The 41,956-nt window shown below is 33.6% G+C and carries 26 protein-coding genes, 1 tRNA gene and 1 pseudogene; 7 read left to right on the top strand and 21 right to left on the bottom strand.

Annotated elements, in window-relative coordinates; all coding sequences use genetic code 11:
- Positions 1 to 271: 271 nt before the first annotated feature.
- Together HNS38_RS13720 and HNS38_RS13725 are read left to right on the top strand one after the other, a co-directional pair.
- On the top strand, positions 272 to 433 hold the full coding sequence (locus tag HNS38_RS13720) for a hypothetical protein (RefSeq protein WP_172346613.1): 162 nt from the start codon (positions 272 to 274) through the stop codon (positions 431 to 433).
- Positions 434 to 436: 3 nt separating this feature from the next.
- Positions 437 to 3,268 carry a T9SS-dependent choice-of-anchor J family protein gene (locus HNS38_RS13725; protein ID WP_172346614.1) on the top strand — a complete coding sequence of 944 codons (2,832 nt, stop codon included), beginning with the start codon at positions 437 to 439 and terminating at the stop codon, positions 3,266 to 3,268.
- Positions 3,269 to 3,346: 78 nt separating this feature from the next.
- Here HNS38_RS13725 and HNS38_RS13730 read toward each other — a convergent pair whose 3' ends face one another.
- The 6 genes from HNS38_RS13730 to lpxK form a co-directional block, all read right to left on the bottom strand.
- A complete protein-coding gene (locus HNS38_RS13730) occupies positions 3,347 to 3,988 on the bottom strand; it encodes a hypothetical protein (RefSeq protein WP_172277758.1) in 642 nt (213 codons plus the stop codon).
- A 23-nt stretch (positions 3,989 to 4,011) separates the two neighbouring features.
- Positions 4,012 to 11,262 (bottom strand): cell surface protein SprA, encoded by a 7,251-nt coding sequence (gene sprA / locus HNS38_RS13735; protein ID WP_172346615.1) that lies wholly within the window; start codon positions 11,260 to 11,262, stop codon positions 4,012 to 4,014.
- A gap of 63 nt (positions 11,263 to 11,325) precedes the next feature.
- On the bottom strand, positions 11,326 to 11,910 hold the full coding sequence (gene ruvA, locus HNS38_RS13740; RefSeq protein ID WP_172277762.1) for a Holliday junction branch migration protein RuvA: 585 nt from the start codon (positions 11,908 to 11,910) through the stop codon (positions 11,326 to 11,328).
- Positions 11,911 to 12,110: 200 nt separating this feature from the next.
- A complete protein-coding gene (locus HNS38_RS13745; RefSeq protein WP_172277764.1) occupies positions 12,111 to 13,787 on the bottom strand; it encodes a PspC domain-containing protein in 1,677 nt (558 codons plus the stop codon).
- A gap of 11 nt (positions 13,788 to 13,798) precedes the next feature.
- Positions 13,799 to 14,131: a PadR family transcriptional regulator gene (locus HNS38_RS13750; RefSeq protein WP_172277766.1), complete on the bottom strand. Its 333-nt coding sequence runs from the start codon at positions 14,129 to 14,131 to the stop codon at positions 13,799 to 13,801.
- A 160-nt stretch (positions 14,132 to 14,291) separates the two neighbouring features.
- Complete coding sequence (gene lpxK / locus HNS38_RS13755; protein ID WP_172277768.1) at positions 14,292 to 15,335, bottom strand: tetraacyldisaccharide 4'-kinase; 1,044 nt, start codon at positions 15,333 to 15,335, stop codon at positions 14,292 to 14,294.
- Between the two features lie 158 nt (positions 15,336 to 15,493).
- On the opposite strand from lpxK, the gene HNS38_RS13760 reads away from it, so the two are divergent.
- From HNS38_RS13760 to HNS38_RS13770, 3 genes are all read left to right on the top strand, one after another.
- A complete protein-coding gene (locus HNS38_RS13760) occupies positions 15,494 to 16,591 on the top strand; it encodes a Nif3-like dinuclear metal center hexameric protein (protein ID WP_253916228.1) in 1,098 nt (365 codons plus the stop codon).
- Between the two features lie 21 nt (positions 16,592 to 16,612).
- Positions 16,613 to 17,419 carry a zinc ribbon domain-containing protein gene (locus HNS38_RS13765; protein WP_172277770.1) on the top strand — a complete coding sequence of 269 codons (807 nt, stop codon included), beginning with the start codon at positions 16,613 to 16,615 and terminating at the stop codon, positions 17,417 to 17,419.
- 165 nt (positions 17,420 to 17,584) lie between these two features.
- A complete protein-coding gene (locus HNS38_RS13770; RefSeq protein WP_172277772.1) occupies positions 17,585 to 19,549 on the top strand; it encodes a M1 family aminopeptidase in 1,965 nt (654 codons plus the stop codon).
- A 71-nt stretch (positions 19,550 to 19,620) separates the two neighbouring features.
- Here HNS38_RS13770 and HNS38_RS13775 read toward each other — a convergent pair whose 3' ends face one another.
- Positions 19,621 to 20,913 carry an adenylosuccinate synthase gene (locus HNS38_RS13775; RefSeq protein WP_172277774.1) on the bottom strand — a complete coding sequence of 431 codons (1,293 nt, stop codon included), beginning with the start codon at positions 20,911 to 20,913 and terminating at the stop codon, positions 19,621 to 19,623.
- Positions 20,914 to 21,149: 236 nt separating this feature from the next.
- Between HNS38_RS13775 and HNS38_RS13780 the strand changes: the two genes are divergently transcribed.
- Positions 21,150 to 21,223 (top strand) — tRNA-Ala (locus tag HNS38_RS13780).
- A 981-nt stretch (positions 21,224 to 22,204) separates the two neighbouring features.
- Here HNS38_RS13780 and HNS38_RS13785 read toward each other — a convergent pair.
- Positions 22,205 to 24,652, bottom strand: coding sequence for an outer membrane beta-barrel family protein (locus HNS38_RS13785; RefSeq protein WP_172346616.1), 2,448 nt, complete (start codon positions 24,650 to 24,652; stop codon positions 22,205 to 22,207).
- A 771-nt stretch (positions 24,653 to 25,423) separates the two neighbouring features.
- Here HNS38_RS13785 and HNS38_RS13790 point away from each other — a divergent pair.
- Positions 25,424 to 26,020: pseudogene (locus tag HNS38_RS13790) on the top strand (IS6 family transposase); the annotation flags it as partial.
- Between the two features lie 79 nt (positions 26,021 to 26,099).
- Here HNS38_RS13790 and HNS38_RS13795 read toward each other — a convergent pair.
- The 13 genes from HNS38_RS13795 to HNS38_RS13855 form a co-directional block, all read right to left on the bottom strand.
- Positions 26,100 to 26,525, bottom strand: coding sequence for a hypothetical protein (locus HNS38_RS13795; protein ID WP_172346617.1), 426 nt, complete (start codon positions 26,523 to 26,525; stop codon positions 26,100 to 26,102).
- A 12-nt stretch (positions 26,526 to 26,537) separates the two neighbouring features.
- Complete coding sequence (locus tag HNS38_RS13800; protein ID WP_172277795.1) at positions 26,538 to 27,479, bottom strand: hypothetical protein; 942 nt, start codon at positions 27,477 to 27,479, stop codon at positions 26,538 to 26,540.
- Positions 27,480 to 27,607: 128 nt separating this feature from the next.
- The gene (locus HNS38_RS13805) at positions 27,608 to 29,611 is read right to left on the bottom strand and encodes a M1 family aminopeptidase (protein ID WP_172277797.1); all 2,004 of its coding nucleotides are present in this window, start codon (positions 29,609 to 29,611) and stop codon (positions 27,608 to 27,610) included.
- A 50-nt stretch (positions 29,612 to 29,661) separates the two neighbouring features.
- Positions 29,662 to 30,999, bottom strand: a complete 1,338-nt coding sequence (locus HNS38_RS13810; protein WP_172277799.1) for a T9SS type A sorting domain-containing protein — start codon at positions 30,997 to 30,999, stop codon at positions 29,662 to 29,664.
- Positions 31,000 to 31,215: 216 nt separating this feature from the next.
- Complete coding sequence (locus tag HNS38_RS13815) at positions 31,216 to 32,208, bottom strand: alpha/beta fold hydrolase (protein WP_172277801.1); 993 nt, start codon at positions 32,206 to 32,208, stop codon at positions 31,216 to 31,218.
- A gap of 12 nt (positions 32,209 to 32,220) precedes the next feature.
- Positions 32,221 to 33,192 carry a hypothetical protein gene (locus tag HNS38_RS13820; RefSeq protein ID WP_172277803.1) on the bottom strand — a complete coding sequence of 324 codons (972 nt, stop codon included), beginning with the start codon at positions 33,190 to 33,192 and terminating at the stop codon, positions 32,221 to 32,223.
- An 85-nt stretch (positions 33,193 to 33,277) separates the two neighbouring features.
- Entirely contained in the window at positions 33,278 to 34,675 is a 1,398-nt protein-coding gene (locus HNS38_RS13825; RefSeq protein WP_172277805.1) for a serine hydrolase, read from the bottom strand.
- A complete protein-coding gene (locus HNS38_RS13830; protein ID WP_172346618.1) occupies positions 34,672 to 35,583 on the bottom strand; it encodes a peptidase in 912 nt (303 codons plus the stop codon). The genes HNS38_RS13825 and HNS38_RS13830 overlap by 4 nt, the downstream gene beginning before the upstream one ends.
- Positions 35,584 to 35,703: 120 nt before the next feature.
- Complete coding sequence (locus tag HNS38_RS13835; protein ID WP_172346619.1) at positions 35,704 to 36,954, bottom strand: M13-type metalloendopeptidase; 1,251 nt, start codon at positions 36,952 to 36,954, stop codon at positions 35,704 to 35,706.
- A 51-nt stretch (positions 36,955 to 37,005) separates the two neighbouring features.
- Complete coding sequence (locus HNS38_RS13840) at positions 37,006 to 37,569, bottom strand: hypothetical protein (protein WP_172277811.1); 564 nt, start codon at positions 37,567 to 37,569, stop codon at positions 37,006 to 37,008.
- A 254-nt stretch (positions 37,570 to 37,823) separates the two neighbouring features.
- Complete coding sequence (locus HNS38_RS13845; RefSeq protein WP_172346620.1) at positions 37,824 to 39,122, bottom strand: hypothetical protein; 1,299 nt, start codon at positions 39,120 to 39,122, stop codon at positions 37,824 to 37,826.
- A 632-nt stretch (positions 39,123 to 39,754) separates the two neighbouring features.
- The gene (locus tag HNS38_RS13850; RefSeq protein ID WP_172277815.1) at positions 39,755 to 40,465 is read right to left on the bottom strand and encodes a LytTR family DNA-binding domain-containing protein; all 711 of its coding nucleotides are present in this window, start codon (positions 40,463 to 40,465) and stop codon (positions 39,755 to 39,757) included.
- A gap of 6 nt (positions 40,466 to 40,471) precedes the next feature.
- Positions 40,472 to 41,524, bottom strand: coding sequence for a sensor histidine kinase (locus HNS38_RS13855; RefSeq protein WP_172277817.1), 1,053 nt, complete (start codon positions 41,522 to 41,524; stop codon positions 40,472 to 40,474).
- Positions 41,525 to 41,956: the final 432 nt, after the last annotated feature.

Genomic DNA, 41,956 nt, shown 5'->3' on the forward strand with positions numbered 1-41,956 from the left:
ATATTACGATTAACAACTGAATTTCAGATAGTTAAAAACCGAACTCAGGTTATTAATTCAAGAAAAGTTGGGATAGCTTTGCTAAATCCATATCTAATAGCTTATTAATTAAAATTTTCCGGTAAACTTGTAAGGTCCATATAGTCAGTGTTATAGAAATCGTGTACAGTTAATGTAGGGGTAAATAATACATTATTATGCATTTTTGTAGGGGCAATGTTTTTGACCTTGTGCATTTGAGAACCTAAGTTTGTGTTCTAAAATAAAAACAATGTCAAATAAGAAACCTGAGGAGAAAAAGAAAGATGAAAAGTTGGATGATAACTTAGATGAGATCAGACAATTTCTAAAGAAGAAGAAGATCCAAAACGATGTATTAAAGAAATTAATGGAGAAACCCGAATTCGGTTTATCAGAAACAAAAAAACAATAGACGATGAGAAAATTTACACTTTTAATTTTAATCGGTTTTATTATTCATTTGGGCGCATTTGCTCAAAACTCAAATAAGAATGTACAAGAGACTGTATTTGAGGAAGACTTTAATGGATGGACAGATATCGAAGCTGAAGGTTGGTTTATATACAATGAAGTTTCTTGGAATTATATTTATCCTGAAGCGGATGCGATTACTTATTTTAAGCAAGACCCGGCTGACTATATGATGCTCATTACTCCTGAAATAGATTTAACCACAGCTAGCAGCTTAACTTTTAATCATAAGAAGATATCCAGTGTTGAAGGAATGAAAATAGAGGTTGGAACCATGACGGATCCAAATGATCCCTCCACGTTTACACTTTTAAATATTGTTGATATTAATTCAGGGGAATGGACCACAGAAGGCACATTAACTGCTTTAGGTGGGGTAGAAGGTATGATGCATATCGCTTTTAATGCTCCAGCTTCTTGTCCTGCATATACCATGATAGGAATTGATGATCTGCTTATTATAGCTGATGATGTTCAGTCTGATTGGCCATCTTATATAACAAACTTGGATATTACCGCAGGTGCTGAAGGAGCTGATTTTGCTATGGTATCTTGGACCAACCCGAGTGAACAAGCCGATGGAGATCCACTAACAGAATTAGATTCAATATCTATTTTTATGAATGATGTTTGGGCTTATTCAATCCTCAATCCTGTGATTGGTGCTGAGGAATCGGTTCAAATTGATATCCCAGAACCTGGTTTGTATGTTTACACTTTGACAGCTTATAATAGTGAAGGAGCCAGTGTGTCTATTTTTAATGATCCTCCAGTCTGGATAGGCATAGATACTCCTGGAAGTCCTGAAAATGTAGTGTTGACAGTGACAGACAATACGATTACTAATTTGAGCTGGACCCCTCCTACAATAGGAGCTCATGGGGGCTATTTTGATAATGTTATTGGTTCTTATAAAATTACCCGTGTTGATGGTTGGGAACATACAGTTACAGGAAGTGAGTTATCATTTACTGAAGAAGTAGATATGCCCGGTACTTATAGTTATTTTGTGGAAGGGATTAATTCTGCTGGAGAGGGTTTGCAAACAGAATCTAATGCTGGAGCCTATTATTTCGATGGTTATTTATTGGCAGAGGATTTTTGGGTTTCGAATCCTGCTTTAGATTGGGTATTGGAAGGTGAAGGTACAGATTTATGGTATCATTGGCCTACAGATTATGCTGGTGGGGATTATTGGGAATCAATATTCCATCCAAGTGCCACAGATCCATTTAATGGTATTGCTAGAGCCGTTTCACCTGTGTTAAATAGTGAAGGAGAAGTTTCTTTGACATTAAAATTTAAGCATTATCATAATTGGGCCGCGGGGTCTTATACGTTTAAAGTTCAAACCTCAGTTAATGGAACCGAATGGATAGATGCATGGTCCACAGAAGTTACTGGCTCAGTACCAGGTGAAACTAAGCTTATTGTTATTGATAATGAACATGTGGGATCTTCCACTTTTCAATTCTCTTATGTTTTTGAAGGTAATTCAGCCAATTTGGAGTTCTTAACCTTCGATGAAGTCAGACTTTACTCTTCTAGTAATGTTGATGTAGTAGCAACAGATTTAGTAATTCCTGCTATTATTCAACCTGCAGATGTAGTTTCTCCATCTGCATTTATCGAGAACTGGGGATATCAAGATACCGATTTTACGGCTGTTCTTACCTTTTATCAAGGAGATGAGACTGCCTATGTTTCTGAAATTAATTCTAATATTGCTGGAGGTTCTGATCAACAATTAGATTTTGAGAATTGGACGGCGGAGGAAGGAAGTTATTTAGCAGAATTTGTGGTGACAGCAGTAGGGGATGACGATCCTGATAATAATATCATAAGCGAATCTTTCAATGTAGTATATCTTAATGCCGAAAGAACTCTTGTGGTTTGTGAGGAAGCCACAGGAACTTGGTGTGGATATTGTCCTGGTGCAGCCATGGGTTTAGATGAATTGGTGGAGAATGCATGGCCAGTAGCAGTAGTTGCATACCATAGTGGTGATGATTACGAAACACCACAAGGAAGTGAAAGGCTAGATTATTATGAGGTTGGTGGGTATCCTACAGTTGTATTTGATGGTGTAGTACAATCAGTAGGAGGAAGTGCCACTGAGAGTATGTATGATAACTATCTACCCATAGTTCAGGATAGATTGTCTATACCCGCTGCGGTATCAGTAGAGATTGAAGATATTATATTTTCAGGGGATGCTTTAATTGCTAATATCTCTATGGAATCAGGCTCTCCATTGGAAGGTGATCAGATAGCATTAATAGCTGTCTTAGCTGAGTCACATATTCCAGAGAGTTGGCAAGGTTTTGATGAGTTAGATTTCGTGGAAAGAAGCATTTATAATGGTGCCATGGGGGTGCAACTGGACTTGTCAGATCAAATGGAAGAACAACAAATCAATATTGAATTGGATCCTAGCTGGGTGATGGATAATAGTGAACTGGTGGTATTTGTGCAAAATCTGGAGAGCAGAGAAATTTATAATGGTAATAAAATAGATCTGATGGCTGTTTCTATAAATGAAGTGAGCAAATGGGTCGCTATATATCCCAATCCTGCTTCTGATTTTATCAGTATCAGCAATTGTGGTGATGCGGATATCAACATTTATAACCTACAAGGACAACAAGTATTAAGTCAAAGAATAAATGGTGATTTCGATAGAATAAATGTTTCAGGTTTAGATTTTGGAATGTATACCATAGAATTTATACTAGAGGGAGAGAAGTTCACAAAAAAGATCATGATCAATAATTAGGAATTTTTTATAGTTGATGATAAGAGCCTCATAGCTTCAGCTATGGGGTTTTTATTTTTATAGCGTGAGTATGACGGATTAATAAAACCAACGTAAAGGCTTAATTAAATAGCCTAGGTAATTATCAAACTGAGGATGGTAGCCATGTTTAAAGCCTTCTTTGTACAGGTTAAATAGGTTTTCAGGGTAAGTGTAGTAGCTATACTTTTTAAGCTTCCAAGTAAAATTATTTACAAAAAAAAGAATAAAGAATGAGAAGGCAATAGACCAAACTAAGTATTCGGGTAATAAAAGCTGGACAAGTGTGGGTGGGATCAGGAAAATGGCGAAGTCGGCCAGAGAGGAAAGGTTGAATAAGTATAAGTTTCTTGGCTTCACTCTAAATATCAGGTGAATAATTTGTGAGGAAATCATGCTAATGCTAAAAGCTATTACTGAAGCCCAGAACAAATGTAAATCTACTTTCATCAGAATCAGAAGGAATACAGCAACTTTAAGCACTGAGGTAGAAATATGGATGATAGTAGACAAAAGTCCTCTAGGAATAAATATTTCTTCTTCTATCAGGTCGAAATTAGCTACTGATAGACCAATAATTCCTCTATAGGATTTAACATGAGGAGCATCGGTATAATAGCCATGATAAATAACCTCGTTTAATGCTTTTGAAGGCGGATGAAAATAGCAGGTTCCCAATTTAGCCTTTTCGGAGGAGTCCATATTTAATAGTATCGGAGAATATTTTATTGCGTCAAAGTAAAGCGCAAGCTCAGCCCACCACTAGTAGTGGAATTAGGATACTGATTGGCTACATGAGGCTTATTCATAATCCTATCGAAGTATAATCTTACCGTAAACTTCTGACTTACCATATAGTCGGCCGAGAAGTTCAGAGAAGTGATTCTTTGTCCGGAACTAATCTGGTCAATATCTTGATCTAGCCTCCTGAGGATGGTCATATTATCACGAACAGAGAAGTCAATTTTTAAGTTCAAGTCAGAATTAAGCTGCTTTTTACTTCCTTTACTTCCAAGGGTTTTAATGGCAAATTTCACATTCTTAATTCTATATCCTAGTCCAATAATGTATTCATTGCTCGTAACCTCTGTCAACTGATTACCTACAAAACTCAATGATAGATTCCTCGATTTCTTAAATTCTAAATTGGTTAATAAGCTATTATTCCAGGTCATATCCAGCTTAATCAATGGACTAAACTGCTCAGAGATACTCAATAAGGTCATGTCGTACTGATTTATGAAATCACCATTGGTATTTAAGGCGCTTGGATGACCAATATCGTTCACGTCGTCGTAATTTACATTACTAACATATGAACCAATACTATAAGCTGATCTATAACTATGAGTAACGGTTACGTTTTTGAATAGTTTTCTCAATGCTGGAATCTTACTTAATCCCTTATAGGTCACTCTCCAGTTAGGGAATGGGATTTTAGGGAAATAATTCATAGGAATAGCATCGGGAGAGCGGTTGGTATATGCAGCTACAAAAGCACCATGAAGCACATCCTGTGAAGAAGCACTATATCCTGAAGGGAATCCCGTAGAATCGATGGTTCCTCCATTATAATATGGGTTTTCGCCAGCTAATCTTTTGGCCATTTGAAGGCGATATTCCTTCATTTTAGAATAAGATTTAGTGCTATTATCATCGGCTACTTTATCAAAAGAAGTACCAATGGTTAAGAAAGACATACTAAAGCTTCCTCTTTCCATTGGAGTATATTCTTGGAATATCTCAAAGTCACTATCGTATTTATAATAACTCTGTCTGGTATAGCTATAAGTTCTGGTAGCCGTTAATTCTATCCTCAAATCTCTAATAGGTTCAAAGGTAGCTCGAGCATTTAAATTCGTACTGTATTTATCGAAGTTCAGGGTGTTTAAACTGCTGTCTTGAGATAGCCAATAGATGTGATCGGAATACTTGGTAATGTCGTTCTCCCAACCGAATACATATCCTATGCCTGGTGCCATTTGTGACCAATTATTACCTATGGCTCCTGGCTCTGGATAGAAGCCTGGCATAAGATTACCTTTACTTTGCGACCAAGTTACAGAAGCATCTTTCCACATCATAAGGAATTTTAATGAGTTGTCAGCAATGACTTTAAATACTTCAGATTTCTTCTTGGTGGTATCCTGAGCTTGCTCATTGCCTCCTCTTCCTGTAGCACCCCGTCTGGCTGAGCTTTGTTTCTTATTCCTTCCTCTACTTTTTTGGTTTAACTTTTTCAGGTATGGGACTTTGTTATAAAGCTTCTCCATTCTGATATTACCATTTAAGGAGAGGGTGTTAGAATTCTCAATAGTATTTCCTAGCCTCACTTGAAGACTTTGTGGACTTGCAGTCCAATGATAATCCCCTTGATATCGGGCATTTGCCGTTATCCAATCGAAAATAGGAATCTTATTGATTGGAATAGAGTAATTCAAGGATATAGATTGGTCAAATTGATTCATTCTTCCTCCACTTACGATACTCGACCAGACACTATCTCGATAGAAGTCCATATAATTGGCGTCTCCACGGTCAATTCTACCAGCGGGCTCATCTATACTAGCTTTGGCTTGGGCAGAGTATTCCAATTTTAAACCTCTGGTCAAGTCAAATTTTAGATTGTAATTTCTATTCCAATCAAAGCGTTTGGTCCATGTCCAGCGCATGGGTACATCGCCTTTACTCTTATTCCTCATTCGCTTGTCAGCATATTCTCTGTTCACATCCATACGGAAAGAGAAGAGCTTGGGTATGTAGTAGAAATTGAAATCACGAATAATTTTTAGAGATTTTCCTCTAAAGATTTTCATCTTTTTAAAAGGCTCTACAGGTTTTGGATTAAGAGCTAGATTATATCCTAAACCTCCTCTGTATGTTTTCTGAAGATGGTATTCCACATCAATACTTCTATGGAATATCTCAGAGTAACTATAACTAACATCAAAGTTCTCAATGTCCCATGGTTTCTGTTTGGTCATTCTCTGACCTGTTCTGTCTTTTCTTACATTGATGAAGTTGATATTCTTACGAATAGTCACGTCTTGAGACAGTGCTTTTACAGAATCTTTTTGTGTTTTGCTGGCATATGAATCTAGATCTTTATCAAACTTGATATCAGGATCTAGGGGATTGTATTCTGGAGTTAAACGAGATTCAGAATAATCAAAGTGCATAGGTACTTTTACTCCCCATTCTTCTGGGAAAAGTTTACCAAGAGATAGGTTAGTGGCGATATCAAAATTGGTAATGTCTTCTTGTTGGCGATCATTAATTTTACTTTCTAATCCACCAAATCCAGCAGTACTGTGGGTTCCTGAAACTATCACATTACCAAAGTCAGCTAAGTCAACCTTAGCTCTTGCAGTGGCCGCCCAAGCCGATTTATTATCGAAATCAGTTACTCGTAATTCATTTACCCAAACTTCAGCACACTTTGGTAGTCCATCATCTTCAGTATCATTTACCCCTTGTTTTTTAGGGTTTCTAATACCAATCATAATGGCTCTAACATCGCTAAGGCTTGGTGCACCTAAGACGGTAATAATATTGTTTCCATCCATTTCTGAATAGGGTAATATCAGGCTGATATTCTCCGCATCGGCTCTTTCTGCTATATTTCTGTTTAATTTGGTATCGACTAGTTTTTCCAGCTCAATATCAAGGCTATTAGCATCAGGCCAAATGGCATTTGGATCAGAAGTTCCCCAATCTGTTAAGTTTAATGGAACTTCATATTCATAGTAGTTATCAGTGAAGTCAGAACCCATTCTAAGGAATAAGGTTAATTCACCATCCTCTAAATTATCATCTATATTGGATCGTTCAGCATGTACAAACATCTTTAAGCGTTTATATCTTCTGAAGTCGAAGTCCGTGGTTTTGAAAACGGCTCGTGCATCTCCATCTACCAATCCGCAAGTGAGAATTTGCATGGATTGCTCATTCTGTCTCTGTAAATTTGTAGTTCCAATATTTACTTCTCTATCAATACCCGGAGGTAATACATAAGGGATAGGTGTTCTTTGTCCGTTCTCTTCAATATTGATAGCAGCTGTTTCAAAAACAGTACCGCTCTGCTGGTCATTCGGGATATATTCGCCAGGGGAGAGCAGACTATACTCATATTTTCTCCAATCGCTTCTTACCAATTCTAAAGTAGCAAAACGTAATATAGTTTGCTCTTTAAATCCTTTCATGAACATCCTCATAAAACGGATGGAATTGAAATCACTGATTTGGCCAACCACCTTATTGGGTCTTTTAATCGGAATTTTAAACTGATACCATTTGGTGGTGATCTCATCACCATTTTCGTATTTCACATTATCTGCAACACGCATATCGGTGATGTATCCTCGTCCCACTTCCATGTCATCAGGATTTAAACTGATTTCGTATTGGAAATATCTTTCAGATTCACTTAAGGTATTGTCTCTATTGATGTCTTCTACGTCAGGTCGTGTAGTTCCAGTAGTAGAATAATTTTCGTTGGAGAATTCTGAAGCAGGGGAGTTGCCATCAGGTCCATTATACTTTTTGTATCTTTCGAGGATGCTCTCATATGTCACATCGTTATCATAATCCGAGCCTCTAAAATAGTGGAAGTTATCACCAGATGGGTCGGCATTAGCATTGGCATAGGCCGCAGATGCAGCACCATATTTATTAGCAATTATATCTAAATATTGTGTTTCGAAGAATCCTCGCTCATCGTCATCTCTTAAACCGTCGAATCCGACATCTTGAAAAGGTCTGGCTTCAGGTCTGTTATCAAAGGCATCAACTAAAGATTGTAAAGATGGAACCAAGCCCCAAATGGTAGTGTCCACGTCTACTTTTATTTCATCAACAGGTAAACCATTTTCAAATCCTTTTCTGCTGTCTCTTAAAACATCTTCCGAAACATCTCCAAGGTTAATGTATAATTCTCCACCAGTACTATTTGGATTGTTAGCAAATGGATCCATAATCCAAAATTCGAGATATTCAACATTGGTAGACTCAAAATCTGAGGTTTCAATTTCGCGCATGATACCTCCCCATCTGCTTTCAGGATCTAATAGGTTTCCAAACTCATCTATACCAGCAGTACCTCCAGCAACGGGTTCTACATCGTAGTTATATGGTCCTTTTGCAGTAGGATAATAGGCCAAGTTAAATACCGGAATGTTGGTTGGATATCCATTGGGGGTTTCCTTATTGGGGAAAACCTCTTTTTCTAATACTTGTCTAACTTCGTCTTTTGATAGCTCATCGGCAGTGATGTTTGGTGGACGCAGATTTCCTTGATCGTAGAATAATGGGTCGATGATATACCAAGCTAGTTTTGCTCTGTTTTTACCGTAATTCAGTCCAGTATTAAGTGCTGCTTCAGGGAACTGATCTATTTGGCCTTGAGGAGTACTGGCTAATACCCATCGGGAAACCATTTTTAAATCTATAGTAGATTTTGTTCCTTCAAAATCATCAATATATGATGTACCACTGTTTCCTATGGCACGGCTATGACCAGGTAAAAAGTGAGCAAATTCTCCGTTTAAGGTTACTAATGAACGGGCATCGGTTTCAATTAATGGTAATTTATCCACCATTTTTGTAATCCACCGCGATTCTTTTTGGTAACTCATATCTAGTCCCCAAATGGTATTATTAATAGGGTCGTCACCAATATTGGTTTTTTGAGTGATTGGCTTTTCACTTAGGTTTAAAATAGTACCACCTAAATGTAAATTGGGGTTCATTTCATAATCGAAATGGGCTCCCATCATTCTCTTTTGTTGAATGGCAAAAGCAGAATTGCTTTCCATAGAGATATTAATAGGTGTTCCTGAATTCAGAATACCTTCATTAATAATTCTTACTCTACCCAAAGTATAATCTACGGTATAATCTACATTTTCTGTTAAAGGAATTCCACCTGCTGTCACGCGTACTGAACCTGCAGGAACATTAAGTGCATTTAATGAAATTTCTGACCCAGAGGAAGATTTATAATATCCTTCTAATAGATATTTATTTTTTGCAGGATATTGTTGGGCTTCACTTTTGGTTAAACTATATAAACTATCGTAGCAATATAGATCTGCCAAGGCATCATCATTCAATTTGGTTCTTAAATAGTCTCCGAATGGTTCGAGCATGGTAAAGAATATCCGCCCATTAGAAGCCTGAATTGTTCCTCCATTAGTAGCAGCATTATTGATGAAGTCAAAAACTCCATCAGGATAAGGGTTGCTTTGTTGGTCCAAATTATCAAAATTCATCACCTCAATCAAAGGCACTCCTTTAATATCTTCTCCTCCTTGTGGTAAATATCCTTTTGAAACACCATCCTCGCCACCTGTGTAGAGGATGTTCATAATGAAGTCTTCACTATTAACTTGGTAAGCTCCAATATTATAAATGTTCTTCATCATTAAATCCCAAAGTGGGATGGAGGTATTAACAGAGGTGCTCTTTAAAAGTTTTACAATAAGCGTATTTGGAGCAATAATTCCCTCATCGGAGAATTCTCCCACTTGATATACCTTTTGTTCTGGGTCCCCAATAATCGTATATTGGTAGGCGATAGCTAAAACTTGGTCGGGGTTTAGTCTGGTATTTAAGGAGATAAAACCTAATTTGGTATTTACCGAGTATTCTGAGGTTTTTAATTTACGAGCCAATTCTACTTTCTCATAATCAATACCCGATGTCATTCCTTTTCCTTGTAAGTGGTTAGTGACACTGCTGATATTTCTGACCACATTGGTGTCAACAAAAGTTCTTAAGGTATTGGAGTTGTCATCAGGATAAGAGTTGCCAGCTACAGGATACAAATCTTGGAAATAAGGGTTATATTCCCCTAAATCTTGAAAGGCTACAATGTTTCTATTGTCAGTAGTTGGCGAACCAATGTTTGTCACCCAAACTTCAGTTTTGGTAATATTGATATTAGAATTAACAATAGGCAATTCTTTTAAAGAAGGCTCATAGTTTTCCTTGAAATATTCAGCCAATAAGAAGTGTTTGTTCTCTTCATACTGGTCAACTCTAAGCTCGAACTCATTGGTTTGTGCTCCTCCTTGTACTGTTAGAGATGAAGACTCACTCTTTTGTTGCGAAAAGACAGAAGTTACGGTTAATTTCCCAAATTGTAATTTGGTTTTAATACCAAAGAGACTTTGGCTACCTTGAATTAATGTAGAGGTTAAAGGAAGAGTTACATCCCCTGCTTCAATTAATTTGATGATTTCATCTTCGTCGCCTTCGTATTTTAATTTCAGCTTGTTTTCGAAATCGAAAGTGGCTTCGGTATTATAGTTGACTTTAAACTCAATTTTATCTCCAATTTTTGCCAATACATTCAACTGGATTTTCTGTTGAAAGTCAAAGTTGGTTACACTTTGCTGTCGAACGTTTAGAGCAGGGTCTTCTCGTTTGTTATTAACCACGCCAAACATTAATTCTGCCGAACCCTGAGGACGAATGTCGATGGTGTTTCCACCAAATATTCTGTCAAAAACTTTACCCCCAATATGAATAGATGGAATGATACCTCCATTGGCTCCTGCATTATTGGCATTAGAACGTTCTGCCCAGTAATTTTCTAGAGACTGTTCTTCTTCAAACTGTCTGTACTCCTGCATGTCCATCCTTTGGGGTGGGCGATAATCCAGTTCACCCATTTTATTGGTTACCACATATTGGTTGGTTTTAGGATCGAAAACTACATTTTGTTGTATGTTTTTGGGGTCTTGAAGGAAAAGATTAGAGCGTTGGGTTCCTCCGGTGTAAAACAAGTTATCATCTCCTTGAAAAGGAAATTTTAAATCAACCTTTTTTGTAGTATCGGTAGTGGTACTATCTGGTGGATTTAAAAATAAGGTAGACCCGATGGGTGCAGCCCATATTTTTTGGATTAAAAAATTGGGGATGAGCAACATCAGAGTAAACAATAGTAAAAGCAGTACCCTTGTAAAAAACCTCATTAAATATTATATCTTTTGCTAAATGGTATTGCTACCTTTAGTTCATCATTAACACTTTATTTTCTATAAAACCTTAAGGCTCGCCTTAATCAAATCTTCCACCTTATCAATCTCAGGATTTGAAGTAAAGACTTTCTTTAAACCTTTTTCAGCCATTTGCTTAGAGAAACCTAGGGCTATCAATGCAGATAACGCTTCTTCTTTAAAGGTATTGTGTTGGAATGGTAAATTATCGCCATCGGTTACCAATTTATCTAGTTTGTCTTTTAAATCGACAATGATTCTTTGTGCACCTTTCGCTCCAATTCCCTTTACGGCTTTTAATGCGGCCACGTTTCCGGTATCTATAGCTTCATAAACTTCATCAGAAGTCATCGAAGACAAAATCATTCTTCCTGTGCTCGGACCAACACCAGAAACGCTAATTAATTTCCTAAAAACTTCTCTTTCGTAAGTATCAAAAAAGCCAAATAAGGTTTGGGCATCCTCTCTAACTATAAAGTGAATAAAAAGCTTTACGCTTTCCTCTTTTCCTATACGGGAAAATGTGTTTAAAGAAATGTTTACGTAATATCCTACACCTGAGCAATCTATGACGGCATAGGCGGGATTCTTCTCAACTAATTTACCTTGTATATATTCGTACATCTTTTTAAAGCTGATTCAATCGCCAAAAGTACAAATATTCCTGAATTGAGTATGGAAGTATCAGATTTTGATGAAAATATCTTATGGTTCTAAATAGAGTTGTTGTTTGCGGCTGAAAATGAAAAAACCGACTCGGTATGAAAGTCGGCTTTTTATAGTAAATTGATGATCTTTATATTGTTTTATTTTCTCCTAGCTTCTTACTCTATTTCTTCTTGTGCTTCTTTTTTATTGGCCACCGGTAGTGCTGGCTCGACTTCCTTTTCAATGGATTCTTCTTCTACTTTAGCCTCCTCAAAATTCCCAGAATTTAATATCCAATAGGAATCTTTAGTTCTATGATTATAGAGGTTTCTTTGCCATTGGTAATCCATTTTAAAATGCCTTCTGATATTATTATCTATCATAATAGATTTCCCTTCAGGCACATATAGTTTTAATGTGATTTCTTGGCTTCTCCATTTAGAACTTTCGCCTAATTTGAAATACGGGTCCAGTAATAAACCTGTTGAATCAATAGTAAAATGATAGTAAGTATTTTCTATATTGATATTAGCCTGTTCTTCATTTTTCCCATTTGAGCTTTTGTATAGCTTCAGGGCGAAACTATTTTTATCATTTTCAATAATTTCTAATCTGGGTTCTCCATAAATTTCATCATCATGAAGGATGGGATGGTTATTATCTTGTGAAACCACAGTTTTGTTATCACTAGATAGTATATTTTGATAGTAAGAATTGGTATTTAATCTGATATTTAGTGTGTCGGATTGTACTTCTTCAAAATCGTATTTTGTGATTTTTATAGCATCTTTATGATAAGCTCTAATGGTAGTATAACTCATCCCTAAAGAAACAATGAGTGCCACAACCCAGGCCTGCCATGCTATGGTTCCAACCATTTTGTTTCTTTTTAAGTTAAATAGGAATCTAATTCCATGAAATACCATCATAATAATTGGAATGAGGACTAAAACTGTTAGTGCTGTTAGAGTGATGGAAGCATATTCATTAGCAATAATGAATTTGCTCATAAAAGCAGGGAAAGACATTCCTTGGATAAAGAAACCCTCGAATTCTAGTTCAGGAACTAGATTAAGATATAGAATTCCAAAACCAACTAATAATCCAGCACCATAAATGAATAGAATTAGTCCCAAAATGAATTTTAATATTCTGAGAATGATTCGTCCGAAGGCTTTAACAAAGGTTTCTATTTTTTGAAGTCCAATTTTGCGAGCCGGGCCTGTTTTATGATAGACTCCCATGGCTTCTTCTGAAAAATCAGAAAGACGATCTTTTAAATATTCTGTTTCTTCTTTTACTTTGCTTTCAATGTTTTTCACATTCACTTTTTTGCCTTCCATGCGGATGCGGTCACTTGTACTCGCAGCTTCAGGCATAAGTAGCCAAAGGCCTAAATAAATTAAAATGCCTATACCACCAGTGGTTACTAAAATCACAAAGATAATTCTGATAATAACAGGATCTAGATTGAAATATTTTCCTAAACCCGATGCAACTCCAGCTACATGTGCATTAATGGGATCGCGAAATAAATGTTTCTTGAATTTGTTGAAATGACTGTTTGGCTCAAAAGGCTCATCAGAACTATCTTCTTCCATTTCGTAGGGCTGTCCCATGATTTTCATGATATCATCCACGTCTTCCATGGTGATCACTGAAATCTGCTCTGGGGTTCTTTCCTTAAATAGCTCCGCGATTCTGGCTTCTATGTCGGCCACAATTTCATCGCCACCATCCTCTTTTTTAAAGTGAGCATTTAGTTTCTTAAAATACTGGGTTAATTTTTCGTAAGCGTTTTCATTAATATTAAAAACCCACCCGCTTATATTTATTGTTAATGTCTTTTCCATCTTGATATCGTTTAATGTTTTACAGATATGATTTTGTCGACTGCAGTGGTGAGTTCATCCCAACTGCTTTTCAGCATGATGAGCGAGGATTCGCCCAATTCAGTTAGCTGATAATATTTTCGTGGTGGGCCCGAGGTAGACTCTTCCCATCTATATTGGAGGAGTCCGTCGTTTTTTAAGCGAGTAAGTAATGGGTAGAGCGTTCCCTCTACCACAATCAGGTCAGAGCTTTTTAGTTTGTCAATAATGTCAGATGCATAGGCGTCTTTTTCGGCTATAATAGCAAGTGTGCATAGCTCTAAAACACCTTTTCGCATCTGTGCTTTTGTTTTCTCAATGTTCATTATACTTTTGTTTTCATGGGTAAAATTATAATACTATGCGATGCAAAGATAGTATAAAAACACAGTACTATGCAATACAAAGTACTAAAATATTTGGATATGACGCACTAGATGTTGTGTAAGGTATTGAAAAACAAAAATTAAAGGAGTAGTAAAAAGATTAAAAAATATTCTGTATGCTATCCATTAGCACTTTTTCATCCCCATTATGGAAGACCACATGGATAGGGATATAGAAAAGGGGACATGATTTTAGTACATCTTTATGTTCCGAAGTGGATAGTCTTTGAGCATCTTTTTCGGTTGTTACAATGAGTTTGTTTTTACTAAAAACATCGGTGTATGTTTTGTGAATGAGTTCAATATCTTTTTTAGTATAATTATGATGATCGGCAAAACTTAAAACAATGAGTTCGTTACAAAACCTTTTTAAGTAATCTTGAAGCGGGTAGGAGTTTGCAATTCCTTCAAATAATAGAATAGTAGATACTGTTGGCTCCTTCTTGAGTTTATTACCTTGATTAAAACTTATGAAACCATCATATTCTATTTTGGAGAATAGGAGTTTTTGATGGTCTTTAAGTTTGAGTTCATCTTCGAATCTTCTGCGGGTAATTGGTGATAAAACAACAGGGGTTTTAGTGATTACAATAATATCTGCTCTTTTTGCACCTCTTCTAAATTCTCTCAATTGACCGCTAGGAACTACATGGTCTATCTTATAAACATTATGAAAATCAGAGAGCATGATATTGAGATCGCGGTGGATAAATCTGTGCTGATAAGCATCATCCAAAATCAAAAGTTCTGTTTCCGGATGGGTTTGCAAAAGTTTTTTAGCTCCTCTGTTTCTATTCCCATCTACTGCCACTTTGATATTTTCAAATTTATGATAATATTGCAAAGGTTCGTCCCCTATGGTATTGGCATCTGATTCGGAATTGGCAATGACATAACCTTTTGTTTTTCTGCCATAGCCTCTTGAAAGTGTTGCTAATTGATATTTGTCATTAAGTTGAGAAATGAGAAACTCAACATGTGGAGTTTTTCCAGTTCCTCCCATACTTAAATTTCCAACCGAGATAATAGGAACCTGATGTTTTGTCACACGAAATACACCCCAATCGAAAAGTAAATTTCGAATGAAGGTGATTGTCCCATAAATTAGGGATAGTGGTAAAAGCAAGATTCTTAAGATAAACACATCACAAATTTAAGTTTAAGTATTACGGATCTCAAGTTTTTTATACGTGATTTTATAAGAAAAGTTCTTCTTATATTTTTTATAAAAATTAAGACATAAAAAAGATTCAAAACCATACCTTTGTGATGTTAAAGTCTTCGCGTTTTTTATAGATAAATATGATGAAATTAAACCAGTTACTTGGAGCTCTCAATAGGTGGGCCCCTTTTACATTGCAAGAATCCTATGATAATTCCGGCTTGTTAGTTGGAGATCCAAGCCAAGAAATTGAAAAGATCTTGATAAGTTTAGATATAACAGAAGAAATCATTGAGGAGGCTATTCAAGGAGATTTTGACTTAATTATTAGTCATCACCCTGTAATATTTAAGGGTTTAAAAAGTTTGACAGGTAAAACTCCAGAAGAACGAGTGGTGATGAAGGCTATTAAACACGATATTGCTATTATGGCGATTCATACCAATCTTGATAATGTTATGCATGGAGTAAATGCAAAGATTGCCGAAAAATTAGGGATTCAGAATTTCAAGATATTACTTTCTCAAAAAGGATCACTGAAAAAGCTAGCTGTGTATATTCCTAAGTTACATTTAGAAGAGGTAAGACAAGCTATTTTTCAAGCTGGAGCTGGCCATATTGGTAATTATGAGAATTGTAGTTTTGGTACAGAAGGAACAGGAACTTTCAAAGGAAATAAAAACAGTAATCCTTTTGTTGGAAAAGTAGGTCAGTTACATGATGAAGCAGAGGTGAAATTTGAAACCATTTTTCCGGCACATATACAAGGGGAAGTGATTTCGGCACTATTAAAAAGCCATCCATACGAAGAAGTAGCTTATGATATTTATCAATTAGAAAATAAAAATGATAGTATAGGTGCAGGGATTATTGGTGAATTACCAGAAGAAATGGAAGAGGGGGTATTTTTATCTTTATTAAAAGAAAAAATGGATGTTGGTTGTGTTAGGCATACTTCTTTAAGGCAAAAACCAATTAAGAAAGTGGCGCTATGTGGTGGTTCAGGGAGCTTTTTAATTGGTGCGGCAAAGGCTTCACATGCCGATATATATATCAGTGGGGACATTAAATATCATGAGTTTTTTGAAGCCAATGAGCAATTTATAATTGCTGATATTGGGCATTATGAAAGTGAACAATTTACTAAAGTTTTGATAGCTGATTTTCTTATTGAAAATTTTCCTAAATTTGCAGTCCAAATTTCGGAGCATCAGACAAATCCGATAAATTACTTTTAGCAATAGAATAAACATTATCATATGGCAAGGAAAAAAAAGGTAGTTGAAGTTGAAGAACCAGTTGTAATTCAACATACCAAAACTGAGGAAGAAATTAAGAATGAACAAAGACTTACCGCTTTGTATTCATTACAATTAATTGATTCGCAAGTTGACAAGATTAAAATTGTAAGAGGTGAACTTCCTTTAGAGGTTGAAGATTTAGAGGATGAGATAGCAGGTTTAGAAACTCGTGTTGATAAATTTGTTCAAGAAACTGAGGATTTAGAAAGACTAATCTCTGAGAAAAACGGTGCTATTGTAGATAGCCAAGCGCTAATCAAGAAGTATGAAGAACAGCAAATGAATGTTCGCAATAATCGTGAATATGATAGTTTGTCTAAAGAGATGGAATTTCAGAATCTTGAAATCCAATTGGCAGAGAAAAGAATTAAAGAGTTTACTGTTGAATTAGATTCGAAAAAAGCCAGTATTGAGCAGGCTTCTGCTAAGCTTACCGAACGTCGTACTGATTTAGAAGTAAAAAAATCAGAGCTTGACGATATTATTAAGGAAACTCGTGTTGAAGAAGAAGAACTAATGATTAAGTCAGAGAAGTTTGAAGAAATCATTGACCCCAGACTTTTAAAAGCTTATAAGAGAATTCGTGGAAATGCTCGTAATGGACTTTCTGTTGTTCCAATTGAAAGAGATTCTTGCGGTGGATGTTATAATAAAATCCCACCTCAACATCAAATGGAAATTAAAATGAGTAAAAAGATTATCGTTTGTGAGTATTGTGGACGTATCTTAATTGATTTTGATTTAGCTGAGTCTATACAATTATAATAGATTCATTTTAAAATATATAATGCTGTTGAACTTTGTTTTGACAGCATTTTTCTTGCCTAAGAAATTCTTATCGTTGCCGAAAACCATTTGCTTAACATATTTTTAGTAAATGACACTGTCAATTCTTGTATCTTTAGGCCATAAATTTTACACACAACATCCATGAAAAAATCTTTACTATTTGTTTTGACGGCATTGGCTATGTTCTCCTTTGCCCAGGTTCCGTATAACCAGAATATTGATCAAAAATGTAGTCACCAACATCATTTTGAACAAAGCTTTAAATCGACCAATGATGTTACTCATGTAGCAGATCTGTACGATATGCATTTTGTGCATCTGGATTTAAACGTAGAAAGTACCAGTACTGCTGTTGGAGGTTCTGCTCATATGCTTGCCAAAGTTTCATCTCCAAATTTAGACACTATTTATTTAGAATTAAACGAAGCCTTAACCATAGATTCTATGCGCTTTAATGGTGAGTTGGTTAGTCCAACTTTTGTAGATTCCGAAATATTTTTGGTGGTTGAAGAAATGGTAGAAGGTGATGATATTGATTTGATCACTTATTATCACGGAGATTCTTCTTCTGGAGGAGGTTTCTTCAGTGGTATTTCCTCAGAATATAATAATTCCTATGGTAAATATGTGACCTGGACTTTATCTGAACCTTTTTCTGCCCGTGACTGGTGGCCAGTACGTCAAAATCTTAATGATAAAATTGATTCAGTTTACCAAGACTATACTTGTTCAAGTTCGGAAATGGTAGGAACAAATGGCCTTTTGACCGAGGTAATAGAAAATGGAGGCTTGACAAAAACATATAAATGGAAAACAAACTATCCAATTTCGTATTATTTAATGTCATTTTCAGTTTCTGAATATCAAGAGTATAATGTGTATGCTAAACCTATTCAATTAGATGGTGATTCCGTGTTAATACAGAATTTTATTTATGATCATCCAAATTGTTTGCCCAATAATCAGAATAATATTAATAGATCATCCGAGATTATGGAGCTTTTATCTGAGCTTTATGGTTTGTATCCCTTCCATGAAGAAAAGTATGGAAATTGTTTAGCTGAAATAGGTGGAGGTATGGAGCATCAAACCATGACGACTATTGGAAGTTTTGAGTTTGGCTTGAATACTCATGAAATGGCACACCAATGGTATGGAGATAATATTACTTGTGCAACTTGGAGTGATATTTGGATTAATGAGGGATTCGCAAGTTATTCAGAGTATTTGGGAGACCAATATCTGAATAGTCAAGGAACTGCTAATTCCTGGATGAGCTCAGCACATAATAATATTATGCAACAGCCAAATGGAAGTGTTTATGTACCAGAAAACGAAGTGTATTATGGCAATGAATGGCGTATATTTGATGGTCGTTTAACCTATAAAAAAGGAGCGGCTATTATTCATTCTCTTCGCTATTTAATTGATGATGATGAACTTTTCTTTGGAGCACTTCAGGACTATACAGAACAATACACAGACCAAATAGCATCAGGAATCGATTTTAAAAATTCTGTATCTGAATTTACAGGAGTAGATTTAGATTCTTATTTTGAGCAGTGGTATTTTGGAGAAGGATATCCAACTTATAGTGTTGAATATTATTATAATGATGCAGGTATGCATTTAACAATAAGTCATACTGCCTCTGCTTCTTTTTCAACTCCATACTTTGATTTACCATTAGAAGTGAAATTAAATTTTGGAGCCGGACAAGATACTATTATAAAGATTCCTATCACCAGTAACCTTGTCTCTTATCAAACAGAAATTTCTCAGCCAGTCATTCAAGTTGTCGTAGATCCTGATAATTGGATTATCAATAAGGTAGGTTCTGTTACAGTAGGAACTTCGGAATTGCAAAATGAACTTGGTTTAGTTGTTGGTCCGAACCCTGTAAAAGATGAATTACAGATTTTATTTAATGAGGAGTCTAATCAGGTTAAAGAAATCAGTCTTTTAGATTTAAGCGGACGAGAGATTCAGCATATGAGTACTACAAGCAATTTGAGTATGGATGTAGCTGACTTGCCAGCAGGAACTTATTTAGTAAGTGTTAATGATGGTCAATCCATAGTAACACGAAAAGTGTTGAAGCGATAGTGTTTCAATTAAACACAAAAAATCCCGAATTCAATTGAATTCGGGATTTTTTTATGTCTTATTACGAGAACTTATTCTCTAATAATAGTTTGAGTTCGATCTGGTCCAACAGAAACGATAGTCACAGGTACTTCTGTTTCTTTCTCAACAAAAGCTATGTAGGTCATTAACTCTTCAGGGATATCTTCTATCTTCTCAACTTTGGTGATGTCTTGTTTCCAGCCTTTGTGAATAGAATATTCAGGCTTTAAATTGTCATCATTAATTTCGAATGGGAAGTAGTCTAATTCTTCTTCTCCATAGATGTATTTTTCTCCTACTTTGATATGGTCAAAATCATCCATCACATCAGCCTTTGTAATCACCAAATCAGTAACGCCATTCAGCATAATGGCATATTTAAGTGCAGGCAAGTCTAACCAGCCACAACGGCGAGCTCTACCAGTAGTACTTCCAAACTCATGACCATTATCTCTTAAGGCTTCTCCATCGGCATCGAAAAGTTCAGTAGGGAAGGGGCCGCTGCCCACTCTGGTACAATAAGCTTTAAAAACTCCATAAACTCGACCAATTTTTTGAGGCGCAATACCTAATCCAGAACAAACGCTGCTGGCAATAGTATTACTAGAAGTAACAAATGGATAAGAACCAAACTCCACATCTAGCATAGTACCTTGAGCGCCTTCTGCTAAAACTCGTTCACCATTCTTCAATGCCTTATTAATATAATGCTCCGAATCTATTAAATTCATAGCTTTAAGAGTCTCAGTCGTAGCCATCCACTTTTCTTCATATTCTGGGAAAGGCAACCCATCGATTAAAAACTCATTAGTATCAAATTTATAGCTTTCAACAATCGTTAAATGCTGTTCTCTCTTCTTGTTGTATTTTTCTTGGAAGTTACCACAAGTCAAATCACCAACTCTTAAACCAGTACGGCTAATTTTGTCGGTATAACAAGGGCCAATACCTTTTAAGGTAGAACCAATTTTTAATGCACCTTTCGATTTTTCATAAACAGCATCTAATAACCTATGAGAAGGAAGAATTAAATGAGCCTTTTTAGAAACAAAAAGGTTTTTCTCAGGTTTTACATTCGATAGTCTTAATTTTTGAATCTCTTTATCAAAAATATAAGGGTCTATAATGACCCCGTTTCCAATAATATTTTTGGTGGTTTCATGAAAGATTCCTGATGGAATAGTATGTAAAACGTGTTTTTCACCATTGAACTCTAAGGTGTGACCAGCATTTGGTCCGCCTTGAAATCGTGCAATGATATCATAGTCTGGTGTAAAAACATCAACAATTTTCCCTTTTCCTTCGTCTCCCCATTGAAGCCCTAATAATACATCAACCTTCATTTTAATATGCTGTTTTTATGATCAAAATATCTATAAATAAAGAAAGCAATTTCGTCCCCAGAATATTGCTTTTCTTGTTTTATTAACTTGACAAAGATACATTTAATTGCAGCGAACTATGCAAAAAAAATGCATGAAATAATAAATTTCTAAAAATACTTGACTAGATTGGATTATTGCTTATTTTTGCACTCGCAATATTTAGAATTTTAGTCTAAATAAGTTCATATTGTATTGGGGGATTAGCTCAGTTGGCTAGAGCGTTTGACTGGCAGTCAAAAGGTCAGCGGTTCGATTCCGCTATTCTCCACTTGTAAAATACAGATTGTCAAGGCTTTGCGAATTGCGAAGCCTTTTTTTATTTTCTGGAGTGCCCTTCTGGAGTGCCCTTTTTGAAAAAATTGAAACCAAATAACCGAAAGATTTATCTTCCCCCATAGAAACAATCTTTTGAAAATTCTAATATACCTTATTAAGGAAGTTGAGCCTCACTGATAAGTGGGGCTTTTATTTTTGTCAATATTGACTTCTTTAGATTTGATAAATCGTGTTCATAGGCCATCGGAATATGATACGAAGAATAGTGATAAATACGGAGTTTAAAGGATTCGAGTCAGCTCAAAGAAGTTAACAGGAATACAAATTATAAATATCATTAGAAAGAATCAGATTGAAAACTCAAAGTGGAAAAGCCAGTCACATTGATCACCCTGTGCCAATCTGATTGACCACCCCTCAGTTTCACCGAGAAAAGTTTTCATTACATTATCAATTAGTTATTCAAATTAATTTGTTTATTTGTTCCCTAGCTCCTATAGCAACTCAAATGCAGGATTAAGCAGGGTAGGTGAGTGTTCTTTTTTAGGGTGGTCAGTTTGCTCCGGCGAACATGGTCACTTTAGTCCGGCCTGGGGTGGTCAGTTTAAATCGGCCAAGGGTGGTCAACTTCAGCGTTTTTTCCACACTGATTTAATTTTGTCAATATTGACTTTTTTGAAATTTTTATCTGAACCATCGGAATATCAAGAGAAGAATAGCTATAAATACAGGATTTAAAGAATTCGAATCAGCCCAAAGAAACTAGCAGGAATAGAAACCGTAAATACCATAAGAAAGAATCAGATAGAAAATCCCAAGGCTACTACTTTCAAAACATTTTACTCTTTAGCCGTATAATATTTAATTATATTTGATTTTTAGAATTCGTTTGAATTAATGCGACAGATTCATAGTATTTAATTATATTTCATTTTTAATTTGACGTAGGATTAATGCTACAGAACCAGGCATTCTAATTATTTTCCTTCTCCCCCTCTTTCACATCATCATTTATTATGCCCCTTTTAGTCTTCCTTACACTCTTGGTCATTTTACCAAATTTGTAATAAATATTTATTGAAAAACTCCTATTAGGTCTGAAGTAGTAACTTTGAAAGTAGAAATCTTCATTACTCATTGTACTATTAAATGTCATTTCTTTCTCCAAAAAGTTATTAGCTCCAGCAGAAATACTAAACTTTCCATCATAAAACTCCTTTTTAATCGAAACCCCATAATATTTGAATGATGACATTTCACTTTGCAATCTAACCGAAGGAGTATTGTATCCTCCATAGAATGACAATTTGTAAGTTGTTTTAAACTCATATTGTCCTCTCAAATAAAATGAGTTCCCCCATCCTGAATTACCCTGACTAGTGTTGTCATTGTTTGTTATATCACTATAATTTGCTCCAAGATTAGCATTAAAGTTAAAGTTGCTTCTAATTCTAAAATTTAAATTTGCGGAAATGTAATATGTTTTCTTGGTTACAATATTTTCATATGTTGAATATAGTATATCATTTTCAACCCATGATAATCTATCTATACCATTATTAGTAAATGAGTATGAAACTCCAAAATTAATATTCCCCGACTTCATGAATTGGTTATGGTTAAATTCAATGGAATGATAATGTTCAGGATCAAGGAATGGGTTTCCATATCTAATTGATTGGGGATTCGAATCATCAACGTATGGGTTTAAATACCAAATACTAGGCCGCTGTATACGTTTCGAATATGATAATTGAAAGCTGCTTCTCTGACTGTACTGAAAACTAAAACTACAAGATGGAACGAACTCAAAACTAGTGTTGTCAAATGAAGGATTTTTGTCTGACAAAACTATACCTTTTGTGCAAGCTCTCTCACAGCGTAGTCCTCCTATAAACCCAAACTTATTAATCTTACCTTGAAAAGCAATATATGCAGCAATGATCTCCTGATTATGCTTAAAATCAGAATATTGACTTGTATCTGGTTCGTAATTATCAGATTCCAAATTAAATACCTGAGCGCTATCGATACTTTTATTAATTCTCCTGATGTACTTTGAACCTAATTCAATCTTGTGTGATGTTAAAACAGGATAAACATAATCGGCTTGAAATGTATGTTCAGTGCTACGTTCTTTACTATAGAAATTTCTTTTTTCGGTATTATAATTATACACAGAGTCTATCGTTTGTTTCTGTATTTGTTTTTCAGGGCTGTTTTCCAGTTTATATGATAGAGTTAAGACCTCCTCTTTATTCCTTTTAGCAATTCTTTGATAATCAATATTTCCTGATGGTTGTTTCCATGTATTATTGCTTGGATTATTCATATTAAAGGATTGGTATAATTCATTTTCAGAATTATATATAGACTTAAAAATCTCATCTTTACTATTCCAATCGCCAGCAAAAAAACTGAATGATGCACTTATTAAGTTTAAAGAATCTATTTCATAACTAAAATTACCATTTCCCCATCCAAAAATCGATTCAAATTCAGATTCTCCAAAAGTATTTATCGTATGCGCATCATGAATATTGTAATTCTCTCTTTTTGATTCTATGCGATTCTTAGTTCGATTATTGTTAAAATGGGTTCCACCAAAATTAAGTGAGAAAACAAGTTTGCCCAAAGATGTTGAAAATGTTGCCCCGCAATTTATACGACCTAAATTGTCTACTCCTACGTTAACAGAACCAAAAGTTCCAAAAATCATCCTCTTATAAGTGACAATATCGATAATGCCACCAATCCCTTCAGCATCATATTTTGCACCAGGTGAAGTAATTACCTCTACTCGTTTAATATTGCTCGCAGGGATTGATTTTAATATCTCTTTAGGATTTCGAGTTAGCATAATTGAAAGCTTACCATTTAAATAAACCTTGAAATTACTTGCTCCTTTCAGCAAAACATTGTCTTCACCATCTATAGATAGAAATGGTACATTGCGTAGCATCTCCAGAGCCGTTGATGCATGCGCATCCGGATCAACTTCAACGTTGTAAATCACCTTATTGGCTTCCAATTTTATGAGTTGCTTTTGTGCCACTATTTCAACACCGTCTAATTCTGTTGCCGCCCCCGAAACTAGAATCTTTCCTAAGTCGATTTCATTTTCACCTCTAATTAGAAGAAGTTCCATCTCATAAGGAGAAAAACCTATGGAGCTAATTATCATAGTATATGAAGCCGCGGAATCAATAATAAAATTGAATTTGCCATTCATATCAGCTGCCAGTCGTTTAACAACAGTTTTTTCGGGAAGTTTATAAATCGAAATTGTAGAGAAAGGTACGCTTTCGTTGTTTATCGAGTCAATAATTCTCCCTTTAACTTGAAAAGCGAGGCTATCTTTTTGGGCATTAAGTGAGTAAAGAATAATAAATAATAAAGAAATTAATATCGTTTTTTTCATGAAATGTTTTTAAAATATTTATAAATTAATATCATCAAAATGGTATATTACCTATTATAAATGTAAAAGTCTGGCCATTATTTATTATCAACAAATATTTTCGATAAACAAATGTCGTTCAGCAATGAAACAAGATATTAAAAGGAATTCACTTGTTCACATATTCTACCATGCATTCGACTTAATCACTCCAGATCAATATCATTTCTAATTTCATGATCAAACTAAAACATTAATTAGATGTTAAATCCCCACTATTTCTCCATAAACCTATCCCTGCGTTCAGGTTGGTTCAAGTAATCATTAAATGATACTTATCTGTAGCTTCATCTGAGAATGTTCTTTCTCTAGTCATATTGTTTAAATAATCACTAAAAGAATTATTGCTTAATAATTCAATATTACATCTAAATTAAGGTGGCAAAGGAATAAATTGAATTCATCATTTTTAACTGTTTTGTCCCAATTTAATTCATAAACAATTAGCATTGTTTTATATTTGATTCTAAATTTTTGATCTACTTCATTTGATGATCATGCTTTATGTACTTGATATACTTTTTCCATTCTGACCAAGATATCGCGTTAGATGTTCACATTGAGAATAAGCTCATCTATACGTTCGTAATTTGGTTCTGCCGCATTAATTACCCAAAGTAAAATAATTTCTATTTTTATCCACCAACAAAACCATAATTGATGTTCAAGCACCACCGATATCCAAGAATTATTATACTTCCAGCAGTTTATCTCAAATGAAGATTCACTTTAAGTTATAGAGATGTAGAGGAATTTCTTTCCATAATAGGAATTAGAGCAGATCACTCTAACATTCAAAGATGGGTTTTTAAATTTTCTCCAATGATTGAAGGAAATATGCATCGAAGGAAACGAAAGGTTTGTAATAGCTGGAGGATGGATGAAACCTACATTAAGGTTGGTGGTAAAGATCGTTACCTATATAAGGCTGTAGATAAATATGGGGATACCATAGACTTCCTACTAACCAAACGAAGTATGAAGGGATCAGCTCAGAAATTCTTGAATAATGCCATTGGCAATAATAGAAAACCAAGGGTTATAAATTTCGATAAAAGTGGAGCAAATAAGGAAGGGATTAGGACATATAATAAACGGAATTTCAAGGAAATTAGATGGCGACAATGTAAATATTTAAACAATATTGTAGAGCAAAATTATCGGAATATCAAGAGGAGAATAGCCATCAATACTGGATTTAAAGAATTCGAGTCAGCCCAAAGAACACTAGCAGGAATAGAAACCATAGTATCATTAGAAAGAATCAGAAAGAAAAACCCAAGGATACTGCTTTCAGAACATTTAATTCTTTTGCTGTATAATATTTAAATATATTTAATTTTTTAAATTGAGTCGGATTAATGCGACAGAACCGCAGAACCCGGCTGTACTGTATTAAAAATATAAATCAAATTTTAACTTCTTCAATATTGCCCACAGGGAGCCAATCATCCATGTTGCCAAAAGCAGATCTAGTAAACTTAAATGGGTCAATTACTATGAAACCCTTAATCTCAATTAACACTATATACCTTTTTCCTCCAAATCTATTTAAAAGCCTTGATTTTAAACATAGCGCTTTTTGATTTTTAAGGACAAGAGCCATAGATTCATCTTTGGATAGCTTATCTGAATATGTAAATCTTTGAATTAATGCTTTTGAACGTACTATTTGAGAACCATCGTTCACGGTGAAATACAAGACATCATTTATGTTTAATTCTCCATAAGGATATTTCCGACCCATAGCACCTCTTATAATCATTGTTTTTTCACCTGCTAATAAATGATGTAGTTCATTATCTTTATAGTCTAAATATACAATGTGATCCATTATTTCTTCATTTTATTGATTTTTATTATTAATTCCTAACAAATCATTAATTGAATTATGTCTTCGATTTAGTAACCAAACTATAATCATTCCAAATATAAAATTAGTTGAAAGCCCTTCAAGAATGTGACTCAGACGTACACTAGCTATTGGCATTAATGGGTTTTCTAAAATCAGACCTGACATTTGAGGTATAGTAAATAAGAGACCTACAAGAATTGCCGTCCACCATTTATTAACATTAGAGCCACGTATAATTGGAAGTGCGCATAGAGTCCATAAAATAGCACGTATTGCTTGAAACGGGATCAACCCAGCATTACTCTTAAGAGTCGCTGCAGTATGTTCCCAGAATGGTAGGATATCCCCTGGACTTCCATAGAAAGCGCGTAAATCTGCATTCTGCCAGGCAATAAAGTATCCCGCACTCCAGTACAATAATATATATATAATTGCTATAATAGTTAATTTCCATATCCATTGTTTGACAGGAATAATTGCTAGTGACTTAGTTTCTGCAATTTTTTTGTTTTTACCTTTACCAAGGATCAAAATTACTAGTGGTATATATATAAAAGCTATTGGTAAACCCATTATGAATAGATGAGGTAATAGTTTTGGGTCAAATGTAACATTTGACATGAAATACCAAGTTTCAATTTGGGTTAAAAATGTTACTGCACCGTAATATGCTGTCCCCATTAGGAGGGCTAATTTCCATCCATTCCATCGTGAAGTAAGAATTAAACCGATCACAAGAGACATATTGATTATGCCGAAAAATAAAAACCCGATGTTTTCACTGACTAGCCCCGGTTCTGAATTATTATCAGGTAACATCCCAGAAATTGCAATTGTTCCAATAATGAAAAATGTATAAAATAACAGTAATAATAATATACCTATTGCTATTAAACTTAAAAATCCTTTTATATTCATTTTTTTTTGATCCATATTAGTAGTATTTAATCTGTTAGATTTTCAATATTGTTAAGATTTAGCTGAATAAATTACAATAAATATTTGCACTGTTTTGTGTAACCTGAAATAGATAAAAGCTTCATGCTTTTCTTTCTAGTTCCCTACCATTTTAATGGTTCACCTAATGAAAAAGGAATAACCAATCGTTCTTCCACCCAATTTTTATCAATTTTTATATTGTATTGAGGATTCGTATAGGAATCTTCATCCCAAATTTCAAGCGCCTTTTTATAACTAGCTATCGCTGCTGATCGATTATTTTGGATGTCCTGCAAATGTCCTAACCAACAATAGGAGATAAACTGATTTTCTTTTTGGTCATATAAAGAAGCATTTCTAAATGCATATTCAGATTGAGAATAATAACCTCCATCAAATAATGTCATTCCTAATTGATACCAATGCTGCCCTATATCTTCTTTTTCCAATAAACAAGCATTTCGGAATACACGATAAGCTTTTTCACCTGCTCCAATGTAGGATAGGGATTGAATATCTGAAATTACTTTTTCGATTCTTGGTTCTGGTGGACTTACAATGTTGGCAAGATAACCACTAGGGTCAATTGTAGCTCCAACTATTGGGCTACTACTTTTAAATTCAACTAAACATTTTCGAGATAATCGGTTGCTCATTTTTACTTGAAATGAACCATCCGTGAAGCTAGCATATATTGGGATAGGCATTATCATATCACCTTCATTATAGACACTTACCGTCGAGAAATAGGTTTCTTCCTTCTTTTCCCATTTAGTATCACCAATAATTACTGAAATATAATTATTGCTTCGTACCCAGGGATCAAAAAACCAATCTAACTTTTCACCGCTTTGTCTTTCGCATATTTTTTGGAATTCTTTGTATCCCATTTGTTTTCCACCGAAATCCTTTAGAGCATCTTTATATGCTTCTTGAAATGTTTCCTTTCCCAAAGCCATTTCCAATGCACTGATAAAAGCAAAGCCTTTGGAATGGATAACATAATTATTTCTATCGAATTTCAACTCTAATTCCTCTTCAGGCCGAAGATCAAAAATAGTATTATAGCCTTTTCTAATACCCTGCAAATATTGCTCTGCCCATCCACGATGCCTGAGATCACTTAATCCAATATATTGTGAAAATTCCCGATCGGCATAGATGCCCAATGCTATCCAGATCCATGATGGATCATCACCATCTAGAACATATTCTCCCCAGTATTGATGACCAATTTCATGAGCTGTGATCCATCGCCAGTGCCTTTCGGATGCTTTGTTAAAAAACTGCATTCCATGAATTACCACCATACCTGATGCAAAAGGGTAACCTCCCCAAATGCCTGAGCCCCCTGGGATAATATTCAAAAATGAATACGGATATATGCCACATAACTCTATATAAAAAGGAATGACCTCTCTGGCAGATTGTAGTGCAAGTTCTGCCACAAGCAATCCGTTTTCTGGATATATAACCCGGACTAAGACACCATTTACTTTTTCTTCAAGAACCTGGCATTTTTTCGAAAAGAAGAATCCAAAGTTCTTTGTATTATCGTTTTCATAATAGCCTGAAGTCTTATTATATCTACCGCTAACAGCAATTTTATAATCGGGTAATTTATTCAATTTTATCTTGTATGCCTCTGATTTAGGGATACCATCCCACCATAAACGCGGAATAAGATTCTGATGTTGAAATTCATCTGGATTTATATCGGTATACAAACGACGCTTAAAATGCACCTTCAAACTTATCGAATCATTTACATCTATAGGTTTATCAAGGATAAAATAGACAGGATTATTTAAGCTCTTTTTGCCATCGTTGCTAAGGGTTTTCAACTCTGATCCATCCTGTCTTAATTGTATTAACTGGTGATCATTTATAGCATAGTCAAATGCAATTATATGAATGGCTCGTTTGCCATCATTTTTAAACTCCAACTTGCCTTGACCAGTTAAAATACCTGATTGGAAATCGAAATCAAGATCCATTGAATAGATTGTCTTAGGTATGATGTTTGGTACATAGTAAGTTTCCTGGCTAAATATTCTCTCGTTTTGAAATAAAACTAACAAGAATACTACCATTGCAAATAAATTGTAATAATGATTTGTTTTCATGGTTTCAAATTATTTTGTTATTTGTATTTATTTCCTAGAACAATTTCTACTTACTTTGAAATGATCAGTTTCTTGGTTTGAGTGGAAAAAGGTGTTGTAATTTTAAGTAGGTAAGATCCCTTTTTTAGGCTTTTCAAATCCAACTCGAAACTATTAGTTTTTGTAGAAAAGGTTTTTTTCAGTTGTGATCTTCCAAGATTATCAAAAAGTTCAATTCTCATTTTAGATAGAGTGATTTTCTCAAAGATGACATATACATTCTCAATTGCTGGATTTGGAAACACTTGGAATTTAAAGTTTGCTTCCTGATTGAATAGAGTTGAATTACTTGTAATAAGAAAATCTTCGTATTCTTCCATATTCATATCGATATAGGAATTACTGTCCATATTCCAAGTTTGTATAATACGTTGCACAAGATTGTTGTTTTCGTATTCCAGTGTATTCTTTTCTCCAGTATCCATAATCCATGAATTATTTTCCCAGATTTCTATTTTGGATTCAACTAGATTCAGGTATTCATCATAAGTTTCTGTTTCCAGCTGAAAATTTTCATATGCTGATCCGTCGTAAATTTCATATAACCTTTCATAGCCTCCCAAATCATCATAGGCTGTTTCGAATCTGCCAAAATAGACCCATTCGTTATTCCACATGTTTATTTCCGCCGTTTCTATTTTGTCTTCTTCGTAATTGCCAGTATAAGATTCAAAAGTAAGGTCAGTTAATTTCTGAAAGTAGACGAGTTCACCTGTTTCAAAATCAGTAGTAGAAAAGTTCATCTCCTGTAGAACATTTGAACCATCGTAAATGAAATCAATTTGCACCTCGATTTTCATTCCCATAAGACCCATAAAGCTATAATATTGGCTGATTTGATTATTCTCAAAGTTCATTTCCTCAAAGAAAGTAGTATCCCAAGTATCTACATTGTAACTTTCAATGAGTTCTAATGTTTTATAACCATTGGAATTGTATGTAATATTTGATCGTTGAAAATTTACCCACGTATCATCTTGCCAAGCATTTGTTATTTTTTGAGTCAGTTTTCCCTGCGAGTTATAAATTAGAGAGTCTTTTATACTATTTGTATTATCTGGAACATTAGTTTCCAAAGAATAAATTAGATTGTTATTGTAGTCATATGTATGATTTGTATTGTAAATATACAACCAAGAATTATTGTCATTTGTATATTTTTTCACCAGTCTAGGTAGATCGGGTTGTTGATATAGTTGATTGGACCATCCTTGTTTTTGAAATTTTGTAATTGTCTTAAAATTCGTTTTAATAATCTCATTTGGCATTAGGTTTTGAGCTTTTGTTATTGTTCCTAAAATAAGAATTCCAGTAATTAAAAATGGAAAAATTAGTGCTTTTCTGATCATGATTTATTTTTTAATTGATAGTAATTATGATTGGTTTATTTTTTTAACTGAGGGCTAATCTATAATTAGTTTTTTCAAATTTTTCTAATGGTTATTTTTCTGATTTGGTGTAGTTAAGAGAGCGTAACTATCAGATATTAAGTATTTGTATCTAATTATTTTATTTATTTAATACTATTTTCGTCACAAAGCATAATACCTTGTTTTTTTATTCTTCTAGAAGTTTTTTAACAAGGTTTTTATTGCTTTTATGACAATTTCTGGTTGTTCAATATGGATATTGTGTCCACTTTTTTCTGCAATCCAAACTTGACTATTCAGTGATAGAGCTGAAATATTCTCTTGTGATTTTTTCCATTCTTCTTCTGCTATTATGGAATCTTGTGGTAAAAGCCCAGAAAAAATATCAGGAATACCATGCCTTATCACTTTAGAAGGAATTGTATTTAAAAATCCAAATTGTTTGACTTGTTTATCACTTAATAAAATGTTTTCGGCTTCGCTAATATTTGCATTAAAGTATTTGGGTTGAAAACAGATTTGAGTTGGGTAGTCTGGTAATTTTTCTTGGAACGAAACTGGTATCATATCCTTTCCTATCAACCTTGTAATTCCTATTTTTGATAGGAATAGAAATAATTTAAGTTGTTCTGTTTGACCATTTCCAATTTCGTTCAGAACTGGCAAGTCCAACATATTATCTGGACGAGGGTCAAGAAATATAAGCCCATAAACTTCATTGGGATATAAATTTGCAAATATTCTAATAGTATGGCCACCATATGAATGACCGATTAACAGAAAGGGTGGCTCTTCGCCATTTTTTAAAAGTACTTCGTGCAATTCTTTAGCAGATTCCAAAGATGTCCGGGGTTTATTAGAAATATCACTCCACCCATAGCCAGGTCTATCCCAAGAGCAGGTTCTAATAAAGCTAGTTGCTTCATTCTGAATTAACTGCCAATCTACTGAACACATCCCTCCCCCAGCTTCAAGAACAACAGTAGGGAGTGTGTCATTTTTTTCTCCTGTTGAGTAAATATGTATGTTTGCATTGTTTACTTCTATCATTTTGCCTGGTGCAGGGAAATGGGTTAAATCATCTCTGGATTTGATTACTTCATTTATTAAACTATACCCTATCAAGATTATAAGAAGAGAAAAAGGGATTAGTAAAATGAATAATAAAAATTTCTTAATTTTTTTCATATTAAATTTTTACTAATTAAATGGTTTATTGAAATTTTCGTTGGGTTCGATATAAATTATATTGTTAAAATAGTCGAAGATAATATTGAATTTCATGAACATCGGCAAGCCAATCATTCCAATATTCTTTGGATGTACTCTGGCGGTTTTCTCATCTCCAAAAACAACGTTTACATGTTCGAATGTATAATCTCCGATGGTCATATTATCAATTTTCGCAAAGTATTCTGTTCCACCAAAAGCATCACGTTTTTTTGAACCAGTAGGAGCTTTAATATCAAGAGATGTATTTAAGGCAACTTTAAAGGGATAGATTCCACCAAGATCAATATCTGCCCTATCCTTATAAACCTTCCCATCATTTGTGGTAATTATAAAGGGAACAGAATAGGTGCCGGTTTCGGTTAATTGCATGTCCAGGGTGCTCCCTTTTCCATTATAAATAAATCCTTTTGGGTTATGTAAGATTATTTCATTCTCAATAAAATCGAACTCTACAATAAAGTGCTTAAAGAAGGTATTACACAGTTGCCCATCAGCATCGGGGAACATTCTTGCGAATCCTGCCGCTGTAGGCGAAACTAAAACAGGTTGCTCATAAAAAATGATATCATTGAATTTTAATGTGAGATTTTTTGATTCGTATAAATGTGTAGAACTTTCATTTTCTGAACCGCTAATACTTTTTGAATCAATCGGTTTTAATTGAAGTACATCAACAAGTGGGGAACCGAATAGCCATACCTGCTCCCATAAAACACCATTATCAATCATAAGGTTTGCTTTTGCACCATTAATTTCAATTTCCATTAAAGGTTTGCCATTGTGCATTTTAAAAGGAATTTTAATAGTATCATCTTGATCTATTAAGACTTGATATCTACCAGGTCCTTCATCCATCACTGCTTCTATGTTACTATGGTTTTGAGCATTTAGTGTTACTACAATTAGTAGAATTCCGATCATCAAATTTAGTACTCTCATTTTCATTTTTTTACTTTAAAAAATTATTGTTTATGCTGGATAGCACATACATATATATTGTCATGCTATAACACTCTCTAATCAGTTATACTTTTGTAAATATTAGATTTCGAACATTACCAGAGGATAATTTAAAACCTATAATTATATTATTATCATCCCTTATAAATCTAATGTTATTAAACCAATATTGGTTTCCTTCAAAATGGTCTTCATCGGCTGGTGTGAGTAAAACTTCTTCATTTCTCCAATAGCTAGCTCTTAATGTGTCATTAGTTATATTTAAATCATATTGTACTCCTAATTCTTCACTAACATAATTCCCTTCAAATTCAATTAATTGGCTATATGGTAGAAGATAATTTTCCACTTCTTCATTTTTCATAGGCTCCAAGTCTTCTTCCTTTTTTTCTTGAATGAAATCTTTCAAAACTATATCAGCCATATCAAAACCATACTTATATGGGCTAATTGAATAATAATTACCTAATAAAGCTATTCCGGTTTTATGTTCTGGGAAATAGATTACACCTGCCCGGTAATTTGCATCATGGCCACTATGTAAAGCTATATTCAAACCCTTGTAGTTGCTTATACCAAAGCCGTATCCATAATCTACGTGCTCGCCTGAATTTAATGTGTCAGTTGCTGAAAGCATTTTTTTTATTATCGCTTCATTTCCAAGCTGTATTTCCGAAAAATTAATCAACCATTTGCACATATCTTCTCCAGTTGTCAAAACACTTGTTGGCCCAACATATGAATAGCTCAATATGCCCTTATACAATTCTCCATCCCAATCACCATAGGCATAAGCTCTGTTTTTAACTATTTCTGAGCAATCATCATAGAATTGTGAGTTATTCATTCCTAATGGCAAAAAGATGTTTTCTTTTGTCCAATCCCGGAATTTTTCACCCGAAATATATTCAACAATTTTTGCCAATAAGAAATAATTAGTATTAGTGTATTCTAACTCCTCGCCTGGCTCGAAATTTAAATCATTTTGATTTTTAATCAGCTTATAAAGAAATGACGACTCAATTTGATCCGCTGATGTAATCCCTGCAATTTGTTGTAATTTTTCAAGTTCTCGTAATCCGCTAGTGTGATGCAGTAAATGTCTAATTTTTATTTTATTCTTAAACTTTGGGAGATCATTTAAGTATTTTCCTATAAAATCATCTAGTGATAATTTCCCTTGGTTTTCTAAAAGAAGAATAGCAAAAGCTGTAAATTGTTTTGATACTGATCCTATATGGAATATGGTTTTTGATGTAATTGGAATCTCGTATTCAAGATTTGCATTACCATATCCGTTCAAGTGTTTAATTTCTCCATTTTGAACTAGTACAGCAACAACTCCAGGTGAGTCAATACTATTGAACTCTTCAAATAGTTTGTTGATGCTGTTTATTTGTTGTGAATAAATATCACATATTATTGATAATAACACAATTATTATTACTAATCTAATTTTCATAATTCCTCCTCTAATAAATAATTGACTGCTGCATTTGCATCAACAACATGCCTCACTTTATAATCATTGTATTCTATTTGCATACTTGTTTCTATCATAACCTTTTTATATTCTTCTGGAGTTAAGTCATTATTAATTTCTTTCATCATTGCAATAATGCCAGCTAAGACTGGAGACATAGATGAATTTGAAAAATAGGGGTAGGCTCCAATATTATTTCCTACTTTCCTATCTAATTTCAGAAAGTTTTTATAAGAAAAAGTTAACATGAGATTATAGTCGAAATGAAAAATATTTACATCAGGTTCTCTTTCATAAGGTTCTGTTAGTTTCGGTAAAAAGCCATATGGAAGAATATTATCCTGCAAATCATAATGAATAAATGTAGTGACAATGTTATAATTAATAGCCTTTTGTACTGCTTCATCAATTATAGTCCTATTCTCAACACTAAAGGCTTCAGCTGAATAAGTCAAAATATCAATTTTGTTTTCAATTGCCCAATCAATAGCCTCACATATATTCCTTGCCTCCTTTGCTTTGTTATTCTCTCTTGCGCAAAGTGCAAAAACTTCTGCACCCGGAGCAATCTCTTTCAATGTCGTTGCCATCCATAGTCCATGCTCTGCAATATCATTTAAGGATTCCATATTCCATGTAAAATCTTTCCCTCCAGCATAAAGATATTTATTATCCTCATAACCAAAGTATTTCCCAATTACACCAACTTTTATACCTTTGCCTGTGGCTATCTTTTGTGCTTCCTTTATATTATGGAATGTGTTGTAAGTCGGTCTGGTATTTGCATTCGGAAAGCTTATATACCAAATGTCATCATGTTTAATATTATAATACACTGAAACTAGCAGTAGCACAATAAGTGAGATAAATAGGATTTTTATTTTCATATTAATATGCTTTAAAGTTAAGCTCTGAATTATATATTCAAGTTAAAAATGAAGTAAGCCTCTCCTTTGTCAATACTTTTACAAAATAGGGCTGACCTTCCTTCAACTTATCAAAATTAATCACCATATACTCAGCCGTTCATTCACAGGAATATAGTACTTGGAATTAATATCTATTTCGTAAACATCATAAAATTCATTCTGATTATATATAGGTCCAATTGCTCTAAATTTCTGAGGCGTGTGTATTCTTTTTAATGAAGATATTTCATATTCGGAGGTTGCTTTTTCTTTCCAAAACTGTGCGAAAGCCATGAAGAAACTTCTTATTGCTTTTGATTCTTCCTCAGTAGAAATCTGAGGTTTATTTTCTTTCATATACATTTTTAATGCCAATAAAGAAACCTCCACACCACCCAAATCAGCAAAATTTTCTTGAAGTGTTTTCTTTCCATCCACAAAGAAATTTTCTTGAACCGTATATTGATTGAATTGGTTGATTAGCCCTTCTGTTATTTGTTTCCAGTTATTCCTGTTGAACTTTTTCCCATAGCTATCAAAAGCATGTGTCATTTCATGGGCAATGGTTCTTCCAAGAGTAGCAAATATCATAGGATAATCATCTTTATTGGAAAAACAGCTAGCATATAAGGTACCTGCATATAGTCTTACTAGATTGTCAGATTTTATATACCTACAGTCAGTTTCATATGGCGGAGAAACCCAATTTGGCAAAGATGCTTTGATTTTAAGTTTGTATTCTTCAGTTTTATGAATGTTACTCTTATAGGAATCCGAGGACAGCACTGGCATTTTAGGCAGATTTGAAATATCTGGAGCACCTATCTCAAATTGCATCTCCTCTAATCTGGTTAGGAAGAAGTCGTAATTATTCATTTTAATTTTAGTGCTGTTTTCGATCTTTTCTTTATACGCTATCTTTAAATATTTTATGATTTCTCTGATTTTTTCTACTTTGTTTTGATTTATTGTTACTTTGGAAAAAACCACCCCAAATAGCATTGGATAGTGTTTTTGAACCAGATATACTCTTTTTTTATCGTTGTCACCATATTCAGCTGTACTTTTATAAAAGTTACGTAATTGGGTTAAGGTGTATTGATGATCTTCATCAAGATAATATAACGAATCACCTGAAAGTATTTCAAGTGATTGATCGGCTATTTCATCCCATAAAATCCCCCAATTGTTAATGACACTGACATTCTCAGGAATAGTAGTGTTTTCTATCCATTCTCTGTTTGCATATTCGTAGAAATCTGATATTGGATCTTTTTCTTGAGCCAGAATTGTATATGTACTGAAAAAACAAATTAATGCAACAATTTGAAATTTGATGATTATTTTCATGAACTTAGGTATTTATGTCTAATTGCATCTCCTCTGATTTTAAATATTCAGTTATTTTGCAAGATCGGTTTCAATAATTTTAACGCGAAAAGAACCATCTTCTACATTAAGTGATTTCCCAGTTCTAGTAGAAATTGCACCATTAAACTTCCCCTCTAGAAATCCACTATCATTATAACTCTCTATTATAAATTGGCTCAATTCCCCAACGTAACTCCAATCGTCATTGATGCCAAAAGTAGTATCCGCTGGTGAATTGTATTCTATAAATTGAAATTCGGTGGAAACACCTTCAACATGACTTAGACTAACTGGAAATGAGAGATTATGAAACTGACTACCAATAATGAACAAATGCATTCCTTTCTCAGAATTTTCTGAAATTCCTGATAAACTCAATTGATCCATAATGTGACTTCCTGTAGAAGCAGATTGATATAAATACTCGTTGATTAATCCTGGAGAATATGTATATAATTCATTCCCGATTTGAGCAGAAATAAATTGCTCGGGTAAATTCTCTTTTGCATCCTGATTCATAATTTCTGACTCATTCTGCTTATCACACGCAGTGAAAAAGGCCAATCCCAAAAAGACTAAAATTAATTTTTTCATTTTTCTTATTTATAATAATTAATTACGTAATTTTTATTACTTTTTATTTTGACTTAGGTGATGAAAGAATTGAAATCTCATCATATTTGTTTTCAATATCATTGATATTTACATTTTTAAGATATATATCAGAAAACCTTGAATAAGTTTTCTTTGCATTTTCATGAATTTAGGTACTTATGACTATAAATATGTTTCTGTTTATTATGAAATCTGCACTTATAAACTTAGTCATGTATATTTCAGGTTTCTGCTCAATTATCGCGACCTAAGAAAATATTTTTCTTATTGAATCTATATGCGATAATCGAATCACCTTTTGTAATCTCAATATATAATACGCTATCTTCTTTATTTTTAAATATGTATTCCCCTCGATAAAATTTGCAAAAGATATCCGAATCCAATTCATCAATTCTGATCCCGTTAATTGAATATATCTCATCACCAGGCATAATTCCTGATAATTCAGGCTCGTAACCAGAATAAATACTTGACACTACAAATTTATTTCTTAGGGGCTTATATGTTATTCCAAAAGTGCTATCGATTGGTTCTTTTAGGTTTCGTTTCGGGATGAAACCTATTCGCCTATTTCTATAATCTAGGGTAATATTGAAATTCTTTAAATATCTATTACCTATAATCCCGGTAAAATCTCTTTCAGGAGTATTGCTTACATTTATTATCATTTCTTCACTTGTGTTATTAATGAAAGAAAAATTTGAAGCCTTAAATAAAAATGATTCTCCAATCTCATTTTTTTCTCCACGAATAAGTAAGGATGGTCTAGAGATGTATTCAGCTGTTTGATTGGGGAATTGTTGAAGAAGACTTCGATACAACTTTTCTGAAGACAATGTGATGCCTCCACTGCTTCCTGTATCAAAAAACAAATCAATTTTTATACTGTCGTTGAATGTCGCAGGAAGAATTGGTGTTTCCTGTGTCTTTGATGGTTTATAGTTTACCCATTGTATTTCTTCATAATTCTCCAGCTTTTCGACATTATCAGTTAATGTGATTTGTTGTTTATCAAAATCGATTTGAAAAACGCAGGTTTGTATTAGATTATAGCCAATAATTCCATAGGCAGAAATACAATTAAGCATTCCCCATTTAGAGTTTTTCGCTGATATTGAACCAATGTCTCGAAATTTCACCCCCCCTAATTCAAGTTCCTTGAGAGAAACTAATGCATTGTTAAAGGCATTTTGTGAGGTGTCTTGTTTATTTCCGAATGAAAATCTTTTGTATTTGTTTTCACCAATTTCATTTAGTAGGGAATCCATTAACACCGTTTGGGCACCGGTATCAAACCAAAACGGATATTCTTTATCACCTCCATCCACTTTTGCTTTTACAATAATCCAATTATTAACATACTCAAAATCTAAAACTTCATAAAAGTTACTGCTTTCAAGTTGGCAACCTGTTAAGCTAGATTCAAGTTTTGCTTGCAGATAATTTAAGCCAAAATAACCTATGGCTAAAATGAGTACAATTATTGTACTTAGCGTAATCAATAATTTTTTAATAGTTTTTCTTTTCATAATTTATGTATTAAGATCGAATTTGCAGAAATAGAATTTTCAATGCCAGATTTCTATACAATTGTTCCCTTATAACCATCATTTTAGTAATCTCTAATTATTCTAAAAACATAGTACATATATTCTACTATAGTTAATATTAGTAATGTACTGGAAGAAGTTGACGATTTCATCTGTTAAACTTTATGATTCAATTCTTGGTTTGAAATACTCTGCCATTTCTCTGCGATTCTGAGCAATTATAAGCTTTGTACAATTTCTCTTTTTTCGTTGTTGTAAATATTTAAAAGTCAAAAAAGTATTGCTTTTGATTATTAGAGATTAAAAGTATTTAAACCCTTTTTATTAGAATAATTATTTCGATATACAAAACAATATGAACTATTAACAGAATATTTTATAGGATAACATCACTTATGGCTCTATCATCCTATTTATCAATAAAAAGAATATTTGTCGAATGACATTTTAATTGAATATTACTTTCAAAAGTATCAAATTCATTGGGAATCTATCTGTTAAAATATAAATAATACGATAAAAGGAAATGGTACTTTTGAGAAAAAATAGGCAAAAATATCCCTATCAGTTATGAGTAAATCAAAAACACGAAATGGGATACGCTTTTAAATTTATGGTATTTTATAAGATAATAATTTTTGAAATTCGGCACGATAGCTATAGCCAATAGGGATTTCCATATTATGCATGATAATTGTGTTGCCTTCTATAAGATCAATTTTATCGAATTGAATGATAAATGATTTATGTACTCTAATAAAACTATCGGGTAAAATTTCGGTAAGTTTTTTTAGAGTTATATGTGATATGTAATTCTTGCTAGTGGTAATGAATTTGCAATAATCGCCCGTAGATTCAATAAATAAAATGTCATGGAATGCTACTTTATGCAATTTTTTATCGGCTTTTATAAATATATGGTCTTTGGGTTTTTGTTTGATTAATGGTTTGTTTTTCTGATTTGCTTGAAGTTTATCTTCGGCTCTTTGCACAGCTTTATAGAAACGATTAAATGAAAAAGGTTTGTGTAAATAGTCAATGATTTCGAGCTCGAAACTCTCCACAGCATATTCGCGATAGGCTGTAGTAATTATAGCAAGTGGAGGATTCCTCAATGCTTTATAAAAGTCTATCCCATTCATTCCGGGCATATTTATATCAAGAAATAATAAATCAATATCATTTTTATTAAGAAAGCTGATTGCCTCATTTGCTGTTTTGCATTTCCCAATTATATTTAAATAATTTATGTTCTGGCTATAACTTTCAATAATTCTTATAGCCGCAGGTTCATCTTCAATTATTAAGCACTTAATTTCCATTTTGTATTATTTATTCAAGCCTAGTCCGTTGATGGATATTTCCACTTCAAAGGTGTCGTCTTTATCATTTATTATTATGTTATGCTTATTAGGATATAAAAGTTGTAGTCTCTTTTTCACGTTAATAATTCCTATACCACTTTTATCACTTTTATGTATTTTTTCTACTTTCCCTTTTGAATTTTTTAAACTGAAATGAAATTCACCTTTTAATGAATTGATGGTGAGTGATAAGCATTTTTTCTTTGGCTCTGATCCTATTCCATGTTTAAACACATTCTCTATAAGAGGAACAAATAATAAAGGTGGAATCATAGTGTGCTCCATATTACTGATTTCAATTTTTACATCAATATCTTTTTCCATTCTAATCTGCTCGAGTTCTATATAGTCTTTAATAAAATCGATTTCTTTATTTAAAGGAACCAATTCCGTTTTACAATCATAAAGAATATAGCTAATGAGTGATGAAAGTTTTAAAACTATGGTAGGAGTTATATCAGACTTAAGGAGGCTATGAGAATATATACTATTAAGAACATTGAATAAGAAGTGAGGATTAAGTTGAGCTTTAAGAGCATCTAGTTCTGCTTCGGTTTTCTGTTTTTGAATTTCAATGATATTTAATTCTAAGCTTTGCTTATTAATCCATTCCTTAAAGAATTTGAAAAACGATGTGATGATGATGTATATGATTTCTAATATAAAAAACCAAATTCCACTTCTCAAGCTCAATGCGGCATTCATTACAAAGTTAAAAGTGCCAATAAATAGTAAATTGACAATAATAACAGATGTTGTTACTGATAAGAAATACCAAGTTGTTTTGCGTTTAACTTCATATTTTGGAATTAAAATTGAATAATTGATATAGACTATTAGTATAAGATGAAAAAAATAGATCAAACCAGAATATAGTTTCTCAATTTTAAAAACTCCTTTTTGATTGTATTCTAGAAAGAAGGGGGAAGTTAGTAAAATGAAATTGGCTAACCAAAATATAATATGATAGGTAGTTATTGATGAAAATATATAAGTAAGTCGGTTTCTGATAGTCATAAAGAATAAAATTACAGGCTAAAATTACAATTTATTATCCACTGCATAAAAATATTACGATGAAAAAGGTTGAACTATCGGTAAACTAGTGATTGTTGCGGTTATGTGCAATTCCTTTCCAAATGGGAATATAAATCGCAAAGCAGATAAAATCCTTAAAATCTATTTCGTTAATAATGTAATTGATTTGTTTATCGAAATTAATTGAAAGACAAAAGTGTTGACCATATTTTTGACAAACAATAAATTGATTTTTATACATATACGAATTGATAATATCATTTTACACATGAACAAAACTATAATGCAATCTATATTCAATCAAAATGGAATAATAAGTCTTAGCAGGATATTATCAGATGAAAACCATTATCTATTAACTGAAGTTTCGCACCAAATCAGACTGCCTTATCAAGCTGAATTAGAATAGGT

This window comes from Lentimicrobium sp. L6 (assembly GCF_013166655.1).
In the GTDB taxonomy this organism is placed as follows: Bacteria; Bacteroidota; Bacteroidia; order Bacteroidales; family UBA12170; genus UBA12170.

Bases quoted from the DNA above. Each gene is read 5' to 3' on its own strand.
- HNS38_RS13720 (WP_172346613.1), top strand. From the start codon at position 272: ATGTCAAATAAGAAACCTGAGGAGAAAAAGAAAGATGAAAAGTTGGAT.
- HNS38_RS13725 (WP_172346614.1), top strand. From the start codon at position 437: ATGAGAAAATTTACACTTTTAATTTTAATCGGTTTTATTATTCATTTG.
- HNS38_RS13730 (WP_172277758.1), bottom strand. From the start codon at position 3,988: ATGGACTCCTCCGAAAAGGCTAAATTGGGAACCTGCTATTTTCATCCG.
- sprA (WP_172346615.1), bottom strand. From the start codon at position 11,262: ATGAGGTTTTTTACAAGGGTACTGCTTTTACTATTGTTTACTCTGATG.
- ruvA (WP_172277762.1), bottom strand. From the start codon at position 11,910: ATGTACGAATATATACAAGGTAAATTAGTTGAGAAGAATCCCGCCTAT.
- HNS38_RS13745 (WP_172277764.1), bottom strand. From the start codon at position 13,787: ATGGAAAAGACATTAACAATAAATATAAGCGGGTGGGTTTTTAATATT.
- HNS38_RS13750 (WP_172277766.1), bottom strand. From the start codon at position 14,131: ATGAACATTGAGAAAACAAAAGCACAGATGCGAAAAGGTGTTTTAGAG.
- HNS38_RS13760 (WP_253916228.1), top strand. From the start codon at position 15,494: ATGATGAAATTAAACCAGTTACTTGGAGCTCTCAATAGGTGGGCCCCT.
- HNS38_RS13765 (WP_172277770.1), top strand. From the start codon at position 16,613: ATGGCAAGGAAAAAAAAGGTAGTTGAAGTTGAAGAACCAGTTGTAATT.
- HNS38_RS13770 (WP_172277772.1), top strand. From the start codon at position 17,585: ATGAAAAAATCTTTACTATTTGTTTTGACGGCATTGGCTATGTTCTCC.
- HNS38_RS13775 (WP_172277774.1), bottom strand. From the start codon at position 20,913: ATGAAGGTTGATGTATTATTAGGGCTTCAATGGGGAGACGAAGGAAAA.
- HNS38_RS13785 (WP_172346616.1), bottom strand. From the start codon at position 24,652: ATGAAAAAAACGATATTAATTTCTTTATTATTTATTATTCTTTACTCA.
- HNS38_RS13795 (WP_172346617.1), bottom strand. From the start codon at position 26,525: ATGGATCACATTGTATATTTAGACTATAAAGATAATGAACTACATCAT.
- HNS38_RS13800 (WP_172277795.1), bottom strand. From the start codon at position 27,479: ATGGATCAAAAAAAAATGAATATAAAAGGATTTTTAAGTTTAATAGCA.
- HNS38_RS13805 (WP_172277797.1), bottom strand. From the start codon at position 29,611: ATGAAAACAAATCATTATTACAATTTATTTGCAATGGTAGTATTCTTG.
- HNS38_RS13810 (WP_172277799.1), bottom strand. From the start codon at position 30,999: ATGATCAGAAAAGCACTAATTTTTCCATTTTTAATTACTGGAATTCTT.
- HNS38_RS13815 (WP_172277801.1), bottom strand. From the start codon at position 32,208: ATGAAAAAAATTAAGAAATTTTTATTATTCATTTTACTAATCCCTTTT.
- HNS38_RS13820 (WP_172277803.1), bottom strand. From the start codon at position 33,192: ATGAGAGTACTAAATTTGATGATCGGAATTCTACTAATTGTAGTAACA.
- HNS38_RS13825 (WP_172277805.1), bottom strand. From the start codon at position 34,675: ATGAAAATTAGATTAGTAATAATAATTGTGTTATTATCAATAATATGT.
- HNS38_RS13830 (WP_172346618.1), bottom strand. From the start codon at position 35,583: ATGAAAATAAAAATCCTATTTATCTCACTTATTGTGCTACTGCTAGTT.
- HNS38_RS13835 (WP_172346619.1), bottom strand. From the start codon at position 36,954: ATGAAAATAATCATCAAATTTCAAATTGTTGCATTAATTTGTTTTTTC.
- HNS38_RS13840 (WP_172277811.1), bottom strand. From the start codon at position 37,569: ATGAAAAAATTAATTTTAGTCTTTTTGGGATTGGCCTTTTTCACTGCG.
- HNS38_RS13845 (WP_172346620.1), bottom strand. From the start codon at position 39,122: ATGAAAAGAAAAACTATTAAAAAATTATTGATTACGCTAAGTACAATA.
- HNS38_RS13850 (WP_172277815.1), bottom strand. From the start codon at position 40,465: ATGGAAATTAAGTGCTTAATAATTGAAGATGAACCTGCGGCTATAAGA.
- HNS38_RS13855 (WP_172277817.1), bottom strand. From the start codon at position 41,524: ATGACTATCAGAAACCGACTTACTTATATATTTTCATCAATAACTACC.